52 protein-coding genes, 2 pseudogenes and 1 riboswitch (1 of these 55 only partly in view) are annotated in these 56436 nt (G+C 73.1%); of the genes and pseudogenes, 26 read left to right on the top strand and 28 right to left on the bottom strand.

Going from position 1 to position 56436, the window contains the following annotated elements; genetic code table 11:
* Both menD and ABZS51_RS23500 read right to left on the bottom strand, forming a co-directional pair.
* Positions 1–363, bottom strand: partial view of a 2-succinyl-5-enolpyruvyl-6-hydroxy-3-cyclohexene-1-carboxylic-acid synthase gene (gene menD / locus ABZS51_RS23505; RefSeq protein ID WP_310709861.1) — the beginning only. The gene continues 1296 nt to the left of window position 1, outside the view; only the first 363 of its 1659 coding nucleotides appear in the window; it begins with the start codon at positions 361–363; its stop codon lies beyond the left edge, outside the window.
* Entirely contained in the window at positions 360–1286 is a 927-nt protein-coding gene (locus ABZS51_RS23500) for an o-succinylbenzoate synthase (protein ID WP_355444706.1), read from the bottom strand. Before ABZS51_RS23500 ends, menD begins: the two co-directional genes overlap by 4 nt.
* A 297-nt stretch (positions 1287–1583) precedes the next feature.
* Here ABZS51_RS23500 and ABZS51_RS23495 point away from each other — a divergent pair, with 297 nt between their 5' ends.
* From ABZS51_RS23495 to ABZS51_RS23480, 4 genes are all read left to right on the top strand, one after another.
* A complete protein-coding gene (locus ABZS51_RS23495; RefSeq protein WP_355444682.1) occupies positions 1584–2729 on the top strand; it encodes an AMP-binding protein in 1146 nt (381 codons plus the stop codon).
* A gap of 129 nt (positions 2730–2858) precedes the next feature.
* Positions 2859–3233 (top strand): hypothetical protein, encoded by a 375-nt coding sequence (locus ABZS51_RS23490; protein WP_310709863.1) that lies wholly within the window; start codon positions 2859–2861, stop codon positions 3231–3233.
* A 176-nt stretch (positions 3234–3409) separates the two neighbouring features.
* Positions 3410–4873: an RNA polymerase sigma factor gene (locus ABZS51_RS23485; protein ID WP_355444679.1), complete on the top strand. Its 1464-nt coding sequence runs from the start codon at positions 3410–3412 to the stop codon at positions 4871–4873.
* Positions 4874–5295: 422 nt separating this feature from the next.
* Entirely contained in the window at positions 5296–5703 is a 408-nt protein-coding gene (locus ABZS51_RS23480) for a PPOX class F420-dependent oxidoreductase (RefSeq protein WP_355444676.1), read from the top strand.
* Positions 5704–6079: 376 nt separating this feature from the next.
* Here ABZS51_RS23480 and ABZS51_RS23475 read toward each other — a convergent pair whose 3' ends face one another.
* Complete coding sequence (locus ABZS51_RS23475; protein WP_355444673.1) at positions 6080–6478, bottom strand: hypothetical protein; 399 nt, start codon at positions 6476–6478, stop codon at positions 6080–6082.
* A 113-nt stretch (positions 6479–6591) separates the two neighbouring features.
* Here ABZS51_RS23475 and ABZS51_RS23470 point away from each other — a divergent pair, with 113 nt between their 5' ends.
* Positions 6592–7152, top strand: coding sequence for a TetR/AcrR family transcriptional regulator C-terminal domain-containing protein (locus tag ABZS51_RS23470; RefSeq protein WP_355444670.1), 561 nt, complete (start codon positions 6592–6594; stop codon positions 7150–7152).
* Positions 7153–7476: 324 nt separating this feature from the next.
* Entirely contained in the window at positions 7477–7668 is a 192-nt protein-coding gene (locus tag ABZS51_RS23465) for a DUF5999 family protein (RefSeq protein ID WP_175590377.1), read from the top strand.
* A 403-nt stretch (positions 7669–8071) separates the two neighbouring features.
* Here ABZS51_RS23465 and ABZS51_RS23460 read toward each other — a convergent pair whose 3' ends face one another.
* On the bottom strand, positions 8072–8662 hold the full coding sequence (locus tag ABZS51_RS23460) for an alpha/beta family hydrolase (protein WP_310709871.1): 591 nt from the start codon (positions 8660–8662) through the stop codon (positions 8072–8074).
* 130 nt (positions 8663–8792) lie between these two features.
* On the opposite strand from ABZS51_RS23460, the gene ABZS51_RS23455 reads away from it, so the two are divergent.
* Together ABZS51_RS23455 and ABZS51_RS23450 are read left to right on the top strand one after the other, a co-directional pair.
* Positions 8793–9875 carry an ATP-binding cassette domain-containing protein gene (locus tag ABZS51_RS23455; protein WP_355444666.1) on the top strand — a complete coding sequence of 361 codons (1083 nt, stop codon included), beginning with the start codon at positions 8793–8795 and terminating at the stop codon, positions 9873–9875.
* Complete coding sequence (locus ABZS51_RS23450; protein ID WP_355444663.1) at positions 9872–10708, top strand: ABC transporter permease; 837 nt, start codon at positions 9872–9874, stop codon at positions 10706–10708. Before ABZS51_RS23455 ends, ABZS51_RS23450 begins: the two co-directional genes overlap by 4 nt.
* A gap of 1689 nt (positions 10709–12397) precedes the next feature.
* Here ABZS51_RS23450 and ABZS51_RS23445 read toward each other — a convergent pair.
* A pseudogene (locus tag ABZS51_RS23445) lies at positions 12398–13768 on the bottom strand (BTAD domain-containing putative transcriptional regulator); the annotation flags it as partial.
* Between the two features lie 366 nt (positions 13769–14134).
* Here ABZS51_RS23445 and ABZS51_RS23440 point away from each other — a divergent pair.
* Complete coding sequence (locus tag ABZS51_RS23440) at positions 14135–14881, top strand: class I SAM-dependent methyltransferase (protein ID WP_355444660.1); 747 nt, start codon at positions 14135–14137, stop codon at positions 14879–14881.
* Positions 14882–14970: 89 nt separating this feature from the next.
* On the opposite strand, the gene ABZS51_RS23435 is transcribed toward ABZS51_RS23440, so the two are convergent.
* Positions 14971–15780 carry a hypothetical protein gene (locus ABZS51_RS23435; RefSeq protein ID WP_355444657.1) on the bottom strand — a complete coding sequence of 270 codons (810 nt, stop codon included), beginning with the start codon at positions 15778–15780 and terminating at the stop codon, positions 14971–14973.
* Between the two features lie 258 nt (positions 15781–16038).
* On the opposite strand from ABZS51_RS23435, the gene ABZS51_RS23430 reads away from it, so the two are divergent.
* Together ABZS51_RS23430 and ABZS51_RS23425 are read left to right on the top strand one after the other, a co-directional pair.
* The gene (locus tag ABZS51_RS23430) at positions 16039–16248 is read left to right on the top strand and encodes an ATP-binding protein (RefSeq protein ID WP_355444654.1); all 210 of its coding nucleotides are present in this window, start codon (positions 16039–16041) and stop codon (positions 16246–16248) included.
* Between the two features lie 35 nt (positions 16249–16283).
* A pseudogene (locus tag ABZS51_RS23425) lies at positions 16284–16670 on the top strand (response regulator transcription factor); the annotation flags it as partial.
* A gap of 69 nt (positions 16671–16739) precedes the next feature.
* Here the strand turns inward: ABZS51_RS23425 and gcvP are convergent.
* From gcvP to ABZS51_RS23370, 11 genes are all read right to left on the bottom strand, one after another.
* On the bottom strand, positions 16740–19601 hold the full coding sequence (gcvP, locus tag ABZS51_RS23420) for an aminomethyl-transferring glycine dehydrogenase (protein ID WP_355444652.1): 2862 nt from the start codon (positions 19599–19601) through the stop codon (positions 16740–16742).
* Positions 19602–19753: 152 nt separating this feature from the next.
* A riboswitch (glycine riboswitch) is annotated at positions 19754–19849 on the bottom strand.
* 19 nt (positions 19850–19868) lie between these two features.
* Positions 19869–20489, bottom strand: a complete 621-nt coding sequence (locus ABZS51_RS23415; RefSeq protein ID WP_355444649.1) for a MerR family transcriptional regulator — start codon at positions 20487–20489, stop codon at positions 19869–19871.
* A 148-nt stretch (positions 20490–20637) separates the two neighbouring features.
* Positions 20638–21108: a bifunctional nuclease family protein gene (locus ABZS51_RS23410; protein ID WP_090771501.1), complete on the bottom strand. Its 471-nt coding sequence runs from the start codon at positions 21106–21108 to the stop codon at positions 20638–20640.
* A 177-nt stretch (positions 21109–21285) separates the two neighbouring features.
* Positions 21286–21948 carry a MerR family transcriptional regulator gene (locus tag ABZS51_RS23405; RefSeq protein ID WP_355444646.1) on the bottom strand — a complete coding sequence of 221 codons (663 nt, stop codon included), beginning with the start codon at positions 21946–21948 and terminating at the stop codon, positions 21286–21288.
* Between the two features lie 67 nt (positions 21949–22015).
* Positions 22016–22528, bottom strand: a complete 513-nt coding sequence (locus ABZS51_RS23400; protein ID WP_310709893.1) for an FHA domain-containing protein — start codon at positions 22526–22528, stop codon at positions 22016–22018.
* Between the two features lie 363 nt (positions 22529–22891).
* Positions 22892–25396: a mannose-1-phosphate guanyltransferase gene (locus ABZS51_RS23395; RefSeq protein WP_355444643.1), complete on the bottom strand. Its 2505-nt coding sequence runs from the start codon at positions 25394–25396 to the stop codon at positions 22892–22894.
* Between the two features lie 4 nt (positions 25397–25400).
* Positions 25401–25982, bottom strand: a complete 582-nt coding sequence (locus tag ABZS51_RS23390; RefSeq protein WP_355444640.1) for a CDP-alcohol phosphatidyltransferase family protein — start codon at positions 25980–25982, stop codon at positions 25401–25403.
* Positions 25983–26066: 84 nt separating this feature from the next.
* On the bottom strand, positions 26067–26936 hold the full coding sequence (locus ABZS51_RS23385; protein WP_355444637.1) for a GNAT family N-acetyltransferase: 870 nt from the start codon (positions 26934–26936) through the stop codon (positions 26067–26069).
* 31 nt (positions 26937–26967) lie between these two features.
* Positions 26968–27561 carry a phosphoribosylanthranilate isomerase gene (locus ABZS51_RS23380; RefSeq protein ID WP_355444634.1) on the bottom strand — a complete coding sequence of 198 codons (594 nt, stop codon included), beginning with the start codon at positions 27559–27561 and terminating at the stop codon, positions 26968–26970.
* 10 nt (positions 27562–27571) lie between these two features.
* Positions 27572–27943 carry a hypothetical protein gene (locus ABZS51_RS23375; protein WP_355444631.1) on the bottom strand — a complete coding sequence of 124 codons (372 nt, stop codon included), beginning with the start codon at positions 27941–27943 and terminating at the stop codon, positions 27572–27574.
* A 262-nt stretch (positions 27944–28205) separates the two neighbouring features.
* Positions 28206–29846, bottom strand: coding sequence for a histidine kinase (locus tag ABZS51_RS23370; protein ID WP_355444628.1), 1641 nt, complete (start codon positions 29844–29846; stop codon positions 28206–28208).
* A gap of 129 nt (positions 29847–29975) precedes the next feature.
* Here ABZS51_RS23370 and ABZS51_RS23365 point away from each other — a divergent pair, with 129 nt between their 5' ends.
* Positions 29976–30566 (top strand): methyltransferase domain-containing protein, encoded by a 591-nt coding sequence (locus tag ABZS51_RS23365; RefSeq protein ID WP_355444625.1) that lies wholly within the window; start codon positions 29976–29978, stop codon positions 30564–30566.
* A 265-nt stretch (positions 30567–30831) separates the two neighbouring features.
* Here ABZS51_RS23365 and ABZS51_RS23360 read toward each other — a convergent pair whose 3' ends face one another.
* From ABZS51_RS23360 to ABZS51_RS23350, 3 genes are read right to left on the bottom strand one after another with little or no spacing between them, the layout of a single operon-like run.
* Complete coding sequence (locus tag ABZS51_RS23360; protein WP_355444622.1) at positions 30832–31659, bottom strand: enoyl-CoA hydratase/isomerase family protein; 828 nt, start codon at positions 31657–31659, stop codon at positions 30832–30834.
* The gene (locus ABZS51_RS23355) at positions 31656–32588 is read right to left on the bottom strand and encodes an alpha/beta hydrolase (RefSeq protein ID WP_355444619.1); all 933 of its coding nucleotides are present in this window, start codon (positions 32586–32588) and stop codon (positions 31656–31658) included. The genes ABZS51_RS23360 and ABZS51_RS23355 overlap by 4 nt, the downstream gene beginning before the upstream one ends.
* 9 nt (positions 32589–32597) lie before the next feature.
* Complete coding sequence (locus ABZS51_RS23350; protein ID WP_355444616.1) at positions 32598–33284, bottom strand: gamma-glutamyl-gamma-aminobutyrate hydrolase family protein; 687 nt, start codon at positions 33282–33284, stop codon at positions 32598–32600.
* Between the two features lie 450 nt (positions 33285–33734).
* Here ABZS51_RS23350 and ABZS51_RS23345 point away from each other — a divergent pair, with 450 nt between their 5' ends.
* On the top strand, positions 33735–34853 hold the full coding sequence (locus tag ABZS51_RS23345; RefSeq protein ID WP_355444613.1) for a globin domain-containing protein: 1119 nt from the start codon (positions 33735–33737) through the stop codon (positions 34851–34853).
* A gap of 81 nt (positions 34854–34934) precedes the next feature.
* On the opposite strand, the gene ABZS51_RS23340 is transcribed toward ABZS51_RS23345, so the two are convergent.
* Both ABZS51_RS23340 and ABZS51_RS23335 read right to left on the bottom strand, forming a co-directional pair.
* Entirely contained in the window at positions 34935–35747 is an 813-nt protein-coding gene (locus ABZS51_RS23340; protein WP_355444610.1) for a helix-turn-helix transcriptional regulator, read from the bottom strand.
* 58 nt (positions 35748–35805) lie between these two features.
* Positions 35806–36210, bottom strand: coding sequence for a VOC family protein (locus ABZS51_RS23335; RefSeq protein WP_355444607.1), 405 nt, complete (start codon positions 36208–36210; stop codon positions 35806–35808).
* Between the two features lie 63 nt (positions 36211–36273).
* Here ABZS51_RS23335 and ABZS51_RS23330 point away from each other — a divergent pair, with 63 nt between their 5' ends.
* Positions 36274–36786, top strand: coding sequence for a MarR family winged helix-turn-helix transcriptional regulator (locus ABZS51_RS23330; protein WP_355444604.1), 513 nt, complete (start codon positions 36274–36276; stop codon positions 36784–36786).
* Here ABZS51_RS23330 and ABZS51_RS23325 read toward each other — a convergent pair.
* The gene (locus ABZS51_RS23325; protein ID WP_355444601.1) at positions 36767–38008 is read right to left on the bottom strand and encodes a cytochrome P450; all 1242 of its coding nucleotides are present in this window, start codon (positions 38006–38008) and stop codon (positions 36767–36769) included. The two genes, ABZS51_RS23330 and ABZS51_RS23325, sit on opposite strands and share 20 nt — an antisense overlap.
* Before the next feature lie 44 nt (positions 38009–38052).
* Positions 38053–39660: an FAD-dependent oxidoreductase gene (locus ABZS51_RS23320; RefSeq protein ID WP_355444598.1), complete on the bottom strand. Its 1608-nt coding sequence runs from the start codon at positions 39658–39660 to the stop codon at positions 38053–38055.
* A 339-nt stretch (positions 39661–39999) separates the two neighbouring features.
* On the opposite strand from ABZS51_RS23320, the gene ABZS51_RS23315 reads away from it, so the two are divergent.
* On the top strand, positions 40000–41079 hold the full coding sequence (locus ABZS51_RS23315; RefSeq protein WP_355444595.1) for an exo-alpha-sialidase: 1080 nt from the start codon (positions 40000–40002) through the stop codon (positions 41077–41079).
* Between the two features lie 3 nt (positions 41080–41082).
* Positions 41083–41403 carry a hypothetical protein gene (locus ABZS51_RS23310; protein ID WP_310709927.1) on the top strand — a complete coding sequence of 107 codons (321 nt, stop codon included), beginning with the start codon at positions 41083–41085 and terminating at the stop codon, positions 41401–41403.
* Between the two features lie 7 nt (positions 41404–41410).
* Here the strand turns inward: ABZS51_RS23310 and thyX are convergent, their stop codons facing one another.
* The 3 genes from thyX to ABZS51_RS23295 all read right to left on the bottom strand — a co-directional run bounded on the left by thyX (position 41411) and on the right by ABZS51_RS23295 (position 45728).
* A complete protein-coding gene (gene thyX, locus ABZS51_RS23305; RefSeq protein ID WP_355444591.1) occupies positions 41411–42193 on the bottom strand; it encodes an FAD-dependent thymidylate synthase in 783 nt (260 codons plus the stop codon).
* A 117-nt stretch (positions 42194–42310) separates the two neighbouring features.
* On the bottom strand, positions 42311–43459 hold the full coding sequence (locus ABZS51_RS23300; RefSeq protein WP_355444588.1) for an amidohydrolase family protein: 1149 nt from the start codon (positions 43457–43459) through the stop codon (positions 42311–42313).
* A gap of 130 nt (positions 43460–43589) precedes the next feature.
* Positions 43590–45728 (bottom strand): anthranilate synthase component I, encoded by a 2139-nt coding sequence (locus tag ABZS51_RS23295; RefSeq protein WP_355444704.1) that lies wholly within the window; start codon positions 45726–45728, stop codon positions 43590–43592.
* Between the two features lie 398 nt (positions 45729–46126).
* On the opposite strand from ABZS51_RS23295, the gene ABZS51_RS23290 reads away from it, so the two are divergent.
* The 10 genes from ABZS51_RS23290 to ABZS51_RS23245 all read left to right on the top strand — a co-directional run bounded on the left by ABZS51_RS23290 (position 46127) and on the right by ABZS51_RS23245 (position 56161).
* Entirely contained in the window at positions 46127–47572 is a 1446-nt protein-coding gene (locus tag ABZS51_RS23290) for a glycosyltransferase family 39 protein (RefSeq protein WP_355444585.1), read from the top strand.
* Between the two features lie 89 nt (positions 47573–47661).
* Positions 47662–47901, top strand: coding sequence for a DUF6289 family protein (locus tag ABZS51_RS23285; protein WP_310709933.1), 240 nt, complete (start codon positions 47662–47664; stop codon positions 47899–47901).
* Positions 47902–47963: 62 nt separating this feature from the next.
* On the top strand, positions 47964–49562 hold the full coding sequence (locus ABZS51_RS23280) for a CocE/NonD family hydrolase (protein ID WP_355444582.1): 1599 nt from the start codon (positions 47964–47966) through the stop codon (positions 49560–49562).
* A gap of 19 nt (positions 49563–49581) precedes the next feature.
* Complete coding sequence (locus tag ABZS51_RS23275) at positions 49582–50586, top strand: WYL domain-containing protein (RefSeq protein WP_355444579.1); 1005 nt, start codon at positions 49582–49584, stop codon at positions 50584–50586.
* Between the two features lie 72 nt (positions 50587–50658).
* The gene (locus ABZS51_RS23270; RefSeq protein ID WP_355444576.1) at positions 50659–50862 is read left to right on the top strand and encodes a DUF3311 domain-containing protein; all 204 of its coding nucleotides are present in this window, start codon (positions 50659–50661) and stop codon (positions 50860–50862) included.
* Entirely contained in the window at positions 50859–52469 is a 1611-nt protein-coding gene (gene mctP, locus ABZS51_RS23265) for a monocarboxylate uptake permease MctP (RefSeq protein WP_310709941.1), read from the top strand. Before ABZS51_RS23270 ends, mctP (ABZS51_RS23265) begins: the two co-directional genes overlap by 4 nt.
* 184 nt (positions 52470–52653) lie before the next feature.
* Entirely contained in the window at positions 52654–52863 is a 210-nt protein-coding gene (locus tag ABZS51_RS23260; protein WP_355444573.1) for a DUF3311 domain-containing protein, read from the top strand.
* Positions 52860–54455 carry a monocarboxylate uptake permease MctP gene (mctP, locus tag ABZS51_RS23255; RefSeq protein WP_355444570.1) on the top strand — a complete coding sequence of 532 codons (1596 nt, stop codon included), beginning with the start codon at positions 52860–52862 and terminating at the stop codon, positions 54453–54455. The genes ABZS51_RS23260 and mctP (ABZS51_RS23255) overlap by 4 nt, the downstream gene beginning before the upstream one ends.
* A 114-nt stretch (positions 54456–54569) precedes the next feature.
* A complete protein-coding gene (locus ABZS51_RS23250) occupies positions 54570–55289 on the top strand; it encodes an ABC transporter ATP-binding protein (protein WP_355444568.1) in 720 nt (239 codons plus the stop codon).
* Entirely contained in the window at positions 55286–56161 is an 876-nt protein-coding gene (locus ABZS51_RS23245; RefSeq protein WP_355444566.1) for an ABC transporter permease, read from the top strand. Before ABZS51_RS23250 ends, ABZS51_RS23245 begins: the two co-directional genes overlap by 4 nt.
* On the opposite strand, the gene ABZS51_RS23240 is transcribed toward ABZS51_RS23245, so the two are convergent.
* The coding region (locus ABZS51_RS23240) for a hypothetical protein (protein WP_355444563.1) at positions 56088–56436 on the bottom strand (349 nt) is incomplete at its 5' end. The two genes, ABZS51_RS23245 and ABZS51_RS23240, sit on opposite strands and share 74 nt — an antisense overlap.

The raw sequence follows: 56436 nt of genomic DNA, 5'->3' as shown, positions 1-56436 counted from the left end.
CTTCATCTGGTCGATGGTCTGGTTGGCGCCGGTGCCGCGCAGCTCGGGCGGGCGGTCGGCGGTGAGCACGAGCAGCGGGACGCCGGACTCGCTCGCCTCGATGACGGCCGGGTGGAAGTTCGCGGCGGCCGTGCCGGAGGAGCAGATCAGCGCGACGGGCCGCTCCGAGCGCCGCGCCAGGCCGAGCGCCAGGAACGACGCCGACCGCTCGTCCACGCGCACGTGCAGCCGTACCCGCGACTCGGAGTGCAGCGCCAACGCCAGCGGCGCCGACCGGGAGCCGGGCGCGAGCACGACGTCGGTCAGGCCGCAGCGCACCAGCTCGTCGACGAGCACCGTGGCCAGCGCGGTCGCGGGGTTCACCGGGACGCCTCCTGCATGCGGCCGAGCCACCAGGGCGACTCGATGGCGAACTCTGACAGGGCCCGCTCGTCCACCTCGGGCCGCCGCACGGTCAGCGCCCCGCCGACCGGCGTGAGGGGGTCGGCGGTGACGTCGCCGGCCAGGAGCGCCATCGTGCCCAGCCCGCACGCGTACGGCAGCTCGGGCAGCGCCGCGGCCAGCGCCAGGCCGGCGGCCAGACCCACGGACGTCTCGACCGCGCTCGACACGACGGCCGGCAGCCCGCACGCCTCCACGACGCGCAGCGCCTGCCGCACCCCGCCGAGCGGCTGAACCTTGACCACGGCGATGTCGGCGGCCTCGGCGGCCCGCACGCGCAGCGGGTCCTCGGCGCGGCGGATCGACTCGTCGGCGGCGATCGGCACATCGCAGGCCCGCCGCACCAGGGCCAGCTCCTCCAGGGTGGCGCACGGCTGCTCGGCGTACTCCAGGTCGAACCGGTCGAGCTCCTTCAGCCGCCGCACCGCCTCGTCGGCGCTCCAGGCGCCGTTGGCGTCCACGCGCAGCCGCCCGGACGGGCCGAGGGCGTCGCGCACGGCCTCCACCCTGGCCAGGTCGTCGGCGAACGGCCGGCCGGGCTCGGCCACCTTGACCTTCGCGGTGGCGCAGCCGGACGCCCGTACGAGCTCGAACGCCCGCTCGGCCGGGACGGCCGGGACCGTGGCGTTGACCGGGACGGTGTCGCGGACCGGCGCCGGCCAGCCCTCGAAGGCGGCCTCATGGGCGCACGCCAGCCAGCGGGCGCACTCGCGCGGCCCGTACTCGGGGAACGGCGAGAACTCGCCCCACCCCGCGGGGCCGCGCAGCAGCACGCCCTCCCTGACGGTCTGCCCGCGGAACCGGGTGGGCATCGGGATCCGGAACACCACGGGGGCACGGGTCAGCTCCCGTGGTGCCCGGTCGCCCGGCTTGTCCCCTCCGCCGCCCGTCCTGTTCGCAGCGCCGCCCGTCTGCTTGGCTGCGCCGCCCGTGCCGGGCGTCACGCCCCCGTCCGCGTCCACGCCCGCGCTCCCGTCCGCGCGTACGTCCGCGCTTTCATCCGTGCTCTCGCCTGTGCCGTCGACCGTGCTGCCGGGTGTGCCGCCGTCCGTGCCGGGTCGCGCGTCCCGCCCTGCCACCACCGCGTCACCACTGCGTCACCACTGCGTCAGTACCGATCTGTCGCCACTAACCTTACGAGCATGCCGAGCACGTCGTCGCATCCGGACCGCCCGTTGCGGGCCGTCGTCATGCCGCCGGGCCCCGAGCTGTTCGCGGCGGTGCGCGACGCGCTGAGCGGTGACGGACCGGCCGTGCTGCCGCTCGCCCCGGGCCAGGAGGCCGCCGCGATCGCCGCACTGCGGCCCTCCGACGTCAACGGGCGGTCCCTGGAGGGCGGTTCCGGCGTGCCGGGCGACGTCGCCGTGGTGATCGCCACCAGCGGCAGCACGGGCGCGCCCAAGGGCGTCATGCTCTCGGCGGCGGCCCTGCGCGCCTCGGCCGCCGCGTCCCTGCGCCGCCTCGGCGCGGCCAGGGGCGAGCGGTGGCTGTGCTGCCTGCCGCCATCCCACGTCTCCGGGCTCCAGGTGCTCGTCCGCGCGCTGCTCACCGGGACCGAGCCGATCGTGCACGAGAGGTTCGACCCGGAGCGGGTGCTGGCCTCGGGCGCCGGCCACGTCTCGCTGGTGCCCACTCAGCTGCACCGGCTGGTCGAGCTGCGGGCCGACCTGTCGGTGTTCGCGACGATCCTGCTCGGCGGCGCGGCGGCCCGCCCCCGCCTGCTGGACGAGGCGCGTGACCTCGGCGCGCGGCTGGTGACGACGTACGGGATGAGCGAGACGAGCGGCGGCTGCGTGTACGACGGCCGGCCCCTCGACCACGTGGACGTCAAGGTCGGCGAGGACGGCCGGATCCGCGTGGCGGGGCCGGTGCTGTTCTCCGGGTACCGCTCGGGGGAGCCCGTCCCGCGCGACGGCGACTGGTTCGTGACCTCCGACCTGGGCGAGCTGTCCGGCGGACGGCTGCGCGTGCTGGGCCGGGCCGACGACGTGATCAACACGGGCGGCGAGAAGGTCGTGGCGGGCGCCGTGGCCACGGTGCTCGGGGGCCACCCCGAGGTGGCGGACGTGGCGGTCGTCGGCCGGGACGACCCCGAGTGGGGCGAGGTGGTGGTGGCCGTGGTGGTGCCCGCCGACCCCTCCCGCCCGCCGACGCTGACGCAGCTACGCGCCTACTGCGCCGACCGGCTGCCCTCCTACGCCGCGCCGCGCGAGCTGCGCCTCACGCCCGGCCTGCCCCTGCTGCCCAACGGCAAGCCCGACCTCGTACGGCTGCGCTCGCAGATCTAGACACGCGCCCGCCCCGTCCGGCTGTGCTCGGCCGGTCGCGTGCGGCCTCTTCACCTGGGACGGACCGCTCCCAGGAACCTGACGACCAGCCGGTGCGTCATAGTGGGGAAGAGCAAGGAGGGAGCCTTCATGGATCAGACCCGCAAGATGTGGGCATCCGCGGTGGTCGTCGGCGTCATCGTCGTCGGCGGCGTCTCGGTCGCGGCGGCCGCCTCGGCGGGCAGGCTCGAACAGGTCGCCAAGGAGACCAGGGCGGTGATGGAGGTGGACGGTTCCCGCGTGGCCGAGCTCGCCGGGGAGTCGGCCTCTCCGGAGTCCACGCCCGACGTGGTGGTGTCCAAGGATGTGAACCCCGACCCCGACGCGGTCCTCGACTACTGGACCGACGAGCGCATGGAGGGCGCCGAGCCCATGCCGATGCCCGAGGGCGAGCCCGGGAAGGTCACCGAGGGCCCCTCAGGAGTGACCCCCGACGGCGACCCGGGCCAGGTCAGCGGCTACTAGCCGCCCGCCCGGCACCGTACGCGGGGTGGGCCGCCGAAGAGGCGGTCCGCCCCTTTTCGTCCCAACGGGAACAAATAACGGCAAATCGCGTTATTGATACTGGTGCGCCGAGCGGCACGTGCCGCCCCACCACAATCTGCCTGATTGCTTTGACTCCGTATGGAGGAGGTGTCCTCATGCCCCGAACCGCCGTGGCGACCCCACCCGCGACCCTCGACCAGCTCCTTGACCGAGGGCGAGGACAGGGTCACCTTTCTCTCGCGGAACTGCGTCACGCGTTCGCCGAGGCCGGGATCAATCCTGCCGAAGGCCGGTCGATCCTGCGCGAGCTCACCGAGGCGGGTGTCAGCCTGGCCGCGGAGGACGAGCCGTCCCTCGGCAGGCCCGCCCGCACGACCGCGAGGAAGACCACGACCAAGCGCCCGGCCAAGCCGAAGTCTACCGGCTCCGGCGTCGCCGAGTCCAAGACCGACATCTCGGCCGTTCCCTCGGCCGACTCCCCCACCGACGACGACGCGCCCGTCTCCGCGAAGCCCACCGGATCCACCGGCAGGTCCACGACCCGATCCACCGGCAGGTCCGCGGGCGGCTCCACCACCGGGCCCGCGGTGAAGGCCGCCCCGGAGGTCCAGGCGTCCGCCGACGCCGAGCCGGACCCCGACGCCCTCGCCATGGGCTCCGAGGAGCCCGAGCTGGAGAACGAGGTCATCGACCTCGATGACACCCAGTCGGTCATGGGCGACTCGGTCCACACGTACCTCAAGTCCATCGGCCGCCGCACGCTGCTGACCGCCGCCCAGGAGGTCGAGCTGGCCCGGCGCATCGAGGCCGGCCTGTACGCCGAGTACAAGCTGGAGACCGACCCGACCCTGTCCCCCGCCGCCCGCGACGACCTCGACCTGGTCGTCCAGGACGGCAGGGACGCCAAGGACCACATGCTGGAGGCCAACCTCCGGCTGGTCGTCTCGGTCGCCAAGAAGTACACCGACCGCGGCATGTCGCTGCTCGACGTGGTCCAGGAGGGCAACCTGGGCCTCATCAGGGCGGTCGAGAAGTTCGACTACACCAAGGGCTTCAAGTTCTCCACGTACGCCATGTGGTGGATCCGCCAGGCCATACAGCGCGGCTTCGCCGACTCGGCGCGGACGATCCGGCTGCCGGTCCACGTGCTGGAGATGCTGTCCAAGCTGTCGCGCATCGAGCGCGACATGCACCAGCGCCTGGGCCGCGAGCCCACGCCCGAGGAGCTGGCCAAGGAGCTGGACAGGACGCCCGACCAGATCGAGGAGCTGCTGCGCACCAGCCGCCAGCCGATCTCGTTGAACGCGACGATCGGTGAGGACGGCGAGACCACGATCGGCGACCTCATCGAGGACGTCGACTCCCCCGAGGCGTCCGAGATCGTCGACCGCCAGCTGCTGGGCGACCAGCTGCGGGGCGTCCTCGACAACCTCTCGCCGCGCGAGTCGAAGATCATGGCGCTGCGGTTCGGCCTGGTGGACGGCAAGCCGCACACCCTCGACGAGATCGGCAAGCACCTGGGGCTGACCCGGGAGCGCATCCGCCAGCTCGAGAAGGAGTCGCTGTCCAAGCTGCGCCACCCGAGCAACACCCGCCCGCTGCTCGACTGGGCCAGCTGACCCCCGGCGGCGGACCGCCCGCCGTCACGCGCTGACGACGGCCGGTCAAGCCGCCACCCGGTCAGGCCACCACCCGACGCACCCCGAAAGCCCCGCCTCTCCGCGGGGCTTGCGTCATGCCTGCACCCGCCTGGAACTGGGCGGGCGGACCTCGGCGGCATTCAGGCCGGCGCCCAGAGACCCGGCCGAGGCCGCCGACGCCCCAGCCGCCCGCCCGCCCGGCCACACGGGGATGCGCCCACCCGATACGCCCTTGCCGGAGCCCCGCCGGATGCTGCCACCTTCGTTGCAGCCGCCCGCACCCGCCGCGCACGTCGACCGCGCCGCGCACACCGCGCTCCGCCGCCCTCGCGCTGGCCCCGGCGGCCGGGCTGGTCCTCCTCCTGGCCTCCGTACTGCGGCGTGACGTTAAGCTGCCGATCATGAGCGTCACCCTCAGCGACTCCGCCAAGCAGATCCTCGACGCCGCCAACATCGGCGTCCTCGCCACCCTCAACCCCGACGGCAGCCCGCAGACCTCGGTCGTCTGGGTCGGCACCGACGGCGACGAGGTGGTCATCTCCTCCCAGGCCGGAAGGCGCAAGGTCGTCAACCTGGAGCGGGACCCGCGCGCCAGCCTCAGCGTGTTCGACCTTTCGGACCCTGAGAGGTACGTCGAGATCCGCGGGGCGGCGACGGTCACCGAGGACGAGGGCAGGCGGCTGGCGGTGGAGCTGGCGGAGAAGTACGAGGGCGAAGGGGCCGGCGAGGAGTACCTTCGGCTGCCTCCGGAAGCGGTGCGCGTGGTGATCCGGATCACGCCGCAACGGGTGGTGGGCAACGCGGCGTGACAACGCGTGCGGCGCGGCTCGCAGGCGAAGCCGCCAGGGCCGCCGACCGGCGCGCACGGGACCGCGGTCCCTCCGGGGTCGCCAGCGCCTGTGGGTGCCGGCCGACGCAGCGGACCTAACGGGTCGCGCGCTGCCGAACCGCCGGCCCGCACCACCGGACTGCCTCGCCGGACCGGCAGTGTGGACCGCTAGTGCGGACCGGTAGTGGCAGGCCGGTAGTGCCGGATTGGTGGTGCCAGGCCGGTAGTGCGGGGCTGGTTGGTGCCAGGCCGGTAGTGCGGACCGGTAGTGCCGGGCTGGTAGCGCCAGGCCGGTAGTGCCGGTCCGCCTCGACGGGCCCACCTTGCGTGGCGGCCGTACCCGTCGGAACGGGTCGCTAGCGGACCGCGGGGACCGGGCGCGGGATGCGGGGGATGCCCCACATGCGGTTCTCCTCGCGGAGCGTGCGCAGCCGGTCGACCTCGGCCGTCCACATCGCCCCCGCGGGCGTCGCCCTGGCCTTGCGGCGGGCGATGCGGTCGTCGTACGCCCGGACACCGAACGTGGACCGCTGCCCCGCCTCGGCGCCCCGCAGCGCCTCGGTCAGCGCCTTGTCGAACGCCAGACCGGCGCCCAGCAGCTCCACCTCGTCCGCGTCGGCGGCGCGCAGCTCACGCAGCGTCCGCTCGGCCTGCCTGGCCTTCTCCAGCAGCTCGGGATAGCTCTTGGAGATCTCCAGATCCGCGTGGTAGCGGACCTCGGCCTCCCGGCTCACCCGCGGACGGAAAAACGCCATCGGCTCTGCCCCTTCGCGCAAGTCGCTCTGTTGTTCGCGACAAGGGTACGCCTCTCCGCGACACACCACGTCATCGGACCACGGCAACCGCCTTTACATAGTAAGATCACCGCATGCCCGCCAAGAGGCCGCCCGTTCCCCTGTCCCGTGAGCGCATCATCGAGACCGCGCTGCACATCGCCGACACGCAGGGCCTGCGCCGGCTCACCATGCGCCGGCTCGGCGACGCCCTGCAGGTGGAGGCCATGGCCATCTACCATCACCTGCCGCTCGGCAAGGAGGCGCTGATGGACGCGCTGGCCGAGCACGTCACCGCCATCCACGTCGAGCCCGGGACGACGTGGCAGGACACCGCCCGGGCGTGGTGCCGGGCCGGCCGCGAGCTGCTGCGCGACCACCCGGGCGTGCTGGCGCTCGCGCTGACCAAGCCGCCCAAGGGCGGCACCGCGATCTCCATCCGGGAGCAGACGGACCAGCTCGCCGAGGCGGGCCTGCCCGACGCCGCCGAGGCGGTGCGGACGCTGCGGGCCTTCGTCTTCGGCAGCGTCGCGGTGGAGGTGCAGCAGTCGGGCTGGGCCGACCCCGAGGTGGACGAGTGGATACGCCGCGACGAGCGCGCCGACGCCGACTTCGAGCGGGGCCTGGACGCGCTGCTCAAAGGCCTGCCCGCCTAGAAGGGCCACTGCGGCCCGCCGCGCTCCCCTGACCGCCGGCGGCCCGGAGCTCGCCGGCCGCCGTCCCGCACGAAAAGGCGGCATTCGTCGAGATCTCGCGCAGCGATCGGGCAAAGGGTTGCGAACCTAGTGGCGTGTCGAGCTTGGACCGTTATCCTGCATAAGGCACGCTGTGTCGAGGGTCACACCATCCGCGCATCCTCCTCTAACAGTCCGAACGGACTATGTCGGATTATGTGACATGCGTCGCACACTTGCTAGGTCCAACAGCCCGAGCCGCTCCCGTGCCACGGGGGCTTTTCACGAGATATCGGAGGCACGCCGATGTGCCCGCACGACCCGGTCTGTCCGTCCGCCGAGGCGCCCGACCGTGAGGCCGCACGCACCGTCGCGTGCCACCCCGAACAGGGGTGGAGTCTTCTCTGCAACGGCGTGGTCCTGTTCGAGGACACCGGGGAGCTGCTGCCGGGCGGCACCGCCATCGCCCCGCACCGCCCCGTCGTGGGCGCCGCCTGAGCGACACGCCGCACGAGACGAGGCCACACGGCCCTCCAGATCACGGCGAGCCGGATATCGGCTCCGGACCACGGTCCTCCCGTCCAGGACTCTTCAGACCTGGCCCTCCGAGGTCACGGTTCTGCCATCACGGTTCTGCCGTCACAGTCCTGAAGTCACAGAAGTCATAGTCCTGACGTCACGGGCCTGAAGTCACGGGCTTGAGGTCACCAGGCCTGAAGTCACAGTCCTGTAGTCATAGTCCTGAAGTCACGGGCCTGAGGTCACCGGGCACGCGCCGCCCGGTCACCATCCCGGCCACACCCGCGACCCGGCCGCTCCGCGGCGTCCTGCACCGGGCAGAGTGTCCGCTCCCACCCCTACGCGGGTCGTCCACCTGTGCGCGGGCCGTCCGGACGTCCGGTCAGGCGTACGACATGATCCAGTCGGCGACCACCTCGCCGACCCGGGCGGGGTCCTTCTTCAGGTCGTGCCCCTCCCCCGGCAGCACCACGAGCCGTGCCGCGTCGGCGGCGTCCGGCACCCCGAACGGATCGCGGTCCCCGTTCACCACGAGCACGTCCACACCCGCCCCGCGCAGCTCGTCGGCTCTCGAGCGTTCCGGCTTGCCGGGCGGGTGCAGCGGGAACGCGAGGGCGACCACCGCCGCCGCCCCGACGTCCTTGGCGGTACGGCAGGCGACCCGCGCCCCGTTGCTCCGGCCACCTTGCACCAGCGGCAGGCCCGGCGCCTTCGATCGCAGCTCGGCCAGCACGGCGCACCACGCCTCGTCCTGCCGGGCCGCCGAGCCCGGAGCGCGGGCCCCGGCGAGCCTGAACGGCTGCGTCACCCGAGCCACGCTGGCCCCCGCCGCGAGGGCGGCGTCGCGCACGGCCAGCAGGTCGGGCGCGTCCACTCCCCCGGCCGACCCGTGGGTCAGCACGAGCAGCAACCGGGGCCTCTCGGCATCGTCCACCTGCACCGACGCGGGCCCGCGCGGCGTCATGACCTCCATGCGAGAACCGTATCGGGCCCCGCACCACGACCGGCCCCCGGACCCACCACCGGCCCTTGTCGGCAGCTCTCTGAAACCGGTGAAACCCGGTCGAGGGTGCCGTGAAACCGGCGCCGCCGAGAGTGAGGCCATGAGCATCACAGAACTCGGACGTACCGGGGGCGGCCCGGCCCCCGGCGGGGGCACCGATCTGGCCGTACGCACCGAAGGGCTGGTGAAGACGTTCGGCCGGAACCGCGCCGTCGACGGGATCGACCTCGACGTACGCACCGGTGAGATCTTCGGCGTCCTCGGCCCGAACGGCGCCGGCAAGACCACCACCCTACGGATGCTGGCCACCCTGTTGACGATCGACGCGGGCCGGGCCGAGATCTTCGGGGTCGACGTGGCCGGCAACCCGCACGTGATCCGCCAGCTGGTCGGCGTCACCGGACAGTACGCCTCTGTCGACGAGAACCTGACCGCCCGCGAGAACCTCTGGCTGTTCAGCCGCCTGCAGGGCATCGCCGGGCCGAGTGCCCGGCGCATCGCCAGCGAGCTGCTGGGCCAGTTCGGCCTGGAGAAGGCGGCCGACAAGCCGATCGCGCAGTTCTCCGGCGGCATGCGCCGGCGCCTCGACCTGGCGGCCAGCCTGATCACCAGGCCACCGCTGATCTTCCTCGACGAGCCGACCACCGGGCTCGATCCGCGCACGCGCGGCCAGATGTGGGACACCATCCGCGGCCTCGTCGCCGACGGCTGCACGGTGCTGCTGACCACGCAGTATCTGGACGAGGCCGACCAGCTCGCCGATCGCGTCGCGGTCATCGACCACGGCCGCAAGGTCGCCGAGGGCACCCCCGACCAGCTGAAGACCGCGGTCGGCAACTCCACCCTCCAGTTGCTGCTCGCCGAGCCGGGCGAGGTGCCCGCCGCCGTGGAGGTCGTGCGGCGCGTCCTCGGCTCCGACCCGGTCCTCAGCCCGGAGCAGGGCCGCCTCAACGTCGCCCTCGACCAGGCCGACCTGGCCGCGGACGTGCTGATCGCGCTGCGCACCGCCGGGGTGTCGATCTCCTCGGTGAGCGTGGCCAAGCCCAGCCTGGACGAGGTGTTCCTCGCCCTCACGGGCCACGAGACGGGCCACGAGACCGGCCACGAGCCGGGCCACGATGCGGGCCGGGAGCCGGATCGCAGGACGGACGACGGCGAGACCGGCACGAAGGAGAACCGATGAGCACCGTGATCGCACCCGCGCGTGAGACGGTCCGGGCCACTGACCGCGTGGCCGCCGCCCGGCGGCGCGTCTCCGTGGCGGAGACCCTCGGCCAGACCCTGACGATGGCGTGGCGGGCGCTCAAGAAGATGCGCCGCAACCCGGAGCAGTTCTTCGACGTGGCGCTGCAGCCCATCCTGTTCACGGCGATGTTCGCCTTCATCTTCGGCGGCGCCATCGCCGGCGACGTGAAGAGCTACCTCCCCCTGATGGTCCCCGGAATCCTCGCCCAGACCGTGCTGACGACGTGCATGGCCACGGGCACGCAACTGCGCGAGGACATGGAGAAGGGCGTCTTCGACCGCTTCAAGTCGTTGCCGATCGCCCGGATCGCGCCGCTCGCCGGCCCGATGGTGGCCGACCTGCTGCGTTACGCGATCGCGGCCACTCTGACCTTCGCCATGGGCCTGATGATGGGTTACCGCCCGGGCGGCGGGGTGGGCGGCGTGCTCGGCGCGATCCTGCTGGCGATCTTCACGGGCTGGTCGCTGGCGTGGGTCTTCACCTGGGTCGGCACGATCTCCCGGAGCGCCCAGGCCGTGCAGGGCATCTCCATGATGATCCTGTTCCCGCTGACGTTCCTGTCGAACGCGTTCGTCCCCGTCGAGACCCTGCCCGGCTGGCTGGCCGCGTTCGTACGGGTCAACCCGGTCTCACACCTGGTCACGGCCGCCCGCGACCTGGCCAACAGCGCCCTCGTCAGTGGAGAGGTGGGCTGGACGCTCCTGGCGTGCCTGGTCGTCATCGCGATCTTCGCCCCGCTGTCGGTACGCAGCTACAAGCGGCACATGTGACCCGCGCCCGCCGCGGCCGCGGACCCGCTCGACGAGGCTCCGCGCCTCGCCGAGCAGTTCGGGGCCGCGCCGGTCGCCGTACCCGGCCCGCACGAGAGCGATCGTCCCGGGCGCGGCCCGCTCCGCGTACGGTTCGATCCGCTCCCAGGTCATGCTGGGCATGCTGTTGTTGTACGCGAACCGCTCGGCCAGCACCAGCAGCACGATCGCGTCGCGGGGAGGCATCGCTCCCCGCAGCAGCCCCCAGGCGCCGAGCGCGAAGAGCAAGGAGCCGCACAGCGGGTAGTCGAGGATGGGGCTGCCCAGGTCCAGCAGGTCGTAGCCCCGCATGGCGGAGAACAGCTCCTCGCCGTACCGGACGTCCTCCGGCCCGGCGTGGTACGCGAACGCCGTCAGGGTGACCGACTCCGCGATGATCGTCCACGGCGTCGCTCCCCCCTCCGGCACTCCGGGCAGGCGCAGACCGCGGGCCCGCCGGACGGCCAGCCGGCATTCCGCCAGCGCGGCGGCCGTCTCGCCGCGGGCGAGGGCGAGCTCGGCCGCGCACAACGAGACGATCGAGACCCCGCCGAGCACCGTCTCGCCGTCGTTGACCGGCGCGATCTCGGCGAACTCGGCCTCCGCGGCGCCGAGGTCGCCGTCGGTGAGCGCGGACATCAGCAACACCGAGCGGAGCTGGGTCTCGTCGTCGGTGGCGCCGACCCGGCTCAGCACCGGGATGGCGGTACGCGCGTGTCCGACCGCCTTCCTGCGGTCGCCGAGGTTCATGCTCAGGTGGGCCAGCTCCGCGTGCATGATGGCGGCCAACCAGGGCCCCTGATCCTCGCCGAGCATCGCCAGCACCCGCTCGCCGGCCTCGATCGCCCCGGTCACGTCTCCTATGTTCTCCAGGGAATGGACGCTCGTCTGCGTCGCCGCCAGGACCACGTCACGGTCGTCGCTGCGGCACAGCTCCGCCAGCCTGCGGTGCAGCTCGACGACGTCGGTCGTGTCGCACGCGAGCATCACCGTGGCCATCGCCGCCACGCGGGAATCCGTCGCGTCGGTGACGGGCAACCTGCGGAGGAGGTCCCGCACCGGATCGACGCTCCGGTCGGCGATGATCATGATGTTCATGATCGTGATCAGCATGGCGGCCCTGGCCACCTCGATGAGCTGTGGCGGCGGCGTCCAGCCGGTGACGACCTGGCTGATCGCGAGCCGATGCGCGAAGACCCGGGAATGGTCACCGCGGATCGACCACAGCCCGCCGATGCCGACCAGCAACTGCACCGTCGTGGCGGGATCGGCCTCGCCGAGCGCCTGCCTGAGCAGTTCGGCGAGGTTGCTCTCCTCGGCGTGCAACGCGTCGGCCGCCGCGAACTGCGCCGGGCTGAACAGCTCGGACGCGTGTGCGAGGGCGTACGCCGTCGCCCAGGCCCGCTGCGCCGCCCGAGCGGGCGCCTCCTCGCCGGCCTCCTTCAGCCGCATCCGCCCGAACTCTCTGACGGTCTCCAGCATCCGGTAGCGGAGGCCGTACGTCGTCTCGCGGACGCTCAGCATCGACTGCGCGGTCAGCGCGTCCACGACATGCAGGGCGTCCGTGCCGAGTACGTGTTCGGCCGCGGCCAGCGTGAAGCCGTCGCCGAACAGCGACAACCACCGCAGCGCCCGCCGTTCCGGCTCGTCCAGCAGGTTCCACGACCAGTCGATGACCGCGAGCAGCGTCTGGTGCCGGTCGGGGGCCGCACGGTTCCCGCCGCGCAGGAGAGCGAACCGGTCCGCCAGACGCCGCGCGATCTCCTCCACCGACATCACCCGCACCTTGGCCGCGGCCAGCTCGATCGCGAGCGGCAGCCCGTCGAGGCGCGCGACGACGTCCGCGACCACTCCCTCGTCGATCCGGACGTCCGGGCGGGCGGCCGTGGCGCGCTGGCGGAACAGCTCCACCGCGTCATCCGTGAGCAGCTCGCCGAGCGGGTGGACGCGTTCGGCGGGGATCGACAGCGGGGAGCGCGAGGTGATGAGCACCCGCAGGTCGCGGGTCGTCACGGTCAGGAACGCCACCAGGTCGGCCACGGCCTCGATCACGTGCTCGCAGTTGTCCAGGATCAGCAGCGCCGGGGCCTGGTCGAGATGCTGGGCGATGCGGGCGCGAACGTCGGAGCGCCGCTCGGCGCTCAGGCCACGACGCCCGCTGACCGAGTCCCGGACCCCGAGCGCCGAGCCGACCTCGCCCACCACGCCCTCCGGCGAGGAGACGCCGACGAGCTCGACGAAGTGGGCGACGGGCTGCGCGGCGTTCCGGCCGACGACATGAGCCAGCCGCGTCTTGCCCAGCCCGCCGGAGCCGACGATGGAGACCACCCGGTTGGTCTGCAACAGGGCGTGCACCGCACGGATGTCGCCGTCGCGGCCGAGCAGCGAGGACCCGTCGTACAGGATGCCCTCGCGGACCGGCCGATCCGCGGCGAGGAGCGCGGCGTGGACGCGGACGAGCTCAGGCCCCGGGTCCGTGCCGAGCCGCGCCACCAGGTCCGCGCGGTAGCGCTCGTAGCGCTCCAGAGCCGCGGCGGCACCACGTACGGCGGCCTCGCTGCGCAGCAGGCAGGCGAGCAGCTCCTCGTCGTGCGGCCGATCGGCCGCGGCCTCCTCCAGCAGCGGCAGCGCCTTGTCGTGGGCGCCGCTGCGGCCCTGCGCGATCGCCGCCACCCGTCGCGCCTCGGACACCCGTCCCGCGGCGGCGGCCCTCAGCTCAGCGAGCGCACCCGTGGCGCCGACCAGGCCGCCGGCCATGAGACCCATGGCCTCTTCGGCGTGGCGACGCGCGAGCGCCGTGTCGTCCTCGGCCAGTGCGGCCCGTGCCTGTTCCACCAGCGCGCCGAGCAGCAGCGCGTCCACCTGACCGGCGGGCAGCCCGAGGCGGTAACCACGCGGGATCCGTACGACGGCATCGGCGCAGGTCGCCGCCCTGGTCCGCGAGACGACCACCTGCAGCGCCTTGGTCGGGTTGGCCGGCGCCTCGCCGGGCCACAACTCCTCGACCAGGCGCTCGTCACCGACCCCCGCACGCCCGCACATGGCGAGCACCGCCAGCAGGGTCTGCGCGCGATCGCCGACGACGCGCACGCCCCGCCATCGAACGCCGTCGAGCAGGACCAGTGCGGGGGACACACCCCCAGCTTACGGACGAGTCACGGGCGGGAAGCAGGCAGACCGAGAGGTATCCCGACTCGTGATGATCGCGGCCCACGCGGCCCGGTCCTCCGGTGCCGGGAGCGGGCCGGGCCGCGGCGCCCGCGGGCGAGGCCGATGAGGATCGACCTTGACCCCCGGACGAGCAGCGGCGATCATCACAGCGTCGAGGGAAGAACACCGAGGATCCAGCACGATGACGCCGGCCCATGCGCGGGGCGTGGGGATGGCCCCCGTCAGGGAGGCAGCGACATGTCCAGTGCTCAGCTGTATGACACCATCGGAGCCGCTTACACCGTGACGCGGCGCACCGATCCGCGGATCGCCGCGAGGATCTGGGCCGCGCTCGGCGATGCGCGGACGGTGGTGAATGTCGGGGCCGGCACCGGCTCCTACGAGCCGCCCGGGCGCGACGTCACCGCCGTGGAACCGTCGGCGCTGATGCGGGCGCAGCGCCCCGCGGACGCGGCGCCGTGCGTGGCCGCCGACGCGGAGAGCCTCCCGTTCGAGGACCAGTCCTTCGACGCCGCGATGGCCGTCAGCACCGTTCATCACTGGCGGGACCCCATTGCCGGGCTGCGCGAGCTGCGGCGCGTGGCCCGCCGCGTGGTGGTGTTCACGTGCGACGACAGTGACACCGGATGGCGTCGTCGGTTCTGGCTCACTCGCGACTACCTGCCTGAGGTCGCCGGCCTCCTGGCCGGCCGGCCCTCGCTGACCGAGATGGCCGACGCGATCGGAGCTCGCACGGAGCCCGTACTCGTTCCGTGGGACTGCGCTGACGGCTTCTTCGAGGCCCACTGGCGCCGCCCCGAGGCGTACCTGGATGATCGTGTGCGTCGTGGAGTGTCGGTGTGGGCCAGAGTCGGGCCGGAGGCCGAGCGGCGGGCGGTGCGCAGCCTCCGTGATGACCTTGTCTCAGGCCGGTGGGCCGAACGCAACCGCGACCTCGTCGCTCTCGACGCGGCGGAGCTCGGTCTTCGCCTGCTCGTGACCTGACCCCGCCGCGGACAGGCCGGACGCCGGCCTGCTGCCGACCGGCTCCCCCCGGTCCACCGGGCCCCACCCGGCCCGCCCGGAGCGGGTCGTCAGGTGTCGCGGTCGCGGCGGAGACGGACGTCGGCGGCCAGCGTCTCGTCCTCGTGGTCCAGCCCGTACGCCCAGACGTGCTCGGCGTCGTCGTCCCGCCCCCGTAAGGGAAGCGTGCGGGCCAGCAGTTCGATGGCGAGGGCGCTCGTCCCCGCGTCGGCGCCGTCCTCGACGGCCCCCGCGAACTCGGCGCACGCCATCTCCAGGTGCGCGATCCCGAGCTGGACCCGCAGCCGCGGCGCCACCTCGGCCGGAGCGGCCTCCAGCGCGTCGAGGAGCACCTCCGCCGCCTCCCCCGGCTCGCCGCGCTCCAGCATCAGGACGGCGAGCTGCTGCGCGGCGTGCGCGGCCGTCTCGTCGTCGCCGGCCGCCACCGCCGCCGCGCCGGCCTCGCGCAGCGACGCCTCACCCTCGTCCAGGGCTCCGGCCTGTACGGCGAGCCGGGCCAGCGCGAGGTGGGCCAGCGGCACGTACGCGGCGGTGCCGAGTCCCAGCACGGCCTGCCACGCGCCGCGCGCCTGTTCGGCCCGGCCCTCCCGCTCGAAGCCCTGCGCCAGGTGGCAGGCCGCCTGCGCCGCGTACTCGGGGTGGCCGGTGGCGAGCGCGGCCCGGGCCGCGGCACGGGCGCCGTCGAGGTCGCCGCGCTCCTCCAGCACCACGGCCAGGCCCACGGCGGCCTGCGCCCGGTCGGGCCCGTCGGGGTCGGCCGCCAGCTCGGACAGGATGGCGGCGGCGCCCTCGAGGTCGCCGTCCTCGGCCAGGCGGCGGGCGGTGTCGAGAGGCGGGTTCCGCAGCTCTGAGGACGTCAAAGATGGCTCCTTCGGCGACGATCGGACCGAGCCTAACGACTTCCGGCGATCATGTCTGCCGACTTGTCCCGGTTGGCCTGGCGGCCACGGGAACCGCACCCCCGCGACACCCTGCATTCCCCGGGGATCCCCCAGCGGGTACGCCGCGGTCAGCCTGCTGACACTGGTGGCGGTGATCGTGCTCCGGCACGACGCGACGATGGTCACGTCGCCCGGCATGCCGGCACCGCCACCCGCGTCGGTCTCACCCTTTCCTACATGGACCACCAGGTGGCCCTCGACGTCCGCGATGACGGCCGCGGCTTCGACCCGGCCGCCCGGGTCGAGCGGGACGGGGGCTTCGGGCTGGTGGCGATGCGGCAGCGGATCGAGGCGTTGTCGGGCACGTTGCAGATCGAATCGGAGGTGGGGGGTGGGACCGGGATCTCGGCCTGCCTGCCCGCCGAGGCGCCGGAGGTGCGTTCGTGAGTGACCCGATCAAGCTGCTCATCGCCGACGACCACACGGACAGCCACGTGCTCCCCGCGATCGAGGCCGGCGCCACCGGCTACCTGCTCAAGGACGCACCGCGGGACGAGCTGCTGCGCGCCGTGCGCTCGGCCGCCCGCGGCGAGGCCGCGCTCTCGCCCTCGGTGGCTGCCCGCCTGATGAGTCGGCTGCGCGCCCCGGCGCCGTCGACCGGCCCGTTGAGCCGGCGCGAGCTGGAGGTGCTGCGCCTGGTCGCGGGCGGCCACACCAACCGGGAGGCGGCCGCCCGGCTGTTCATCACCGAGGCCACGGTCAAGACGCACCTGCTCAACGTCTATGCGAAGCTCGACGTCAACGACTGTGCCGCCGCGGTCGCGGAGGCATACAACCGCGGCCTGCTCGGTGCTCCCGAGCATCCGTGAACCACCCCGGACGGGCCGCCGTAGCGGCCCCTGCCCGCCGGTGCGGGAAGGGGCCTCTCGGAGGGGACGTCAGTCCTCGTACGCCTCCAGGGGCGGGCAGGAGCAGACCAGGTTGCGGTCACCGTAGGCCTGGTCGATGCGGCGTACCGGCACCCAGTACTTGCCGTCGCGCAGCGAGGACACCGGGTAGGCGGCCTCGGTGCGGGTGTAGGGGTGGGTCCACTCGTCGGCGGTGACGGCCTCGGCGGTGTGCGGGGCGTTGCGCAGCGGGTTGTCGGTGTTGTCGTACTCGCCGGAGGCCACCTTGGCGATCTCGGCGCGGATGGCGATCATGGCGTCGGCGAACCGGTCGAGCTCGGCGACGTCCTCGCTCTCGGTCGGCTCGATCATGAGCGTGCCCGCGACGGGGAACGACATGGTCGGCGCGTGGAAGCCGTAGTCGATGAGCCGCTTGGCGACGTCGTCGACGGTGACGCCGGTCTCCTTGGTGATCTGGCGCAGGTCGATGATGCACTCGTGCGCCACCAGCCCGCCGCGCCCGGTGTAGAGGACCGGGAAGTGGGGGGCCAGGCGCCGCGCGAGGTAGTTGGCCGACAGGATGGCCTGCTCGGTGGCCGCGGTGAGCCCGTCGGAGCCCATCATGCGGATGTACGCCCAGGAGATCGGCAGGATGCCGGCCGAGCCATACGGGGCGGCCGAGACCGGGCCGACCGGCGAGCCGTCGTGCAGCGGGTGGCCGGGCAGGTAGCCGGCGAGGTGCTCGCGGACGGCCACGGGGCCGACGCCGGGCCCGCCGCCGCCGTGCGGGATGCAGAACGTCTTGTGCAGGTTGAGGTGGGACACGTCGGCGCCGAACTCGCCGGGCTTGGCCAGGCCGACCAGCGCGTTGAGGTTGGCCCCGTCGACGTAGACCTGGCCGCCGGCGTCGTGGACCTTGGCGCAGATCTCGGTGATGGCCTCCTCGTACACGCCGTGCGTGGACGGGTAGGTCACCATGATGGCGGCGAGCGTCCCGCGGTGCTTGTCGATCTTGGCGTCGAGGTCGTCCAGGTCGACGTTGCCCTCGGAGTCGCAGGCCACGACGACGACGCGCATGCCGGCCATGACGGCGCTGGCGGCGTTGGTGCCGTGGGCGGAGGACGGGATGAGGCACACGTCGCGGCCGGTGTCGCCGTTGGCCTGGTGGTAGGCGCGGATGGCCAGCAGCCCGGCCAGCTCGCCCTGGGACCCGGCGTTGGGCTGGATGGAGACCGCGTCGTAGCCGGTGATCTCGGCCAGCCAGCGCTCCAGCGTCTCGACCAGCTCGACGTAGCCGGCGGCCTGCTCGATCGGCGCGTAGGGGTGGATCGCGGCGAACTCGGGCCAGGTGATCGGCTCCATCTCGGTGCTCGCGTTGAGCTTCATCGTGCAGGAGCCGAGCGGGATCATGGACCGGTCGAGCGCGATGTCCTTGTCCTGGAGCCTGCGCAGGTAGCGCAGCATCGCGGTCTCGGAGTGGTGGCTGTGGAAGACCGGGTGGGTGAGGTAGCCGGACTCGCGGGCCAGCCCGGCGGGCAGCCGGTCGAGGCCCTCGTCGGCGACCAGGGCGTCCAGGTCGGCGCGGGAGGCGGACTCGTGGCCGAGCGTCTCGCCGAAGGCCGACGCGACCCGCTCCAGGTGGTCGGCGGTGGTGGTCTCGGAGCAGGCGACGGCGACGTGGTCGGCGTCGGCGGGCCACACGTTGACGCCGCGCTCGGCCGCCAGCCGTACGACGTCGGCGGCCTTGCCGGGGACGCGGGCCAGCACGGTGTCGAAGAACTCGCCGTGGACGACCTCGACGCCGCCGCGGCGCAGCGCCTCGGCGAGGGCGGCGGCGTGCCGGTGGGTCCGGGCGGCGATGCGGCGCAGCCCTTCGGGCCCGTGGTAGACGGCGTACATGCCGGCGATGACGGCGAGCAGCACCTGGGCGGTGCAGATGTTGCTGGTGGCCTTCTCGCGGCGGATGTGCTGCTCGCGGGTCTGCAGCGCCAGCCGGTAGGCGGGGTCGCCGTCGGCGTCGACGGAGACGCCGACCAGGCGGCCGGGCATCTGCCGCTGCAGGCCCTCGCGCACCGACATGTACGCGGCGTGCGGCCCGCCGAAGCCGAGCGGGACGCCGAAGCGCTGGGAGGAGCCGACGGCGATGTCGGCGCCCAGCTCACCGGGCGCGGCGACGAGCGTGAGCGCCAGCAGGTCGGCGGCGGCCACGACGAGGGCGCCGGAGGCGTGGGCCGCCTCGGCGACCGCGCGGAAGTCACGCAGGCGGCCGGAGGCGCCGGGGTACTGGACGAGCACGCCGAAGCACTCGGGCAGCTCGCCCTCCAGGGTGTGCTCGACGAGCTCGATGCCGAGCGGCTCGGCGCGGGTGGCGAGCACCGCCTTGGTCTGCGGCAGCGTGTCGGCGTCCACGACGAACACGGGGCTCTTGACCTTGCCGGCCCGCCGGGCCAGGGTCATCGCCTCGGCGGCGGCCGTGGCCTCGTCGAGCAGGGAGGCGCCCGCGACGGGCAGGCCGGTCAGGTCGGAGACCACGGTCTGGAAGTTGAGCAGCGCCTCCAGCCGGCCCTGGGAGATCTCGGGCTGGTACGGGGTGTAGGCGGTGTACCAGCCGGGGTTCTCCAGGAGGTTGCGGCGGATGACCGCAGGCGTGACCGTCTCGTGGTAGCCGAGGCCGATCATGGAGGTGAGGACCTGGTTGCGGCCGGCCAGCGCGCGCAGCTCGGCGATCGCGCCGGTCTCGCCGACCGCGGCGGGCAGCCTCAGCCGGTCCTTGGCCCTGATGGCCTCGGGCACGGCCACCGCCACGAGGTCGGCCACGGACTCGAAGCCGACGGCCTCGAGCATGCGCTGCTGCTCCGGGGCGGAGGGGCCGATGTGCCGGGCCGAGAACGGCGGAGCTGACAGGTCGGTCATGGAGGTGCCTCCCGAGGCTGTGGAGACCGGCGCCAGGGCGCGGGCTTATGCCGGGTCTCCCCCTCTGTCATGCGGACCTGAGAGCTTCACCCCGGAGGGCTTGCACCGTCGGTGAGACGCGCCTGGCGGGCGCGCCTGCTTTCCAGAGACGCCTCACCCGAGCGGTACAGGTGCCTGAGAGATTCCGGGGAGGGTTGCTCCTTCGGCGCCCCAGGGACGAAGCCCGGGGACTCTCCCGCACGGGGTCGTCAGCCTTGCGCTCTCACTTTACCCTGTGCGGCGCGCACGCCGCCGCTGGGCCAGCTCGTCAGCGGGGTGGTCGGCCGGGACGGTGTCCGCGACCGCCGCTCGTTCCCCCGGCAGCTCCGCGAGGGAGCCCTCGACCTCGCGCCAGACCCGGCCGAGGGCGATGCCGAAGACGCCCTGACCGCCCTGGAGCAGGTCGATCACCTCGTCGGCCGAGGTGCACTCGTAGACGCTGACACCGTCGCTCATGAGCGTGATCTGGGCGAGGTCGGCCACCCCGCGCTCACGCAGGTGCTGCACGGCCGTACGGATCTGCTGGAGGGAGACCCCGGTGTCGAGAAGCCGCTTGACGACCTTGAGCACCAGGATGTCGCGGAAGCTGTAGAGCCGCTGGGAGCCGGAGCCCTGCGCCGCTCTTATCGTGGGCTCGACCAGTCCGGTGCGTGCCCAGTAGTCCAGCTGCCGGTAGGTGATGCCGGCCGCCGCGCAGGCCGTCGGGCCACGGTATCCGATGTCACCCGGCAGCGACGCCGGTCGCTCGTCGAAGAGCAGTCCCTGCTCCCCGGCACGCTGCCGCGCGCTCTCGCGCCGTACCGAGTCTTCCTGGCCGGCCGTCTTTCCCTCGCCGCTGCTGACCGCCACGCGGACCTCCGGCTTTCTCTCATCCCGTGACCTGATCTGGGGGTTCGTAAAAAGGCGGCCACGGGTTTCACTTGCACCGTAGGACCGTGACCATGCTCAGTCAACGATCCGGCTCGGCGCGTCGTGAAGCGTAAATGCACTGAAATACCTACCCCGCCCTGCCGAAGTCCTCGGGGGTGATCGTGTCAAGGAACTCCCTGAACTTCTCCACCTCGTCCTCCTGGTCGTCGGGGATGATCACACCGGCCTCCTGGACGACCTCCTCGCTGGCGAAGATGCGCGCTCCGGTGCGCAGGGCCAGGGCGATCGAGTCGGACGGCCGGGCGCTGACCTCGACGCCGTTGGAGAACACCAGGTCGGCGAAGAAGATCCCGTCGCGCAGGGCGACGATGTTGACGGCGCGCAGGCCGACGCCCAGCGCGCTCAGCACGTCTCTGAACAGGTCGTGCGTCAGGGGCCTGGGCGGGGGCTCCTCCGCCTGGGCCAGCGCGATGGCCGTGGCTTCGGTCATGCCGATCCAGATGGGCAGGAACCGCTCCCCGTGTGCCTCCTTGAGCAGGACGATCGGCTGATTGGTGGGCATTTCTACCCGAACGCCCACGACCTCCATCTGCAACACGGGCTGCTCCGTATTCGACTGGCCGGCGACCCGGCACAGCTCATTGCTGGTTCGCTTATGCATTTCAACGTAACACCCGGCGGGTGCCGTATGTCCCGCCGGTGCGGTCCCGAATCTGACCGATGGGCCCGGCCGTCAGGCCCGCCGGGGAGGGCCGGTGGGGAGGGTCCGCCGCGGTCAGCGTCCCAGGACGGAGCGCACGCCCTCGCGGACCAGCGCGGCGTGCAGGTCCAGCAGGAGCGCCGACAGCTCCCTGGCCGCCTCGTCGGCCTCGCCGATGGCGCCCGGGCCGCGCCGCTTGAGCACCGGCGCGACCGCCTGCTCGATCAGGCCGCACTCCCGCTCGGCCGCCGCCTTGACGGCCCGCAGGTGGCGGGCGTGCAGGCCGAAGCGGGCCAGCGCCCCGACGGTGCGCGCCACGGTCAGCGCGTCCTCGTCGTAGCGCCGGGCGCGGGCCGCGAGCAGCCCGTAGTCCTCCAGCTCGGTGAGCGTCTCGTCGTCGATCCCGGCCGTCTCCAGCAGCTCGGCGCGGCTGAGCCGGATCTCCGGCTCGGCGTCCGCGTCGGGAACGGCTCGCGGGCGGCCGAAGTCCTCGGCCATCTTGTCCTTGATCACCCGCAGCGGCAGGTAGTGGTCACGCTGCTCGGTGAGGATGTAGCGCAGCTGCTCCACGTGCAGGTGGGTGAACTTGCGGAAGCCCGAGGGGCTCCGCTCGGGCTCGATGAGCCCCTCGCCCTCCAGGAACCGGATCTTGGAGATCGTGACGTCGGGGAACTCGCCCCGCAGGAGGGCGAGCACCTCCCCGATGCTCATGTGCGAGCGCGCCGCCTGCGAACTCATGCGGTCTCCTTCGCCGACCGCATGCGTCCGCGCGAAGCCGTGTCCATGGATCGCTCGCTACGCTCCCTCATGCTGTGGCGGCGGTCCGCATCAGGAACAGCAGACGGAACTTGCCGATCTGCACCTCGTCGCCCGAGTGCAGCGGCACCTCCTCGATGCGTTCCCTGTTGACGTACGTGCCGTTGAGGCTGCCCACGTCGCGCACCGAGAACTGGCCGCCCCGGTGGCGGTAGAACTCGACATGACGGCGGGAGACCGTGATGTCGTCGAGGAAGATGTCGCTCTCCGGGTGGCGGCCGGTGGTGGTGAGGTCCTTGTCGAGCCGGAACCGGCTCCCCTGGTTGGGACCCCTGGTCACGGTGAGCAACGCCGTGCCGGGCGGCAACTGCTCCACCAGCGCCCGCTCGGCGAGGAGCATGTCGCCGGTCTCAGCCTCGTACGCCTCGATTCCCGCTACGGAGATCGTCGAGGTGGTGTCCCCGGCGGCCTCGGCTCTGGCCAGCGGTGACCCACAGCGGGAACAGAAACGGGCATCCTCGGGGTTGGCGTGCCCGCACTGCGTGCAGTAGACGCTCGGCATCGATCGGCTCGGCCTCCTACCGCGAAGACGCGGCGACGGTGCTCGGCGCGCCTCGCTTCGCTCTTCAAGTTTGCGAATGCCGCAACTTACGCTGCTGAACGGCAAAGGTCAAGGCGGGGCGCTGGACGACAGGTTCGGACGGTGACAAAGTTACCGCCGTCCGCGCCTGATGGTCCATGCCGCCGCGCCTTTACACAATACGATCTTGTCGGGCGCCGCGCGAACCCTTGGGGCCGTTACGCGCAGTGACATTCCTCTCAAGAGCTGGCCAAAAGGCGCCCCTTCCGCGGTCTCCGGGCGTAATGGCCCTGGGAGACGCGCCGAAAACGCCCAGGAGACGCACAGAAGACCCACAGCGGACGCTCAGGAGGCGGCGGCCTCGACGATGCGGGCCCAGCGCTCGATGAGGGCCTGGGCCGTGTCCATGTCGTGGGCCTCGGCCCACAGGTCGGTGACCGGCTCGGTGGCGGCGGGCAGGATCAGCACCCAGGTCCCGTCCTCGCCGACGACGCGCACCCCGTCGGTCGTGTCGATGCGCTGTCCCTCGGCGGAGGCCTCCACCGCCTCGATGACGGAGCGCATGACCGCCCCCTTGGCCGCCCAGCGCGTCGGCACGCTGCGCTTGAGCAGCCTCGCCTCGGGGATGCGGGCGTCGATCTGGCTGAGCGACAGCCGGGTGCGGGCCACCAGGCCGAGCAGCCGCATGAACGCGGCCAGCCCGTCGATGGCCGGGCTGAACTCGGGCACGACGAAGCCGCCCCGCCCGTCCGCCGCGAAGATCATGTCCTCGCCGGCGGCGGCCGAGGTGAGGGCGTCCAGAGCGGTGGAGGTCCACTGCGCCTGCACGCCGTGGAAGCGGCACACCTGCTCGGCCACCCGGGTGGTGGTGACCGGCAGCGCCACCTGCCCGCCCCGGCGCTCGGCGGCCACGAGGTCGAGCACCACGAGCAGGGCCCGTTCCTCACCGATGAGCTGCCCCATCTCGTCCACCAGCGCGATCCGCTCGCCGACCGGGTCGAAGCGGACGCCGAACGCGGCGCGGGACGAGCTGACGAGCTCCGACAGGCGTTGCAGGTCGCGGCGGCGCTCGGCCAGCGTCTCGGTCGGCGAGGCGTCGTCGAGCCGGGCGTTGACCGTGAGGACCTCGACGCCGACGCGGCCGAGCAGGGTCGGCAGGACCAGGGAGGAGGTCCCGCCGGCGCAGTCCACGACCACCTTCATGCCGGCGATGCCGCTCATGTCGATCCGGCGCATCAGCTCGTGGGTGTAGTCCTCGACGACGCGCGCCGGGTAGGTCAGCTCGGCGATCTCGCCGGGGAAGGCCCGCCGGAACTCCTGGCGGGAGAAGACCCGCTCCAGCTTGCGCTGGGCGGCGGCCGACAGGTCGGCGCCCCGGTCGTCCATGATGACGATGTCCACGCTCTGCGGGTCACCGGCGGTGGTGCGCAGGGCGATGCCGCCGGCCGCCGCGTCGCGGGCGGTGTGGAAGCGCGCCACGGGCAGCGGGGCGGCCTCCAGGTCGAGCACGTTGATGGCGCTGGCGGTGAGCGCGCTGATCACGGCCCGCTTGAGCGCCCTGGCCGCGAGCGAGGAGTCGCGTGAGGTGACGACGTACGCGCCCTTCCTCAGGGTGGTGGCGTAGGCGCTGGCCAGCCGTACGCACAGCTCGGGGGTGATCTCGACGTTGACCAGCCCGCTGACGCCGCGCGGCCCGAACAGGCTGCGCTGTCCGCGCGACTCCCAGATGACGCTGGTGTTGACGACCGCCCCGGCCTCGATGGTCTTGAACGGGTAGACCTTGACGCCGCTGGAGATGTACGCCTCGGGCTCGATGACGCAGTCGTCGCCGATGACGGCGTCCTCCTCGATGCGGGCGCCGGCCATGACGTCGGTGCTCTTGCCGACGACGCAGCCGCGCAGGTGGGCGCCCGGGCCCACGTAGACGTTGTCGTGGACGACGGCCCGGTGCAGGAAGGCGCCTTCGCGCACGACCACGTTGTTGCCCAGCACGGTGTACTCGCGCAGCTCGGCGCCCGCCTCGATCTTGGCGTAGTCGCCGATGAGCAGCGGGCCCTTGAGCACCGCGTCGGGGTCGACGGAGGCCGACTCGGCCACCCAGACGCCCGGTGACAGCTCGAAGCCGCCGACGTCCAGCCTGACCTTGCCGGACAGGGCGTCGGCCTGGGCCTTGAGGTAGCTCTCGTGGGTGCCGACGTCCTCCCAGTAGCCGTCGGCGACGTAGCCGAAGATGGGGGCGCCGCTCTCCAGCAGGCGGGGGAAGACGTCGGCGGACCAGTCGACGGGCTCCCCCGCGGCCACATGGTCGAGGACCTCGGGCTCCATGACGTAGACGCCGGTGTTGACGGTGTCGGAGAAGACCTGGCCCCAGGTGGGCTTCTCCAGGAAGCGCTGCACGCGCCCCGCCTCGTCGATGATGACGATCCCGAACTCCAGCGGATTAGGCACGCGTTTGAGGCCAATGGTAATAAGAGCCCCATTTTCTCGGTGAAAACGCACCATATCCGACAAATCGATGTCGGTGAGGGCGTCGCCGGAGATCACCAGGAAACGGTCGTCCCGCAGCCGGTCGGCGGCGTTCTTGACGCTCCCGGCCGTGCCCAGCGGGATGTCCTCGGTGGCGTACTGGAGGCTCATGCCCAGCTCGTCGCCGTCGCCGAAGTAGTTGCGCACGAGCGCGGCGAGGAACTGGAGCGTGACCACCGTCTCGGTCACCCCGTGCCGCTTGAGCAGGCGCAACACGTGCTCCATGATCGGCCGATTGGCCACGGGAAGCAGTGGCTTGGGCTGGTTGGCGGTCATCGGTCGCAGCCGAGTGCCCTCCCCGCCCGCCATGACGACCGCCTTCACCCGATCACTCCTTTGTGGTCGCAGTTATGAGCCGGCGCACCTGAACGGCGTACAACACGCCCGCCCACCAGTACAGACCTGTTCCCCACACAGCGAAAGCCCATCCTGTGACACGGGCCATCTCGGCATACCACCCGGTGTGGGAGGCGAGGAAGAGGAGCGGGAAGGCGTACATGAGATTGAACATGGCCGCTTTACCGAGGAAGTGCACCTGAAGCGCCCGGTAACCGTGTCTGCGGAGCACGGGGAAGAAACCTGCGACGAAGAGCTCACGCGCGAGGATCAGCGCCACCAGCCACCACGGGATGACGTCCCGCACCAGCAGCGCCAGGATGGTCGCGAACACGTACAGCTTGTCGGCGGCCGGGTCGATGATCCGCCCGAGCTTGCTCGTCTGGTTGAAGGCGCGAGCGATCTTCCCGTCGAGCCAGTCGGTGAACCCGGCGACCGCCAGGACCCCGATGGCCCACCCGTCCGCCCGGGGCCCGAGAACCAGCCAGAGGAAGACGGGCACGCCGAGGAGTCGCAGGAAGCTCAGCAGGTTGGGGACCGTCCAGATCCGGTCCTCGGCGGAAGTTTCGCTCACGCTGGAGACCCTACTGCGTCGTATCTCCGGGCAGCGGGCCCGTCCGGCGGGTGTTCCCCGGGGCGGCGGACCGCGTGGGTCGTGTCAGGCGCGCAGGAAGGCGTGGGTGCGGCCGACGGCGGTGAAGCCCAGGCGGGCGTAGAAGTCCTTCGGCCAGTCCTCCTCGGCGGCGAGCAGGAAGATCGGCTCGCAGCCGGCCGCCTCGGCGAGCAGGGCCCGCATGAGGGTGCGGGCGTGTCCCCGGCCACGGTGGCGGGTGCCCGTGTGGACGCTCTCGATCTGGGCGACCCCGTCCTGGACGTACAGCTCGGCCCGGGCCGCGATCTCGCCGGACTCGGCGCGCACGCCGCGGAAGCGGACCACGTCGGCGCCCCGTAGCCGCTCCGCCACCCGCCGCGCGAGCTGGTCGACCGCGTCGCCGGAGACGCTCGGCAGGGCTTCGCGCCAGTCATGGCGCACGACGGGCAGCAGCTCCTCCAGCGTCAGGTCCTCGGCCGGGGGGACGTCGGCGGGCGGGGCGCCACGGAAGACCATGATCACGTTCGACTCGTGGTCGTAACCGGCCGCGGTGAAGGCGGGGGCGAGGGCGGCGCCCAGCGCGTCGTCGTCCACGCACACGTAGCGGTGGCCGCGGCCGGCCAGCACCTCGTCGGCGGCCCGCAGCACCTCCCCGGCCCGGACCGGGGCGGCCCCGTCCGGGGCGGGGGCCACGACGACGAGGCGGTTGTCGTCGTGGGAGCCGGGGTAGCGGTCGTTCAGCACGGCGAAGCCGCCCGGCACCTCCACGACCCGCCCGGCCTTGCGCCGGGCGAACGCGTGCGTGAAGGCCAGCACCCGCGCCAGCTCCGGGCCCTGCTCCGCGATCGGGCCCTGCTCCGCGATCGGCCCCTGCTCCGCGATCGGGCCCTGCTCGGCGGTCAGGCCGGGGAGGCGGGGGGAAAGGGCGTCGCTCATCGGGCCGGGCGCGATCGGGCCTCGCGGGCGGTCATCCCGCATCGCGGGCCGCCGCGAGGAAGTCCCGGATCAGGCCGGCGTCCTTGACGCCCGGCGCCACCTCGACGCCGCTCGACACGTCCACCCCCCACGGCCGGGCCGCGGCGATCGCGGTGGCCACGTTGGCCGGGTCGAGGCCCCCCGCCAGCAGCCAGCGGCCCGAGGGGCGTCCCCGCACGGCGGCCCAGTCCCACGGCTCGCCGGAGCCGGGCCGGGGCGCGTCGACGATGAGCAGGTCCTCGTCGTAGGCGCCGCACCGCAGGTCCGCCTCGGCGTCCACGGCCCGGACCAGGGTCAGGCCGAGGTCCTTCAGCGCGGTGAAGTCGGCGTGGGGGTGGTGGCCGTGCAGCTGCACGGCCCGCAGCCCGGCGGCGAGAGTCGCGGCGCGCACCTCCGCCGGGTCCTCTCCCCGGAAGACTCCCACGGTGAGCACGTGGCCGGGCACCAGCGCGGCCAGCTCCGCCGCCCGCTCCCGCGTCACGCGGCGCGGACTGCGGGTCAGCACGAACCCGATGGCGTCGGCGCCCGCCTCGACGGCCGCCGTCACGTGCCCGGGCTCGCTGAGCCCGCAGATCTTCACATACACACGGTCGAGGTTAGCGGCGCACGCCCGCCCGCGGCGACCACACCCAGACGAGCATGGCCACGATCAGCCCGAACAGGGCGACCCCGTTCGGGAGGTGCGCCCCGAGCCAGAGCCAGGTGACGTGCTGGGCCATGCCGACGACGAGCAGCGCCACGCTCGCCAGCGCGGGCCAGCCGGCGCCGCGTCCCGGCCGCCAGACGAGTACGGCGAGGACGACCTGCACGAGCGCGACCAGGTGGACCACCATCCCGGCCATGACGTGCGACTCGCGCATCGCCTCGCCCGCCCCCACCGCCTGGCCGGCCAGGGAGGCGGCGACGAGCAGGGACGCCGCCTGGGCGACGACGACGATGCGCAGCCCGTACAGCAGCCCGGCGGACACCTGTCCGGATCGCCGGGGCCCGGGCACCTGAGGCGCGGATCCCTGAGGCGCGGATCCCTGAGGCACGGGCGCGGTCTCCTGCATGATGTGGTCCTTCCTGGAGAAGTGTGGACCACATGCTGGCGGCCGGGGACGCGGACGGTCGTCAGCCTGCCGGATTATCCCGGGGTCCGCCCGCGGGATGACGCACGGGCCGCACCGGGCGGAAGGAGGCGTCGGCCGGGCCGCCCCGGCGGGCGACCGACGGCCGCCTGGACGCGGATCACGCGACGTCCTCCTTCGCGCAGAAGCGGCCGGCCCGAGTTCCGGCGGGGTCGTCCCGTGTGCCGGGCAGGGTGGCGGTCAGGCGCCAGCCGCCGTTCTCGCCCGGACCCGCCGCCAGCGTGCCGCCCAGGGCGCGGACCCGTTCCCGCATGCCGGCCAGCCCGCGCCCCGAGGACGGCAGGCGCTCCACCCGAGCCGGCGGCCGGCCGTTGACGATGTCGACGGCCAGTCCCTTGCCCCGGGCGGTGAGGGCGACCACGACCTCGGTGCCGGGTCCGGCGTGTTTGAGCACGTTGGTGAGTCCTTCCTGGACGATGCGGGCGGCGGAGGCACGGGCGACGAGCGGGGCCCGGTCGGCGGCCGGGTCGAGGCGCAGGTCGACGACGAGGCCCGCCGCGGCCATCCTCTCGGCGGACTCGCGCATCACGTCGGCCGGATCGGCCAGCAGGCCGGGCCGGGCGTCGGGGTCGCGCAGCACGTCGAGCAGGCCGCGCAGATCCTCCAGCACCTGGTGTCCGGTGTCGCGGATGTCGGCCAGCGCGTCGGCGACCGGCCCCTCGGGGGCCGCGTAGCGGGCGGCGCCGGCCCGCAGCACCATGGCGCCGACGTGGTGGGCGACGATGTCGTGCACCTCGCGGGCGATCCGTTCGCGCTCGGCGAGCTGGTCGGCGCGGACCTGGGCGAGGGCCAGCCGCGCCGACTCCTCCTCGCGCCGCCGCTCGGCGGCGGCCGCGGTCTGCCGGACGCCGAGGTAACGGCCGATCGCGATGGGCGCCACGACCAGGAGCATGAGCACGAGGACGCGGAACGGGGTGACCTCGGTCTCGGAGTCGACCACGGCGACGGTGGCGAGCACGCAGCCGGAGGCGTACGCGACGGCGGTCCAGAACCAGGACGCGACCCGCAGCGCGAACACGCCGAGGGCGGTCATCGAGAGGATGAGACACGAGTTGACGGCCTGGTGGAGGTACTGGTCGGCGGAGACGAGCAGGACGCCCTCGAAGATGAGGACCATGCCGGGCAGCCGGCGGGCCACGCCGAGCGACAGGCCGCCGCACACCGCCAGCAGCCCGACCACCCACACCGGCAGGGAGCCCTGGTCCCACGACGTCCACGTGCTGAGCACCCCGACGGCCACCCCGGCGCCGGCGAGCAGCACGTCGGGCGTGATGTCGCCCGGCTCGAACCGGCTGGAGCGGCCGCGCAGGTAGCCGCCGACCAGGGCCGGGAAGCCCGGCACGAGCAGGGTGTACATCCACCAGCTGCCGGCGGGCGGGACGCCGGCGTCGGCCAGGTTGAGCCCGGTCGCGAGGACGGCGGCGGCCACGGAGACGGCGACGGTTCCCGGCCCGGACCGGTAGGCGACGCGGCCGACGGCGACGCAGATCAGCATCTGCGCGGTGTTGGAGCTGTAGGAGCCCACGTGGTCGGCGAAGACGAGGAACGCGGCCAGGTAGAGCGCCGCCCACGGCGGCCGGGTGCGGAGGAACCCCATGGGCAGGCCGGCCAGCACCGCCATCGGGACGGTCATGGCCGGGGGCAGGTCGCCGAACCCGCCCGCCTTGCCCGACAGGAGCAGGTCCAGCGCGATCCCCGAGACCGCCAGCAGCACATCGAGCGCCACGCCACGCCAACGCATGCCCTGCAAACTATCCGGGCGACGCCGTTTCCCGATCCTCCCCGCGGAGGATGCGGCCTCCTCCAAGTGGCCGGATCCCCGTCCTTCCGGCGGATCATGCGGCGTCGCCCGCGCCCCTACGGTCGAGGCATGTCCAACGACACCGCACTGTTCTTCGGCCAGTTCCTGCGCGACCCGGTCACGGTCGGCGCGCTCGCGCCCAGCTCCCGGCGGCTGGCCCGGTCCGTCTGCGCCCCGGTGCCCGAGCGGGGCGAGCCGGTGGTGGTCGAGCTGGGTCCCGGCACGGGGCCGTTCACCGCGGAGATCCAGCGGCGGCTGGCCGGGCGCGGCCGGCACCTGGCGGTGGAGCTCAACCAGCGGATGGCGGGCCTGCTGGCCTCGCGCTTCCCGGGGGTGAACGTGGTCCACGGCGACGCCGCCGAGCTGTCGCGGCTGCTCGGGGCGCACGGGCTGAGCCAGGCGGACGTGGTGGTGAGCGGCCTGCCCTGGGCCGCCTTCCCCGACGCTCTGCAGCGGCGCCTGATGGGGGCCGTCGTCTCGGCGATGAGCCCGGCGGGCGCCTTCACGACCTTCTCGTACGTGCACGCGATCCCGCTGGGCTCGGCCCGCCGGTTCCGTGCGCTGCTGGCCGAGCGGTTCGAGGAGGTGGTGCCGAGCCGCACGGTGTGGCGCAACGCGCCGCCGGCGTTCGTCTTCCACGCCCGCCGCCCGCGCGCCTGACCGGGCCCGGTGCGGGGAGAGCTTGGTCTCAACCCTCCCGCGCCCCCGGCGCCGGTCCCAGTGCGGCCGTCACGCCACGCGCGTGGCCGGTGCGCGTGGGTCGTGCGCGGCCGCGGACCACCTGCCGCGGACCGTCCCCCGGGGCGGCGTTCTCGGCCTCGGCGGACCGGCCCGTCGTCGTCCAGCGCCGGCGCTTCGGCAGGTCGACGACCTCCTTGTCCTCTATGAGGCTGCGCCTACCCACCGCCGCGGGGACATCACCTGATCAGGAGAAGGACGGGGGCCGTTTGTCGCGCAGCGCCCGCACACCCTCGGCGACGTCGGGTCCGGTGAAGCCGAGGAACTCCATCGCCAGCGAGGCGTCGAACGACGGGCCGGCCATGCGCAGCCAGTTGTTCAGCGCGTACTTGGTGAGCCTGATGGCCTCCTGGGCGCCGGCGGCCAGCCTGGAGGCGAGGCCGAGCGCCGTCTCGTGCACCTGGTCGTCGTCCACGCACAGGCTGACCAGCCCCATCCGCTCGGCCTGCTCGCCGGTGACGGCCTCGCAGAGCAGCAGGTGGTACTTGGCCTTGGCCAGCCCGCACAGCAGCGGCCAGACGATCGCGGCGTGGTCGCCGGCGGCGACGCCGAGCCTGGTGTGCCCGTCGATGATCCGGGCGGTGCGCCCGGCGACGGACACGTCGGCGAGCAGCGCCACCGCGAGCCCGGCGCCGACGGCGGGGCCCTGGATGGCGGAGACGACGGGCTTGGAGCAGTTGACCACGTTGTAGACGATGTCGCGGGCCTCGGCGAAGACCCGCATGCGGGTGGCGTGGTCGCGCGTCATCTCCTCGATCATGGACAGGTCGCCGCCGGCGGAGAACGCCTCGCCCTCGCCCCTGACGACGACGGCGCGCACGGCGTCGTCGCGGTCGGCGTCGCGCCAGATCGAGGCCAGCTCGCGGTGCCCGGTCATGTCGACGGCGTTGAGCCTGCGGGGCTCGCTGATCGTGACCCGCAGCACGCCCTCGGCGGGCAGGTCCACGCGCAGCCGCTCGTACGCCTCGTATCCGGGTACGGGAGATCCGGGAACGATGGATCCGGGAACGGTCACGGCTCCCCCTCCAGGCCGAAGGCGTCGCGCAGGCGGCGGGCGACGAGCTCGCGGGCCTCCAGCGCCTGGTCGAACAGGCCCGGGAACGAGTAGAACCCGTGCACGGCCCCCTCGTAGCGGGCCACCTCGGCGGGCACCCCGGCCCCGGTCAGGCGCTCGCCGTAGCGCTCCGCCTCGTCGCGGAGCACGTCGCACTCGGCGGTGACGATCGTGGCGGGCGCCAGCCCGGTGGCGGACGGCACCCGCAGCGGCGACAGGCGCGGGTCGGCGGGGTCGGCTCCGGGCGCGTACTGCCGGGCGAACCAGGCCATCTCGGCCGCGTCGAGCCCGAAGCCCCGCCCGAACGCGGCGTAGCTCGGCGTGTCCCCGGCCAGGTCCAGCACCGGGGTGACAAGCGCCTGGTGGGTCAGCCTCAGCCCGGCGTCCCGGGCCTGCCAGGCGGCCACGGCGGCGAGGTTGCCGCCGGCGCTGACGCCGATCACCGCGACGGAGCCGTCGCACTGGTAGAAGGCGGGCCGGGCGAAGACGTCGCGCACCACCGTCCACGCGTCGTCGGCCGCGGCCGGGAACGGGTGCTCGGGTGCCAGCCGGTAGCCGGCGGAGACGACCACGGCGCCGGTGCGCAGCGCGAGGTCGCGGCCGGTGGCGTCGTCGCGCTTGACGCCGCCGAACACCCAGCCGCCGCCGTGGAAGGAGACGAGCACGGGCAGCGGCCCGTCGCCGCGGTCGGCCCGGTAGATCCGGATCGGCACGCCCTCCGCGGTCTCGTCGCGGACGGAGGCGATGCGGGTGAGGGGGCCACGGTGCGCGGCCATCGGGTCGGCCGCGCGCGCCTCCCGGATGGCGGCGAGGTCCAGGCTGTCCAGGCCGCCGCCGTCGTCCGGCCGGTAGCGCGCGAGGAACTCGCGCGCCTGAGGGTTCAGCGGCATGGTCGGAGCCTAGCGGGCCGCCTCGACGAGCGCATCGAACAACGTGTCGCCCGTGCCCCGCTCGGGATGCCACTGCACGCCCACGGCGAACCGGTGGCCCTGCAGCTCGACGGCCTCGACGATCTGGTCCTCGGCCCAGGCCACGGCCAGCAGCCCCGAGCCGAGCCGGCGCACGGACTGCACGTGCGGCGCGACCACCTCGACGTGGTCGCCCACGGCCTTGCCGAGCTTGCTGGACGCGCTGACCTGGATGGAGTGGCGGGCTCCGGGCTCGCCGTGGCGGTCGTCGCCGAGCGTGTCGGGCAGCCAGGGGATGAGCGTGCCGCCCTGGGCGACGTTGAGCACGTGCATGCCGCGGGCGACGGCGAGGATCGGCAGGCCGGCCTGGACCGCGGCGCGGGCCAGGGCCACCTCGTAGCGGTCGCGGTGGGCCTGCGGCGGGGCGGCCCGGCCGTCCTGGTCCTCCCCGTAGGCGTCGGCGCCGACCTCGGTCCCTCCGGCGAGGACGACGCCGCGCAGGCCGCGTACGTGGTCGGCGGCGGTGTGCGGGGACAGGGGCGGCAGCAGGACGGGCGCCCCGCCGGCGCGTTCGACGGCCTTGGCGTAGGCCGGGGGCGACAGGACCGCCTCCCGCACCCAGTCCCCCCAGCGGGCGGCCTCGAAGTAGGCGGTGATGCCGATCAGCGGTCGGGACATGCGATCTCCAGGTGCGAGCAGGAGTCGGTACGGCACGAGTCGGTACGGCGTCCGGTGGTGCGGCGTCCGCCAGGCCATCATGGCGCACGGCGTTTCGCTCACGTCACCCCCGGAGATGGATCCATCCGGCCGTTCCCGCCCTGCCACCGATAGGGCTTCCTGACAAACCGCGAAATAATCAGAAAAGGCGAATGCAATACATATTCACGTTTCGCGTCCGAAATGCGCGCCGCCTTGACTGCGGAGAATAACAGGAGCGTTACGCATAGTTCGGGTTCGCACCGTATCGGCGCGAAACGGTTGTGACGTCCCTGTGGTGGTGTAAGACTCGATTTCCGAGCGATCGGCCGAGCCGGGGCCCGCCGGACGCTCGTGACCCGGAGCCGTCAGGGAGGTGGAACGACACGACCGGAATGCGATTCCGGGCTATGGGGTGGGGTTGATGTGGAAATGTCGTTGAATCCGCGCCTGGTAAAAGAGAGCTTCTCCGTCATCGAGCCCGTGGCCGGCAAGGCGGCCGCGTACTTCTACGGCCGGCTGTTCGCCGAGAGCCCGCACCTGCGCAGCATGTTCCCGCCGGGCATGGACACCCAGCGCGACCGGCTCTTCGGCGCGCTGACCCGCATCGTGTGGAGCCTCGACAGCCCCGACAGCATGGCCTCCTTCCTCGGCCAGCTGGGGCGCGACCACCGCAAGTACGGGGTGGTCGCCGAGCACTACGGCGCGATCGGCAGGGCGCTGCTGGCCACCGTGCGCACGTTCGCGGCCGACATCTGGACGTCCGAGATCGAGGCCGCCTGGGTCGCGGCCTACAACGCTGCGGCCGAGCTGATGATCGAGGCCGCCGAGGCGGACGCCGGGGTGTCACCCGCCTGGTGGGTCGCGGAGGTGATCGACCACGAACGCCGCACGCCCGACATCGCGGTGGTCACGCTCCAGCCCAGCCAGCGGCTGCCGTACACGGCCGGGCAGTACGTGACCGTCCAGGTCCCGCGCTGGCCGCGGGTGTGGCGGGCGTTCTCCATCGCGAACGCCCCCCGCCCCGACAACACGCTGCGCCTGCACGTGCGCTCCGTGCCGGGCGGATGGGTGTCGACCACGCTCACCCGCGACACCCGCATCGGCGACGCGATCACGCTGGGCCCGCCGATGGGCACGATGGCGGCGCCCGAGCCGGGCTGCCGCGACGTGCTGTGCGTGGCGGGCGGCACGGGGCTCGCGCCGCTGAAGGCGATCGTGGAGCAGATCATCGCCTCGGGCCGCCGCCCCAACATCCACCTCCTGTACGGCGCCCGGACCGCGGAGGAGCTGTACGACCTGCCGGACCTCCTCCGGATGGAGAGCGCCTTCCCGTGGCTGCGGGTGGTGCCCGTGGTCTCCGGCGACCCGGACCACGAGGGGATGCACGGCCACCTGCCGGAGGTGACGCAGCGCTTCCACTCGTGGGCCGAGCACGAGGTGTACGTGTGCGGGCCGGCGGCCATGGTGACCGAGACGGTCCGGCGCCTGCAGGACGACGGGGTGCCGCCGGCCCGCGTCCACCGCGACGTCGTCCACGACGAGCGGTGAGGACCGGCCCGGTGGCGTCACCACCGGGCCGCGCCGGCTCCCGGCCCCGTCAGCTCGCGGCGGCGTCAGCTCGCGGCGGCGTCAGCTCGCGGCGGCGGGGCGGCCGAAGGCCGCCGCGGTCTCCTCGTCGTTCGGCCAGAACGTCTCGATGGCCAGCTCCGAGACCGTCACCTCCACCGGCGTGCCGAAGGTGGCGATCGTGGTGAACATCGACAGCACCCGGTCACCGTGGCGGATGCGCAGGGGCAGCAGGATGTCGGCCGGGCCGGGCACGCGGGCCACGTTCAGCTCCACCCCGGGGTAGGTGTAGGCGGCCAGCTCGTCGTGCAGCTCGGCCAGCGCCCCGTGGCCGGACGCCTCGGCCTGGCGGCGGAGCTGGCTGAGCAGGTACGCGCGGACCTCGGCGAGGTTGAGCAGGCGGCCGCCCATCGCGTCGGGGTGCAGCGACAGGCGCATCACGTTGATCGGCTCCTGGAGCAGCTCGGCAGGCACCCCCTCCATGAACATCCCGGCCGCCGCGTTGGCCGCGACCAGGTTCCAGCCGGCGTCCACGACCAGCGCGGGGAACGGCTCATGCCCGGCGAGGATCCGGTCGAGGGCCTGCCGCACCGCGGCCATCTCGGGCGCCCGCACCTCCCGCTCGGGGAAGACCGGCGCGTAGCCGGCCGCCACCAGCAGCCGGTTGCGGTGCCGCAACGGCACCTCCAGCTCCTCCGCCAGCCGCATCACCATCTCGCGGCTCGGACGGGCCCGGCCCGTCTCCAGGAAGCTGACGTGCCGGGACGACACGTCGGCCTCGATCGCCAGGTCGAGCTGGCTCACCCGGCGCCGCTGGCGCCAGGCGCGCAGCAGCTCACCGAAGGTCTCCTCTTGATGTACGGCAAGCGCTCCCATGGCGCAAACGTTACGGCACCCGAGGGAAGGGCCGCGATGACGTGTGAGGTAAGGGCGGCTAGTACGACTGGAGCTCGATGAGGTTGCCCTCGGGGTCGCGCAGGTGGGCGGTGCGCAGGGTGGGACCCCAGGCGGGACGGTCCTGCGGCGGGGCGACGAGCCGGGCCCCGTGGCCGGTCAGGCGGGTGGCGGCGGCGTCCACGTCGTCCACTCTCATCACCAGCATGGAAGTGTCCTGGGCGGCGGGGGTCTCCGGCAGGTCCGAGGTGCCGACGGCGGCCGTGATCGCGGCCCGCCCGAACAGGACGAGCCCGGCCTGCCCGTCGATGTCCCAGTTGGCGTACGACGCCTCGGGAAGGACCTTCACGGGCTCGACTCCGTGCAGGTCGCGCAGGGCGGCCTGGTAAAAGGCCACCGAGGCGGCGAAGTCGCGGACGAGCAGGCGCGGGTAGAGGGCGTCCATGGCGGGGGTCTCCAAATCAGTGGGTAGTTACCAATGATTGGTGAAACCCTACACTAGGGAGCCATGGAGCCGCCGCCCACCCTGCTCGGGATCACGACGTTCGTGCTGCACAAGGTCGCGGTCGCCGCCCGGCGCGCCGTGGCGGAGGAGCTCGCCGCGGAGGCCGGGCTCAGCCTGTGGCGGTTCGCGGCGCTGGCGGCGCTGGCCGACCACGGCCCGGCGGCGCAGCGCGAGCTCGGCGACTCGCTCGGGCTCGACCCGAGCGACATGGCCCGGCTGATGGACGGCCTGGTGGCGGACGGGCTGGCCGAGCGCGACCGCGACCCGGGCGACCGGCGGCGCTACCGGGCCTCGCTCACCGACGCCGGCCGGGCCGCCCTCGACCGGGGCCGGGCCGTCGTCACGGCCGTGGAGGAGCGGACCCTCGCCCCGCTCACGGCCGCCGAGCGCTCCGGACTGCGCGCCCTGGCCGGCAAGCTCCTCACCGGCGAGACCGCCGCAGAGGAGATCGTCACAGAGCAGACGGCCACAGAGCAGACCGTCGCAGAGGGGACCGTCAGACAGCGGCCGGAGTGACCCCGTCGTAGTCGACGAGCACGTGCCGCGGCCCGCGCAGCGTGGCGCTGGGCCGGTAGGGCGGGGGGTCCTCGACCAGGCGCGGGTTCACCAGGCGGTTCACGAGCTGCTGCAGGACGATCTGCGCCTCCAGCCTGGCCAGCGCCGCGCCGAAGCAGTAGTGGACGCCGCCTCCGAAGCCCAGGTGCTCGCTGTAGCGGCGGTCCGGGTCGAAGGTGTCCGGGTGGCTGACGTGCGCCGGGTCGCGGCTGCCCGAGGCGAGGACGAGGACGACCGGCGCGCCCGCCGGGATCGTGGTCCCGGCGACCGGGATGTCGGCCAGCGTCACCCGCGACGACAGGAAGTGCACCGGCGGCTCGTACCGCAGCAGTTCCTCCACCGTGGTGATGATCAGGTCCGGCTCGGCGCGCAGCCGCTTGAGCAGCCCGGGGTGGCGCAGCAGGGTGAGCATGCCGTTGGCGATGAGGTTGACCGTGGTCTCGTGCCCGGCGACCAGCAGCAGCGCGGACGTGGCGATCACCTCGACCGGTGTCATCCCGCCTTCCGGCCCCTCGTACGTGGCCATTCCCGACAGCATGTCGTCGCCCGGCGACTCCCGCCGTGCCGTGGCGAGGCCGGCGAGGTACGTCTGGAGCTTCGAGGCCGCCTCGGCCCGTGCCCGTTCCCGCTCGGCGCGGTCCGACTCCCCCGGGCCGAGCGTCTCGACGATCGCGTCGGCCCAGGCGTGGAAGCGCGCCTCGTCCTCGCGCGGCACGCCGAGCACCCGGCAGATCACCGTGACGGGCAGCGGGTAGGCGACGTCGTCGACCACGTCGGCGCGGGTGCGGCCGGCCAGGCCGTCGATCAGCTCCGTGGTGATCGCCAGCATCTCGGGGCGCAGCGCCTCGATCCGGCCGGGCGTGTGCGGAGGCCCGAAGTGGCGCATCGCCAGCCGCCGCAGCCGGTCGTGCTCGGGCGGGTCCTGCCCGATGAACGACACGCCGCCCGCCCCGCCGGCCGCGTCCCCCTCGGGCCGATGGGCGAGGTTGCGGCGGTCGGAGCTGAGCCGCGGGTCGTGCAGCAGCTCCACGATCTCCCGATACGTGCTGACGACCCACGTGCCGTCCTCGCGCCGTGTCACCGGGGTCTCGCGGAGCGCGGCGTACAGCGGGTACGGGTCGGCGCGGCTTGAGAAGTCGAGGATCTGCTCGAAGACGTCGTCCGACGCCCTGTCTGCCGGCATTTCGGTTCCTCCCAGGACGGTGGCGTGTGCGGGCGCGGACATGGTCACTGCTCGCCGTACACGAGCGAGGCGCGGCGCTCGGCGGGGTCGTGGCCGGTCACCACGACGGTGGCGCCCTCGCTGGCGACCGCGCGCTCGGCGACCTCCGCCGGCATCGGCCCCATGTCGCCTCTCATGTCCACATGAGGGAAGTCCGGCGGGAACGCCGCGGCCCGCTCGATGAGCCGCTGGTAGAACTCCAGCCAGATCGCCTGGTCGAAGGTGACCGCGGCGGTGATCCGGCCGCGGTAGCCGTAGACGGCGACGAAGCGCCGCTCGGCCACCGAGCCCTGCGTGACGACGATCTGGTCGGCGAGCGTGGGCACGCCCACCGACTTGACGTTCACGCCGAACTGGCTGGACCAGAACACCGGCAGCGCCAGGTGCGGCCAGCGGTGGGCCTGGTCGCTGACCATGTTGTGCGCGGCGATCTCGGCCTGCGAGACGGCGTTGCCCCAGTGCTCCAGCGACATGAACTCGTAGTGGAAGACCGGGTGCGGGAAGCGCGCGATATCGCCGGCCACGAACACGTCGTCGGTGACCAGCCCGTTGGCGTCCACCGCGCGGCAGCCCGCGTCGCAGGCCACGCCCCACACGCCGGCGGCCAGCCCCGAGCCGCGCAGCCACTCGACGTTGCGCACCGCGCCGAGCGCGACGACCGCCACCTGGGCGTCCACCGTGCTCCCGTCCGACAGGCGGGCCCGGCGCAGCCGGCCGGTGTCGTCGCCCTCCAGGGCGGTGACGGTCAGGCCGCAGCGCAGGTCCACCCCGTGCTCGCGCTGGATCTCGCCGGCGATGCGGCCGATCACGCCGCCCAGGGCCCCCAGGAGCGGCGCGGGGCCGCGCTCGACGAGCGTCACGGGCAGGCCCAGCTCGCGGCAGGCCGAGGCGACCTCCGACCCGGTGAACCCGCCGCCGATGACCAGCACCCGCTCCGGGCCCGCCGCCAGCGCCTCGCGCAGGCGGGCGGCGTCCTCCAGGGTGCGCAGCACGTGGACGCCGTCAAGGGCGGCCTCGGCCTCGTCCGGCCAGGGGCGGGCGCGGGTGCCCGTCGCGATCAGCACCCGGTCGAACGGCACGTCGCGGCCGTCGGCCAGGCGCACGCTCTTGGCGGCCAGGTCCAGGCCGGTGGCCGGGTTGCCGGGGATCCACTCGGCCTCCACCTCCCGCAGCCGGGGCAGGCGGGCGTGCTCGGCGGGCGCGCGGCCGGTGAGGATCTGCTTGGACAGCGGCGGCCGGTCGTACGGCTCGTGCGTCTCCTCGCCGATCACGGTCAGCCGGCCGGTGAACCCCTCGCGGCGCAGCACCCCGGCCGCCCGGCCGCCGGCCAGCGAGCCGCCGACGATCACGATGTGCCCGTCGCGCCGGACGCTTCCGGAGCCGCCGCCGAGCCGCCGGACGGGCGCCGTCCAGTGCCGCATCGCCATCCGGTCGACGTGCAGCGCCTGGACCGGGCAGGCCGCCGCGGCCCGCAGGACGTGCTCGCGCTGCGCGTCGTCAGGCTCGGGGTCGTAGGCGACGGCCTCCTCGCCGTGCATCGTGAAGACCTCCGGCGCGAGGTAGGCGCACTGGCCGTACCCCTGGCAGCGCGTCAGGTCGATGACCACCCTCACAGGACACTCCCCCCTGTCGGGCACGCCGGGACTCCCCGCCGGGCGCGCCTCGCCGGCCCCGTGGACGTACCCGGCCCGCACCGTCGCGTAGCCCCTCGCCGGTGACGGGTTGCGCAAAGCCGCTGCTCAGCGCGATCACATCACGTCCCGGGAACGGTCCGGACGCGAATCCCGCACTGCCGGGCGGCCCCGGGTGCGGCGTGACACCATGGCCGGAAGACGGCACAGAGGACGACCAAAAACGACAAAACAGGTCCAAAAGGCGAAAGGCCACAGGACAACGGCCGGAAGACGGCACGGAAGACGGCGCAGCGATGGCGGCGGCGATGGGAGGCTGCAATGAGTGACGCGATGCTCGCGATCGGCACCCGCAAAGGGCTGTTCCTCGCCCGCTCGACCGGCGGCGGCCCGTTCGAGGTCCAGCCGATCCGGTTCTCCACGGTCGGCGTCCCCTCGGTGGCGATCGACACGCGCGGCCCCTCGCCCCGGCTGCTCGCCGGCATCGAGTACGGCCATTTCGGTCCCTCGGTGATGTACTCCGACGATCTGGGCGAGTCCTGGCAGGAGGCGTCCCGGCCGCCGGTCGCGTTCCCCGACAAGACCGGCGCGACGCTGGCCCGCGTCTGGCAGCTCCAGCCGTCGCCGTCGGAGCCGGACGTGGTGTGGGCCGGGGCGGAGCCGGCCGCGCTGTTCCGCTCGGAGGACCGCGGCGTCACCTACGAGCTGGTCGAGGGGCTGTGGGAGCATCCGCACCGGCCGCACTGGCAGCCGGGCGGCGGCGGGCTGTGCCTGCACACGATCGTCCCGCATCCCAGCGACCCGCGGGTGATGGGCGTGGCGGTGTCGGCGGCCGGGTTCTACCGCACCGCCGACGGCGGCCTGTCGTGGGAGGCGGCCAACCAGGGCATCCGGGCGCCGTTCCTGCCGGAGGGGCGGCAGTACCCGGAGTTCGGCCAGTGCGTGCACAAGGTGGCGCTGCACCCCGCACGGCCCGACCGGCTGTTCCTGCAGCACCACTTCGGCGTCTACCGCAGCGACGACTTCGGCGGCGCCTGGCACGGCGTGGGCGGGTCCCTGCCGTCCGACTTCGGCTTCCCCGTCGTGGTCGACCCGCACCGCCCCGACACGGTGTACGTGCTGCCGCTCCAGGCGGACGTCGACCGCACCCCGGTGGAGCACCGCCTGCGCGTCTACCGCTCCGACGACGCCGGCGACACCTGGCGCCCCCTCGACCGAGGGCTGCCGGAGCCGCCGGTGCACGTGACCGTGCTGCGCGACGCGATGACCGCCTCGGAGGCGGGGCTGTTCTTCGGCACCCGCGACGGCGAGGTGCACGCCTCCACCGACGGCGGCGAGAGCTGGAGCCTGGTGGCCAGGCACCTGCCCGACGTCCTCACGGTGCGCGCGGCGGTGCTCTAGCACATGGGCACCCGACGGGCCAGACCCGTGACCATGGTCGTGTTCGTGCTCCCCAGCTCGCTGCGGCGCTGGGTGAGCGGCAGGAGCGAGGTGAAGGTGTTCGCCGTCGCGGCCGACTCCGACACCTCGCCCACGCTGGGGTCGGCGCTGGACATGCTGCGCCGTACGCACCCGCTGCTGGAGGAGCGGCTGCGTGACGACTACGGGCGGATCCGCCGCCACATCAGCATGATCGTCTCCGGGGAGGACGCGCGGGGGCTCGGCAGCCTCGACTGCGCGCTGCCGCCGGGCGCCGAGGTGTACGTGCTGCCCACCCTGGCCTGACGCGGGCTCAGACCTTGCGCCAGCCGGGGACCCAGGCGCCGTCCTCCACGACGTAGTCGCCGAACAGGGCCGGAGCCTCCTTCAGCATGAGCTCACCGATGCGCTGGAACAGCAGCCGGATCTCCTCCTCGGCCCCGACGGCCGTGCGCGCCTCGATGGTGTGCCGCAGCGTGCGGACGTTGGCCGTCCAGACCAGGCCGGTGGCCAGGCCCTCGGGGGCGAAGCGACGCATGAACGAGGTGCGGTGCTTCTTCTCGGAGAACGGCTTGCCCTCCTCGTCCAGCTCGAAGTGGTCGGCCATCCACAGCTGGAAGCGCTCCAGCTCCTCCAGCACCGCCGTGGCCCGCTCCATCAGCTCGGAGTCCTCGCGGGCCCAGTCGGGGAACCAGAACGGCAGCTCGTCCAGGCGGACGAAGCGCAGCGACTCCTGGGAGATGGCCACGCCCGGCCGGTGGCGGACCAGCTCATGCGTCAGGACGCGGCTGACGTTGTGCAGCACGAAGCTGAAGCTGACGTGCTCCAGGACCGAGCCGTGGGCGCTGGCCAGGATGTTGCGGAGGTACTCGTCCTGGTTTTCGCGGATGCGGACCACGTTGGGGTTGAGGCCCGGCTCGAACGAGCGGTAGCAGAGCCGCCCGGCGAACTCGGCGAGGTTCTGCGCGTCGAGGTCGCCGCGGTCGAGCCGCTCCAGCCACCGCTCGCCGCCGACCTCGCCCAGGTAGCGGGCCAGCTCGTCGTAGTCGAGCTGCGGACGGGCGACGATGAAGACCTCGGGTTCGACGGTGCGCATGGCGAGCCCCCGCTCGGTTAGGCGATGTGACGGGCCAAGCAAACCAGGTCGGGCGGCCGGGCGCGAACTCCGGGGTGCCCCACCCGTCCACCGCCGTGCGCGGCGTTCCGGCCGACGTCAGAGGCGGTAGACGCGGCGGGCGTTGCCCGAGCCGATCATGTACGCGACGCGGGCGGCGTCGGGGGCGCTCCACTCCCCCGCGTCGAGCCGCTCCTTCAGCGCCCGGCCCAGGGCGCGCCGGAACGACACGGCCCCGAGGTGGGCGGTCTCGGCCACGCCGGAGCAGCCGGAGCCGAAGAGCTGCTTGTGGAAGGGCGCCAGCTCCAGCAGCTCGTCCACGACCCGCCACGACGCGGCGCCGGTGCGGGTGAGCGCCCGCCCGACGTCCACGTGGACGTGCGGGTACGTGGCGGCCAGGTAGGCGGCCTGGCGGTGGAACGGGTAGCAGTGGAGCAGGATGACGGTCACGCCGGCGGGCTGGAGCGCCTGGAGGAAGCCGGTCAGCAGCGCGGGGTCGGTCCGGTGCGGCGGCGCGTGCCCGGAGTCGGGACCCGCGCCCGTGTGGAGCTGGAGGGGCAGCCCCCGCTCGCGGGCCACGTCGACGGACGTCCACAGCAGGTGCCGCAGCGCCACCGGGTCCGTCAGCGGATCCTTGGGGTCGGCGAGCCGCCGGTTCGCGGCGGCGATCACCGACCCGCGGCTGGGACGGGCCGGGTCGAAGTCGAGGCCGTGGCGGTGCGCGGTGACCGTGCTCAGGCCCACGGCCCTGGCGGCGCGGGCGGACAGCTCCTCGGCCAGGCCGTCCAGGTAGTCGGAGGCCGTGCCCGCCATCTCGGCCACGTCGTGCTCGACCTGCTCGACGCGGACGATCTCGTCGGCCGCGGCCGAGCCGTGCCGCCCCATCTCGGCGGCCGGCAGCAGGTCGTCGCTCTCCGTGCCGGTGTCCACGAGGAACGCGGCCACCCCGGCGGCCCCCAGCAGCCGCCGGTTGACCTCGCCGGCGCCCAGCTCGGCGCGCCGGGCCAGGTAGACGGCGGGCGGGGCGTGCGGCGCCAGATCGAGGACGGGGGCGCACCAGCGGCGCACGGCGACGCCGACCGGGGTGTCGAAGTGCGTGGTGCCGGGCGGCGCGGGCACGCCGCCGCCGATCAGCAGCTCGTACTGGGCCCGGGACAGGTCGTCGCGGCGCACGGCGTCGCAGTGGTGGTCGACCAGCGGGGCGAGCAGCGCTTCGCGCACCGTGTCGGGCAGGCCGGGGGGGAGCATGCGGAGACTCTAGGGCGTACGGCCGGGCCGCCGCGCCGCTTTCGGCACACCTCTGCCCCACCGGCCGTTCGGCGTTCCCCACGCGGGCCCGGACGTCGCGGACGCCCGGGCCGCGTGGAGGGCGGCAGGGTCAGCGGCGGGAGAGCCGCAGGACGTTGGCGATGATCTTGGCGCCGGCGCCGCCCTCGGCCGTCAGGATCGACTCGGGGTGGAACTGCACCCCGAACCGCCGGTTGCGGGTGTCCTCGATGGCCATGACGTTGCCGTCCGGCGTCACCGCCGTGGCCTCGAAGCCGACCACGCCGGGCCGCTTGGCGTGCAGCGAGTGGTAGCGCGCGGCGGTGAACTCGGCGGGCAGCCCCTCCAGCAGCGCGCTGCCGCCGAGCCGCGTCACCTGCCCCCGCTTGCCGTGCTCGGGGTAGTCGAGCAGCTCCAGCGAGCCGCCCGCCTGCTCCACCATCGCCTGCAGGCCGAGGCACACGCCGAAGACCGGCAGCTCGCGGGCGTAGATCTCGCCGATCAGCGCGGTCATGCCGAAGTCGGACGGCCAGCCGGGGCCGGGCGAGAGCACCACCAGGTCGGGGGCGACCTCGTCGAGCGTCGCCGGCGGGAACCCGTGGCGCAGCGTCACCACATCGGCCCCCTCCTGCCGGAAGTAGTCGGCCAGGGTGTTGACGAAGGAGTCCTCGTGGTCGACGAGCAGCACCTTCATGCCCTGGCCCGGCTGCTCGCGGACCGGCGCGGCGGCCACGGCGTGCGGCTGGTTGACGGCGGCCAGGGCGCCGAGCAGGGCGCTGGCCTTGAGCTCGGTCTCGCGCTCCTCGGCCTCCGGGTCGGAGTCGAACAGCAGGGTCGCCCCGGCCCGCACGGTGGCGAGGCCGTCCTTGATCTGCGCGGTGCGCAGCGTCAGGCCGGTGTTCATGGAGCCGTCGAAGCCGATGAAGCCGATCGCGCCGCCGTACCAGCGGCGGGTGGTGGCCTCGTGGTCCTCGATGAACTGCATGGCCCACGTCTTGGGCGCGCCGGTGACGGTGACGGCCCACATGTGGGTGAGGAAGGCGTCGAGGGCGTCGAACTCGGGGCGCAGGCGGCCCTCGATGTGGTCGACGGTGTGGATGAGCCGGGAGTACAGCTCGATCTGGCGGCGGCCGATGACCTGGACCGAGCCCGGGACGCAGATGCGGGACTTGTCGTTGCGGTCCACGTCGGTGCACATGGTCAGCTCCGACTCCTCCTTCACGCTGGTCAGGAGGGTGCGGATGGCCTCGGCGTCCTCGACGGGGTTGCTGCCGCGGGCGATGGTGCCGGAGATGGGGCAGGTCTCGACGCGCTCGCCGGTGACCCGGACGTACATCTCGGGCGAGGCGCCGACGAGGTGCTCGCCCTCGCCGAGGCTGATGATGAACTCGTACGGCGCCGGGTTGCTGTGCCGCAGGCTGCGGTAGAAGGCGGCCGGCTCGGTGCACACGGCGTGGAACAGCTGGCCGGGCACGACCTCGAACAGGTCGCCGCGCCTGAACTTCTCCTTGGCCGCGGCGACGACCTTGGCGTACTCGCCCTTCGGCGGGTCGGACGGGATCTCGGCGGGCGTGGCGATGGGCGTGGAGTCGCCGGTGCGCTCCAGTCCGCGGGTGCTCGCCCCGTCGACGGTGAACTCGTAGCGGTGCTCGACGCAGGTCTCCCGCTGCCGGTCGATCACGACGAGCCGGTCGGGCAGGTGCAGCACCAGGTCGCGCTGGTCGGCGGGGCGGGCGAGCTCCTGCCTGATCGGCTCGAACTGGAAGGCCAGGTCGTAGCCGAAGGCGCCGTACAGGCCGAGGTGCGGGTCGTCGCCGCGGAAGGCGGCGATGACCTCGCGGATCGCGCTGAACACGGTGGGCCGGCGGCTGCGCATCTCCTCGGGCAGCAGGTCCTCCGACTCGGGGACGAACACCTCGACCCGGTCGGCGGTCGGCTCCTCGACCGGCTTGCCGGCGGCCAGCAGGCACGACGTCACGGCGGGCAGCACGACGCGGCCACGGGCGTTGAGGGCCCGGGCGGAGATGGTGCGGCCCTTGGCGACGAGCTCGACGCAGGGGTCGACGTAGCCGAACGCCCACCTGCTGTAGCGGCCGGGATAGTCCATGCCGGAGGAGAAGGCGCCCCCGCGCCGTACGTCGAGGGCGGTCACGATCTCCTCGAGCGCGTCCTCGGACACCTCGCGCGTCTCGCGCTCGACGCCGATGCCGCCGGCCGTGACGTAACCGCTGGTATATCCGCTCGTCTCCACAGTTGCTTGCCCCTTGTTGATGTTGCCGTTGATGTTGACCGTCGAAGTGCACTGCCACAACGCCGAACCCGGGGGCGGACACGAGAAAGGCCGCCTACCGGGGCGGCCGTCCGTCGAAGATGTGCGAAACTCGCGCCGCCTAGAAGCGGCGCCACCACTGAAGCTCGACGCGGTTTCGCATGTCCCCAGGGTAGCCGCCGAGCCCAAGATCATGCAACGCGGCGCGCAGCGGGGGCTCCGGCCTTCCGTGCCCCCTCGGCGCCCCCTCGGCGCCCCCTCGGCGCCCCCTCGGCGCCCGCTCCGGCGGCGTGACAGACCGGGCGCCCGCCGGAAGGCCGCGTGAAATAGCGGGGGGCGTAGGGGTCCGCGCGGCGGGGCGAACGGCTAGCTTGACAATCATGGAACGCCCCCCGTTAGCCTGGCGGTCGACAACGGTCGTCGTGGCGTGCCTGGTCGCGGTGCTGCTCCTGCTCGGCGACCGGTACGGCTACCACCGTGACGAGCTCTACTTCAGGGTGCTGTCCGAGTATCCCGCCTGGGGCTACGTCGACCAGCCCCCGCTCACCCCGCTGATCGCCCGCCTGTCGATCGCGCTGTTCGGCGACACGCTGTTCGCGCTGAAGATCTTCCCGGCCGTGGCGGCGGCGCTGCTGGTGGTGCTGGCCACGCTGATCACGCGCGAGCTGGGCGGCGGGCGCGTCGCCCAGGCCGTGGCCGCGCTCGGCGTCGCGACCGGCGCGTACACGCTGGTGGCCGGGCACACGATGCTGACGCTCAGCTTCGACCTGCCGTTCTGGGCGGCGGCCGGGCTGTTCGCGATCAAGGCGCTGCGCCGGGAGGAGCCGCGCTGGTGGGTCGCGTTCGGCGTGGTGGCCGGACTGGCGACGTACAACAAGCTGCTGATCGCGATGCTGGCGCTGGGCCTCGCGGCCGGGCTGCTGCTCGCGGGGCCGCGCCGGGTGCTGGCCAGCCCGTGGCTGTGGGCGGGCGCGGCGATCGCCCTCGTCCTGGCCGCCCCCAACCTGATCTACCAGGCGACCCACGACTGGCCGCAGCTCAAGATGGCCGCGGCGCTCAGCGAGGGCGAGGGCGACGAGCAGCGGCTGATGTTCGTGCCGATGCAGTTCGGGCTGTTCGGGCCGGTCGTGGCGGTCATCGGCGGGTTCGGCTGGTGGCGGCTGTGGAAGGACCGGCGGGTGCGGGCGGTGGCGGTCGCGTTCCCGGCCGCGGCGGTGCTGACCGTGCTCAGCGGCGGCCGGTTCGACTACACGGCGGGGCTGGTCCTGCTGCTGTTCACGGCGGGCTGCGTGAGCGTGGAGGCGGCGGGCGCCGGCCGGGTGCGGCTGGCGGTGGCGTCGCTGGTGGTCAACGGGCTGGTCTGCGCGGTGATCGCGCTGCCACTGCTGCCCGCCGACCGGCTGGCCGCCACCCCGATCCCGGACATCGACGAGGTGGTGCGCGAGTCGGTCGGCTGGCCGCAGTTCGCCGCCGCCGTGCGGGGCATCCTGGACACGCTGCCGCCCGAGGAGCGGGCCCGCGCGATCGTGCTGACCGGCAGCTACGGCGAGCAGGGCGCGCTGGCGCGGGCCGGGATCCCGCGCGTCTACAGCGGGCAGAACCAGCTCCACCTGTACGGCCCGCCGCCCGAGACCGGCACCGTCGCGGTGGCGGTGAACATCGGCCGGCGCGGCATGTACCGGCAGTACACCACGTGCGAGCAGCGCGCCGTGGTGGACAACCGGGTCGGCGTGGAGAACGAGCTGCAGGGGATGCCGGTGTTCCTGTGCCGGGGACTGAAGGGCTCCTGGCGAGCCGCCTGGCCGCTCTACCAGCACTACAGCTAGCGGGACCACGAACCGCGGCGCGGGCCTTGATCTCCGGGCCGGGCGGGCTCATGATCCGGTCAACGGTTCCCCCAGCGAAGGGCTTCGCCATGCGCCGTTCCCTCCTGTCCCTCCCCGTGGCGGTCGTGCTGGCCCTGGCCGGCGCGGCCGTCACCAGCGCGCCCGCCCAGGCCCGGCCCTGCGGCCTCGGCAACTACTGCGTCACGACCTACTACTCCGACTCCTCCCGGACCACCGTGGTCGGGCAGATGGTGGAGGAATGCGAAGGCGGCGGCGGCTCCTGGGGCGTCCGCACGATCTACAAGGACTTCTCGGAGGTCCCCTGCTGACCACGGACGCGGGCAGCGGCGCGGGCTTCCACCTGCCGGGCGGCATCTGTTACTGGTAGGCAATGCGACGCGTGCGGCTCCAGCGTGACCTTCCCGTCCCCATGCCGGACGGTGTGACCCTGATGGCCGACCACTACGCGCCCGCCGGTGGCGGCCGGGCGCCGGTGGTGCTCATCCGCTCCCCGTACGGCCGGCGGGGCCTGTTCGGCTGGATGTACGGGCGGGGCTTCGCCCGCAACGGCTTCCACGTGGTGATCCAGAGCTGCCGGGGCGGCTTCGGCTCCGGTGGCCTGCTCGACCCGATGGCCGACGAGCACGACGACGGCCTGGCGACGCTGGCGTGGATGCGGGCCCAGCCCTGGTACGGCGGGTCGTTCGCGATGTTCGGCCCGTCGTACCTGGGCTACGCGCAGTGGGCCATCGCGGCCGACGCGGGGCCGGAGCTGAAGGCCATGGCGGCCCAGATCACCGCGTCGCAGTTCCGCGACGCCGCCTACGTGGGCGGGGCGTTCGCGCTGGAGTCGGCGCTGAGCTGGACGGCGCTGACGGACGCCATGGCGCGTCCCTTCGGCGGCGCGGCGGCGCTGACCGCGCCCCGGCTGACGCGGCGGGCCGTGCTGTCGGGGCGGCCGGTGGCGGAGCTGGACGTGGCCGCTTCGGGGCGTCCGCTGCGCTTCTACCAGGATCTGCTGGAGCACCACGCCGACCCCGCCGTGCCGTACTGGGACAAGCGCGATTTCTCCCCTAAGGTCGGGCAGGTGGAGGCGGCGGTCACGATGCTCAGCGGCTGGTACGACGTGTTCCTGCCGTGGCAGCTCAAGGACTATCTGGCGATGCGGCGGGCGGGGCGCCGGCCGTACCTGACGATCGGGCCGTGGTACCACGTGGACGCCCGGCACGGGCGGACCTCGATGGCCGAGGGCCTTGCCTGGTTCCGCGCGCACCTCATGGGCGACGCGTCCGGGCTGCGCGCCGACCCGGTGCGGGTGCACGTGACGGGGGCCGGCGAGTGGCGCGACTACCCCGACTGGCCGGTGCCGGGCATGACACCGCAGCGGTGGCACCTCCAGCGGGGCTTCGGGCTGGATCCCGAGGCGCCGCGGGCGGCCGGTCCGGACCGGTTCCGTTACGACCCCGCGCACCCCACCCCCGTGCTCGGCGGTCCGGTGCTGCTGTCGGACTCCCGGCCGCGCGACCAGCGCCGCCTGGAGGCGCGGCGCGACGTGCTGGTCTACAGCTCGCCGGCGCTGCCGCGGGACGTCGAGATGATCGGGCCCGTCACGGCCGAGCTGTTCGTGCGCTCCAGCACGCCGTACGTGGACGTGGTGGTGCGGGTGTGCGACGTGCGCCCGGACGGCAGGTCGCTCAACCTGTGCGAGGGCGTGCGGCGCCTGAGCCCGGGCTCCCCCGGAGACCCGGACTCCCCTGACGGGGACGTGCGGCGGGTGGTGGTGGAGCTGTGGCCGCTCGGGCACCGCTTCCGGGCCGGGCACCGCATCCGCGTGCACGTGGCCGCCGGCGCGTACCCGACGATCGCCCGCAACACCGGCACCGGGCGGCCGATCGGGCTCGGCGGCCCGATGGTCGCGGCCGACGTCGAGGTCTTCCACACCCCGGAGCTGCCCTCGGCGGTGGTGCTCCCCCGCGTGGCGGTCCCATGACCGGACGGGAGGCACGGCTGTGCGCGCCGGGCGGCTGATGTCGCTCGTCCTGCTCCTCCAGGCGCGCGGCAGGATGACGGCGGCGGAGCTGGCGCGCGAGCTGGAGGTGTCGGAGCGGACCGTCCACCGCGACGTGCTGGCCCTGTCGGGCTCGGGCGTGCCGGTGTACGCCGACCGGGGCCGCGGCGGCGGCTACCGGCTGCTCGACGGCTACCGGACCCGGCTGACCGGCCTGGACCGGGCCGAGGCGGAGGCGCTGTTCCTGTCGGGGGTGCCGGCCGCGCTGCGGGAGATGGGCCTGCAGGGCGTGGCAGCGACGGCCCGGCTGAAGGCCGCGGCGGCCCTGTCGCCCGGCCTGCGCGACGCGCCCGCGACCGCGGCGCAGCGCTTCCACCTGGACGCGCCCGGCTGGTTCGCCCCGGACGACCCGCCTCCCGCCGCCCTGGCGCCGCTGGCCCGGGCCGTGTGGAGCGACCGGCCGGTCACCGCCGCCTACCGCGAGCGCCGCCGCACCCTGGAGCCGTACGGGCTCGTGCTGAAGGCGGGGGCGTGGTACCTCGCCGGCCGGGTCCGGTCCCGGTTCCTGGTCTTCCGGGTGGACCGGTTCGGCGAGGTCGAGCCGCAGGAGGGCGTGTTCGAGCGGGACCCTGACTTCGACCTGGCGGCGTTCTGGGCGGAGCACGCGGCGGCCTTCGCCCGCTCCCTGCTGCGCGAGACGGTGACGCTGCGGCTGACGGAGGCGGGGGTGCGGATGCTGCGGCACGTCGCCGACCCGGCCGCGCTGGACGACGCGCTCGCCTCGCTCCAGCCGGACGGCACCCTGCGGCTGGGCGTCGAGTCCGTCGCCGTGGCCTACAGTCAGGTGCTGCGCCTCGGCCCGGAGGCGGAGGTGCTCGGGCCGCCGGAGCTGCGTGCCCTGCTCGCCGGGGCGGCCGCCCGCATGGCCCGGCTGTACGAGCACCAGGAGGAGGCCCCGGGAGATCGACCGTTCGGCGCGGCGCTACGACCACTCGGCGATCCGTGACCTGACCGGAACCCCCGGCTGTCTAAGGTGCGGGGTCGAGAGCTGCTTCTCCTCACGCCCAAGGAGACCGCCTTGCCCGGTGACAAGAGTGACCGCAGCCCCTGGTACTGGCTGCTGCTCGTGCCCGTCGTCATCCCCCTGCTGACGTTCCTCTACAACGCCGACGAGCCGCGACTGCTCGGCTTCCCGCTGTTCTACTGGCTGCAGATCGCCTTCATCGCCCTCGGCGTGGCGACGACCACGATCGTCTACCGGATGACGAGGAGGCGGCCGTGAGCGCGCACACGACCGAGATCGTCGTCTTCTCGGTGCTGTTCCTGCTGGTCAGCGGGATGGGCTTCGTGGCCGCCCGGTGGCGCCGCCCCACCGACCTGGCCAGCCTGCACGAGTGGGGGCTGGGCGGCCGCAACTTCGGCTCGTGGATCACCTGGTTCCTCATCGGCGGCGACCTCTACACCGCGTACACGTTCGTGGCGGTGCCCGCCCTGCTGTTCGGCGCGGGCGCGGCCGGGTTCTTCGCCGTGCCGTACACGGTGATCACCTATCCGATCGTGTTCCTCATCATGATCCGGCTGTGGTCGGTGTCGCACGTGCACCGGCTGGTCACGCCGGCCGACTTCGTGCGGCTGCGGTTCGGCTCGCCCACGCTGGCGCTGCTGGTGGCGATCACCGGCATCGTGGCGACCATGCCGTACATCGCGCTCCAGCTCATCGGCATCGAGGCCGTGCTGAAGACGATGGGCGTGGCGGGCAGCGGGTTCCTCAGCGACCTGCCGCTGATCGTGGCGTTCGTCATCCTGGCCGCCTACACCTACCAGTCGGGGCTGCGGGCGCCGGCGCTGATCGCGTTCGTCAAGGACGTCCTCATCTACCTGGTCATCCTCGTGGCGATCATCTACATCCCGGCCCGGCTGGGCGGCTGGGGGGCGATCTTCGACGGGGCGAAGGCCAAGTTCGAGGCCACACCGGCGCCCGGCGACGGACACCTGCTCAACCCGAACAACCAGCTCCAGTACGTGACGCTCGCGCTGGGCTCGGCGCTGGCGCTGTTCCTCTACCCGCACAGCGTCACCGGGGTGCTGGCCTCCCGCAACCGGGACGTGATCAAGCGGAACATGTCGGCGCTGCCCGCGTACAGCCTGCTGCTGGCGCTCATCGCGCTGCTCGGCTACATGGCGATCAGCGCGGGCATCAAGCCGATCGGCACCGACGTCAACACGGTGGTGCCGCAGCTGTTCGACAGGATGTTCCCCGACTGGTTCACCGGGGTGGCGTTCGCGGCGGTCGGCATCGGCGCGCTGGTGCCCGCGGCCATCATGTCGATCGCGGCGGCCAACCTGTTCACCCGCAACATCTACCGCGAGTATGTCAACCGCAACCCGACCGACGCCCAGGAGGCGAGCGTCAGCAAGGTCACCTCGCTGGTGGTGAAGGTCGGGGCGGTGCTGTTCATCCTGCTCATCGACCCGCAGTTCTCGATCGACCTGCAGCTCATCGGCGGCGTGATGATCCTGCAGACGCTGCCGTCGGTGGCGCTCGGCCTGTTCACGCGATGGTTCCACCGGGCCGGGCTCATCGCCGGCTGGGTCGCCGGGATGGGCGGCGGGCTGCTGATGCTCTACGGCATCGCCAACCCGGCCACCAAGCACGCGCACTTCGGCGGCTCGGCGTTCCCGCTGGCGAACCTCGGCCTCGACACGAAGATCACCGTCTACGCGGGCTTCCTGGCGCTGCTGGTCAACCTGGTCGTGGCCGTCCTGGGCACGGTGATCGCGCGCGCGGCCAAGGCCGCGGACGGGCCCGACGGGACCCGGCCCGCCGACTACACGGCCGACGAGGGCGACCCCGCGGTCAAGGAAGTGGACCTCGCCGGCTCGACGTGAACCGCCCGGCGTCTCACATTCCGGGACGTTTGGTCACTATTTAGGCCAAACCGTAATCCCATCGACATTGGGCTTAATACCTCCGTAAAGCTAATCTCCTTCCGTTGACCACCAAGTCATGAGCCGGTCAGACGACCGGCTCATGCATCCGTTCCCACGGATTACGGCTTAACGGAGGGGTCGAGTGACAACCCGGGAACCCGGGCAGCCCAGCAGCGACCGCAGCCCCTGGAACTGGCTGCTCGTCCTGCCCATCGTGCTGCCCCTGATGACGTTCCTGTTCAACGCCGACGAGCCGCGCCTCATGGGCTTCCCGGTCTTCTACTGGCTGCAGATCGCCTTCATCCTCGTCGGCGTCGCCTGCACCACGATCGTCTACCGGATGACGCGATGAGCGGGCACACGACCGAGCTGGTCGTCTTCGCGGTGCTCTTCCTCGTCGTGAGCGGCATGGGCTTCGTGGCCGCCCGCTGGCGGCGGCCCCAGAACATCGAGAGCCTGCACGAGTGGGGCCTGGGCGGGCGCAACTTCGGCTCCTGGATCACCTGGTTCCTCGTCGGCGGCGACCTCTACACGGCCTACACGTTCGTGGCCGTGCCGGCGCTGGTCTTCGGGGCCGGCGCCATCGGCTTCTACGCGCTGCCGTACACGGTGGTCGTCTACCCGCTGGTGTTCCTGGTGCTGGCCCGGATGTGGTCGGTCTCGCACGTCCACGGGTTCGTCACCCCGGCCGACTTCGTCCGGGCCCGCTTCGGCTCGCCCACGCTCGCGCTGGTCATCGCCCTGACCGGGCTGGTGGCGACCATGCCGTACATCGCCCTGCAGCTCGTCGGCATCGAGGCCGTGCTCAAGTCCATGGGCATCACCGGCCACCTGCCGATCATCATCGCGTTCGCCATCCTGGCCGCGTACACCTACCAGTCGGGCCTGCGGGCGCCGGCGCTGATCGCGTTCGTCAAGGACACGCTCATCTACATCGTGATCCTCGCCGCGGTCATCTACATCCCGGCCAAGCTCGGCGGCTGGGGGACCATCTTCGACGCGGCCCAGGCCAAGTTCGACGCGACCCCGGTCAAGACCGACGGCATCACGCTCAACGCGGCCAACCAGCTCCAGTACATCACCCTCGCCTTCGGCTCGGCGCTGGCGCTGTTCCTCTACCCGCACAGCCTCACCGGCGTGCTGGCCTCCAAGAACCGGGGCGTGATCAAGCGGAACATGGCGGCCCTGCCCGCCTACAGCTTCCTGCTCGGCCTCATCGCGCTGCTCGGCTTCATGGCCATCGCCGCGGGCACCAAGCCGATCGGCACCGACACCAACACGATCATCCCGCGGCTGTTCGACCAGATGTTCCCCGACTGGTTCACCGGCGTCGCGTACGCGGCCGTGGGCATCGGCGCGCTGGTGCCGGCCGCGATCATGTCGATCGCGGCGGCCAACCTCTTCACCCGCAACATCTACCGCGAGTACCTCAACAAGCAGGCCACCGACGCCCAGGAGGCCAAGGTGTCCAAGCTGGTGTCGCTGGTCGTCAAGGTCGGCGCGGTGCTGTGCATCCTGCTGCTCGACCCGCAGTTCTCCATCGACCTGCAGCTCATCGGCGGCGTGATCATCCTGCAGACGCTGCCCTCGGTGGCGCTGGGCCTCTACACCCGCTGGTTCCACCGGGGCGGCCTCATCACCGGCTGGGCGGCCGGCCTGGCGGCGGGCGTGTGGATGCTGTACCTCATCCCGAACCCGGCCAAGGGCAAGGCGCACTTCGGCGGGTCCGCGTTCGCGCTGGAGAAGCTCGGCCTCGACACCCCCATGACCGTGTACGCGGGCTTCCTCGCCCTCGCGGTCAACCTCGTGGTGTCGGTGCTGGCCACGCTGGCCTTCCGGGCCGCCAAGGTGGCCGACGGCGAGGACGCCACCTCGCGCGGCGACTACTTCGCCGACGAGGGCGACCCGCGGGTCAAGGAGCTCGACCTCTCCGCCTCGCACTGACCCGTTTCCCGACCCGGCCCGGGCCCGTCTCCCTCGTGGAGGCGGGCCCCCGCCGTCTGCGGACCCGGCGAAAACCCGTTGCGGGCGGGCGAGCACCGGCCGCAGGCTGGAGTGGTGGCCATCCTGGAGGCGACTCGCCTGGCGAAGAGGTTCGGACCGGTCACGGCCGTCCACGACGTGAGCATCACCGTGGCCGAGGGCGAGGTGGCCGCACTGCTCGGCCCCAACGGCGCCGGCAAGTCGACGACCCTGCACATGCTGCTCGGGCTCATCACGCCCGACGCCGGGACGATCACGATGTTCGGCATGGAGCTGGCCCGGCACCGGATCGAGGCGCTGAGCCGGGTCAACTTCGCCGCCAGCTACGTGGACCTGCCCGGCCCGCTGCTGGTGCAGGAGGTGCTCGACGTCTTCGCCCGCTTCTACGCCGTACGGCGCCCGAGGCGACGGGTCGCGGAGATGATCGAGCTGCTGGAGCTGGGCCCGCTGAGGCGGCGGCGGGTGATGGACCTGTCCTCGGGGCAGCGCACCCGCGTCCAGCTCGCCAAGGCGCTGGTCAACGCGCCCCGCCTGCTCGTGCTCGACGAGCCGACCGCCAACCTCGACCCCGACGCCGGCGACCGGATCCGCGGCCTGCTGTCCGGCGTGGCCCGCGAGAGCGGCGCCGCGATGCTCATCACCTCCCACAACATGCGCGAGGTCGAGCGGATGTGCGACCGGATCCACTTCATGGCCGAGGGCCGCGTCGTGGCCTCCGGCAGCGCCGCCGACCTGGCCGGCCGCTACGGGGCCGAGGACCTGGAAGAGGTGTTCCTGAAGGTGGCCCGCGGATGACGACACCACGACCCGCCCTCCCACCGGCTCCTCCGCCTGCCCCGCCGCCTGCCCTTCCCCTGGGCCTGCCGCCGCTGGGTCTCGCCGCCCGGCGCAGCCGCGTCCTGGGCGTGGTGCTGCGCGACTTCGCCGCGCTGCGCCGCAGTCCGGTCCGCGTCTTCGAGATCTTCTTCTGGCCGACGGTGGAGCTGCTGCTGTGGGGGTTCGTCACGCTGTTCCTGCGCACCCAGCAGGTGCCGTTCGTGGTGACCTTCCTCCTCGGCGCGGTGCTGCTCTGGCAGGTGCTGCAGAAGGGCAGCAACGAGATCTCCATCGCCTTCCTGGAGGACATCTGGTCGCGCAACCTGCTCAACGTGCAGGTCAGCCCGCTGTCCAGCGCCGAGTACCTGGCCGGGCTGGTGCTGTTCTCGCTCGGGAAGGTGGCGGTCGCGGTCACGGTGATGGCCGGGCTCGCCTACGCCCTCTACGGGTTCGGGGTGACGGCCATCGGCGTGGGGCTGGTGCCGTTCATGGGGGTGCTGCTCGTCCTCGGCTGGTCGCTGGGGCTGGTCGGCATCGCCGCCGTGCTGCGCTTCGGCGAGAACGCGCAGGTGATCGCCTGGTCGCTGGTGTTCGTGGTGCAGCCGCTGGCCGGGATCTTCTACCCGGTGTCGGTGCTGCCCGCGCCGCTCCAGACCGTGTCGTGGTTCCTGCCCGCCTCACACGTCTTCGAGGGCATGCGCACGGTGCTGGCCGGCGGGGCCGTGCCCTGGGACCGGCTGGCCTGGGCGGGCGCGCTCGACGTCGTCTACCTGGCGCTCACCCTCGCTCTGTACGCGTGGGCTCTCGGCTACGCCCGCCGGCACGGGAAGCTGTCGCGCTTCGGCGACTGAGACGGCTCAGGCGGCCGAGGCGGCCGGACGGCCGGACCGGCAGGGCCGCCGAGGCGGCCAGCACGAGGCCGAGCAGCGCGTACAGGCCCGTCGCGCCGGCGAGCGCCCCCGGCGGCTCACCGGTGGGCGTCAGGAGGCGCGGCAGCCGCCCGGCCAGCTCCACCGCGAGGTCCAGCCGCAGCGCGAAGAGCACGCCCACGGCGGCCTGCGGGGCGCCGCTGGCCACGGCGGCGCCGTGTCGCTTGGCCCAGCCGGTGAGCTCCAGCAGCGACGTG

Source organism: Nonomuraea sp. NPDC005501 (assembly GCF_040605905.1).
GTDB lineage: Bacteria > Actinomycetota > Actinomycetes > Streptosporangiales > Streptosporangiaceae > Nonomuraea.
Note: the sequence above shows the minus strand (reverse complement) of the source record. Positions and strands in the feature narration are given on the sequence as shown.

What these genes read in the sequence shown, in the direction of transcription:
- ABZS51_RS23285 (WP_310709933.1), top strand. Translation starts at nt 47,662, where the DNA reads ATGCGCCGTTCCCTCCTGTCCCTCCCCGTGGCGGTCGTGCTGGCCCTG.
- ABZS51_RS23290 (WP_355444585.1), top strand. Translation starts at nt 46,127, where the DNA reads ATGGAACGCCCCCCGTTAGCCTGGCGGTCGACAACGGTCGTCGTGGCG.
- ABZS51_RS23370 (WP_355444628.1), bottom strand. Translation starts at nt 29,846, where the DNA reads ATGCGTTGGCGTGGCGTGGCGCTCGATGTGCTGCTGGCGGTCTCGGGG.
- ABZS51_RS23475 (WP_355444673.1), bottom strand. Translation starts at nt 6,478, where the DNA reads ATGGCGTTTTTCCGTCCGCGGGTGAGCCGGGAGGCCGAGGTCCGCTAC.
- ABZS51_RS23430 (WP_355444654.1), top strand. Translation starts at nt 16,039, where the DNA reads ATGGACCACCAGGTGGCCCTCGACGTCCGCGATGACGGCCGCGGCTTC.
- mctP (WP_355444570.1), top strand. Translation starts at nt 52,860, where the DNA reads ATGAGCGGGCACACGACCGAGCTGGTCGTCTTCGCGGTGCTCTTCCTC.
- ABZS51_RS23400 (WP_310709893.1), bottom strand. Translation starts at nt 22,528, where the DNA reads ATGCCGAGCGTCTACTGCACGCAGTGCGGGCACGCCAACCCCGAGGAT.
- ABZS51_RS23495 (WP_355444682.1), top strand. Translation starts at nt 1,584, where the DNA reads ATGCCGAGCACGTCGTCGCATCCGGACCGCCCGTTGCGGGCCGTCGTC.
- thyX (WP_355444591.1), bottom strand. Translation starts at nt 42,193, where the DNA reads ATGCGCACCGTCGAACCCGAGGTCTTCATCGTCGCCCGTCCGCAGCTC.
- ABZS51_RS23460 (WP_310709871.1), bottom strand. Translation starts at nt 8,662, where the DNA reads ATGGAGGTCATGACGCCGCGCGGGCCCGCGTCGGTGCAGGTGGACGAT.
- ABZS51_RS23340 (WP_355444610.1), bottom strand. Translation starts at nt 35,747, where the DNA reads ATGGGAGCGCTTGCCGTACATCAAGAGGAGACCTTCGGTGAGCTGCTG.
- ABZS51_RS23310 (WP_310709927.1), top strand. Translation starts at nt 41,083, where the DNA reads ATGGGCACCCGACGGGCCAGACCCGTGACCATGGTCGTGTTCGTGCTC.
- ABZS51_RS23355 (WP_355444619.1), bottom strand. Translation starts at nt 32,588, where the DNA reads ATGCCGCTGAACCCTCAGGCGCGCGAGTTCCTCGCGCGCTACCGGCCG.
- ABZS51_RS23330 (WP_355444604.1), top strand. Translation starts at nt 36,274, where the DNA reads ATGGAGCCGCCGCCCACCCTGCTCGGGATCACGACGTTCGTGCTGCAC.
- ABZS51_RS23280 (WP_355444582.1), top strand. Translation starts at nt 47,964, where the DNA reads ATGCGACGCGTGCGGCTCCAGCGTGACCTTCCCGTCCCCATGCCGGAC.
- ABZS51_RS23455 (WP_355444666.1), top strand. Translation starts at nt 8,793, where the DNA reads ATGAGCATCACAGAACTCGGACGTACCGGGGGCGGCCCGGCCCCCGGC.
- ABZS51_RS23365 (WP_355444625.1), top strand. Translation starts at nt 29,976, where the DNA reads ATGTCCAACGACACCGCACTGTTCTTCGGCCAGTTCCTGCGCGACCCG.
- ABZS51_RS23450 (WP_355444663.1), top strand. Translation starts at nt 9,872, where the DNA reads ATGAGCACCGTGATCGCACCCGCGCGTGAGACGGTCCGGGCCACTGAC.
- gcvP (WP_355444652.1), bottom strand. Translation starts at nt 19,601, where the DNA reads ATGACCGACCTGTCAGCTCCGCCGTTCTCGGCCCGGCACATCGGCCCC.
- ABZS51_RS23350 (WP_355444616.1), bottom strand. Translation starts at nt 33,284, where the DNA reads ATGTCCCGACCGCTGATCGGCATCACCGCCTACTTCGAGGCCGCCCGC.
- ABZS51_RS23325 (WP_355444601.1), bottom strand. Translation starts at nt 38,008, where the DNA reads ATGCCGGCAGACAGGGCGTCGGACGACGTCTTCGAGCAGATCCTCGAC.
- ABZS51_RS23490 (WP_310709863.1), top strand. Translation starts at nt 2,859, where the DNA reads ATGGATCAGACCCGCAAGATGTGGGCATCCGCGGTGGTCGTCGGCGTC.
- ABZS51_RS23345 (WP_355444613.1), top strand. Translation starts at nt 33,735, where the DNA reads ATGTCGTTGAATCCGCGCCTGGTAAAAGAGAGCTTCTCCGTCATCGAG.
- ABZS51_RS23385 (WP_355444637.1), bottom strand. Translation starts at nt 26,936, where the DNA reads ATGAGCGACGCCCTTTCCCCCCGCCTCCCCGGCCTGACCGCCGAGCAG.
- ABZS51_RS23405 (WP_355444646.1), bottom strand. Translation starts at nt 21,948, where the DNA reads ATGAGTTCGCAGGCGGCGCGCTCGCACATGAGCATCGGGGAGGTGCTC.
- ABZS51_RS23470 (WP_355444670.1), top strand. Translation starts at nt 6,592, where the DNA reads ATGCCCGCCAAGAGGCCGCCCGTTCCCCTGTCCCGTGAGCGCATCATC.
- ABZS51_RS23485 (WP_355444679.1), top strand. Translation starts at nt 3,410, where the DNA reads ATGCCCCGAACCGCCGTGGCGACCCCACCCGCGACCCTCGACCAGCTC.
- ABZS51_RS23300 (WP_355444588.1), bottom strand. Translation starts at nt 43,459, where the DNA reads ATGCTCCCCCCCGGCCTGCCCGACACGGTGCGCGAAGCGCTGCTCGCC.
- ABZS51_RS23440 (WP_355444660.1), top strand. Translation starts at nt 14,135, where the DNA reads ATGTCCAGTGCTCAGCTGTATGACACCATCGGAGCCGCTTACACCGTG.
- ABZS51_RS23315 (WP_355444595.1), top strand. Translation starts at nt 40,000, where the DNA reads ATGAGTGACGCGATGCTCGCGATCGGCACCCGCAAAGGGCTGTTCCTC.
- ABZS51_RS23480 (WP_355444676.1), top strand. Translation starts at nt 5,296, where the DNA reads ATGAGCGTCACCCTCAGCGACTCCGCCAAGCAGATCCTCGACGCCGCC.
- ABZS51_RS23335 (WP_355444607.1), bottom strand. Translation starts at nt 36,210, where the DNA reads ATGGACGCCCTCTACCCGCGCCTGCTCGTCCGCGACTTCGCCGCCTCG.
- ABZS51_RS23465 (WP_175590377.1), top strand. Translation starts at nt 7,477, where the DNA reads ATGTGCCCGCACGACCCGGTCTGTCCGTCCGCCGAGGCGCCCGACCGT.
- ABZS51_RS23245 (WP_355444566.1), top strand. Translation starts at nt 55,286, where the DNA reads ATGACGACACCACGACCCGCCCTCCCACCGGCTCCTCCGCCTGCCCCG.